General features: G+C 73.9%; 11 protein-coding genes and 2 pseudogenes. 11 read left to right on the top strand and 2 right to left on the bottom strand.

Annotated features, from left to right (window positions below; all coding sequences use genetic code 11):
- The 4 genes and pseudogenes from AB0I91_RS38690 to AB0I91_RS38675 form a co-directional block, all read left to right on the top strand.
- A partial coding sequence (locus AB0I91_RS38690) for an SDR family NAD(P)-dependent oxidoreductase (protein WP_499641286.1) occupies positions 1-8,462 on the top strand: 8,462 nt, incomplete at its 5' end.
- Between the two features lie 21 nt (positions 8,463-8,483).
- A pseudogene (locus tag AB0I91_RS38685) lies at positions 8,484-19,358 on the top strand (SDR family NAD(P)-dependent oxidoreductase); the annotation flags it as partial.
- Positions 19,355-20,260 carry a proline iminopeptidase-family hydrolase gene (locus AB0I91_RS38680; protein ID WP_498776769.1) on the top strand — a complete coding sequence of 302 codons (906 nt, stop codon included), beginning with the start codon at positions 19,355-19,357 and terminating at the stop codon, positions 20,258-20,260. The pseudogene AB0I91_RS38685 and the gene AB0I91_RS38680, both read left to right, overlap by 4 nt.
- 114 nt (positions 20,261-20,374) lie before the next feature.
- Positions 20,375-21,286, top strand: coding sequence for an ACP S-malonyltransferase (locus AB0I91_RS38675; protein WP_499617040.1), 912 nt, complete (start codon positions 20,375-20,377; stop codon positions 21,284-21,286).
- A 22-nt stretch (positions 21,287-21,308) separates the two neighbouring features.
- On the opposite strand, the gene AB0I91_RS38670 is transcribed toward AB0I91_RS38675, so the two are convergent.
- Positions 21,309-21,554, bottom strand: coding sequence for a phosphopantetheine-binding protein (locus tag AB0I91_RS38670; protein WP_498776773.1), 246 nt, complete (start codon positions 21,552-21,554; stop codon positions 21,309-21,311).
- A gap of 95 nt (positions 21,555-21,649) precedes the next feature.
- On the opposite strand from AB0I91_RS38670, the gene AB0I91_RS38665 reads away from it, so the two are divergent.
- The 7 genes and pseudogenes from AB0I91_RS38665 to AB0I91_RS38635 all read left to right on the top strand — a co-directional run.
- Positions 21,650-23,215 (top strand): AMP-binding protein, encoded by a 1,566-nt coding sequence (locus AB0I91_RS38665; protein WP_498776775.1) that lies wholly within the window; start codon positions 21,650-21,652, stop codon positions 23,213-23,215.
- A gap of 77 nt (positions 23,216-23,292) precedes the next feature.
- Complete coding sequence (locus AB0I91_RS38660) at positions 23,293-24,810, top strand: AMP-binding protein (protein ID WP_499641284.1); 1,518 nt, start codon at positions 23,293-23,295, stop codon at positions 24,808-24,810.
- Entirely contained in the window at positions 24,810-26,030 is a 1,221-nt protein-coding gene (locus tag AB0I91_RS38655) for a type III PLP-dependent enzyme domain-containing protein (RefSeq protein WP_498776779.1), read from the top strand. Before AB0I91_RS38660 ends, AB0I91_RS38655 begins: the two co-directional genes overlap by 1 nt.
- Positions 26,027-26,509, top strand: a complete 483-nt coding sequence (locus AB0I91_RS38650; RefSeq protein ID WP_499641282.1) for a cobalamin B12-binding domain-containing protein — start codon at positions 26,027-26,029, stop codon at positions 26,507-26,509. The genes AB0I91_RS38655 and AB0I91_RS38650 overlap by 4 nt, the downstream gene beginning before the upstream one ends.
- A 373-nt stretch (positions 26,510-26,882) precedes the next feature.
- Positions 26,883-28,187: a methylaspartate mutase gene (locus tag AB0I91_RS38645; RefSeq protein ID WP_499641287.1), complete on the top strand. Its 1,305-nt coding sequence runs from the start codon at positions 26,883-26,885 to the stop codon at positions 28,185-28,187.
- An 86-nt stretch (positions 28,188-28,273) separates the two neighbouring features.
- On the top strand, positions 28,274-44,257 hold the full coding sequence (locus AB0I91_RS38640) for an SDR family NAD(P)-dependent oxidoreductase (RefSeq protein ID WP_499641281.1): 15,984 nt from the start codon (positions 28,274-28,276) through the stop codon (positions 44,255-44,257).
- A gap of 35 nt (positions 44,258-44,292) precedes the next feature.
- Positions 44,293-49,374: pseudogene (locus AB0I91_RS38635) on the top strand (type I polyketide synthase); the annotation flags it as partial.
- 360 nt (positions 49,375-49,734) lie between these two features.
- Here AB0I91_RS38635 and AB0I91_RS38630 read toward each other — a convergent pair.
- Entirely contained in the window at positions 49,735-50,997 is a 1,263-nt protein-coding gene (locus tag AB0I91_RS38630; protein WP_498776787.1) for an LLM class flavin-dependent oxidoreductase, read from the bottom strand.
- Positions 50,998-51,355: the final 358 nt, after the last annotated feature.

Below are 51,355 nucleotides of genomic sequence, written 5' to 3'. Positions count from 1 at the left end.
GTGGGACGGCGTTCTTGTTCACGGGGCAGGGTTCGCAGCGGCTCGGGATGGGTCGTGAGTTGTCGGTGGCGTTCCCGGTGTTCGCGGGTGCGTTCAGCGAGGTGTTGGCCGGGTTCGACCAGGCGCTGCGGGAGGTGGTGTGGGGTGAGGACGCTGAGCGTCTGAGCCGCACGGAGTTCACGCAGCCTGCGCTGTTCGCGTTTGAGGTTGCGCTTTACCGGTTGTTGGAGTCGTGGGGTGTTCGGCCGGACTTCTTGGCTGGTCATTCGATCGGTGAGATCGCGGCGGCTCACGTCGCGGGCGTGCTGTCGTTGCCTGATGCGTGTCGGTTGGTGTCGGCGCGGGCGAGTCTGATGCAGGCGTTGCCCGAGGGTGGCGCGATGGTGGCGGTCAAGGCTGCCGAGGCCGAGGTGCTGCCGTTGTTGACGGCCGGAGTGGGCATCGCGGCGGTCAACGGGCCGAATTCCGTTGTCGTATCGGGCGACGAGGTCGAGGTGTTGGCGGTCGCGGCCCGGTTCGAGCGGTCGAAGCGGCTTTCGGTGTCGCACGCGTTCCACTCGGTCCTCATGGACCCGATGCTGGATGACTTCCGGGCTGTGGTGGGGGAGTTGAGCTTCCGGGAGCCGAGGATCCCGATGGTCACGTCAGGTGATGTGACCGACCCGGACTACTGGGTGCGGCACGTGCGCGAGGCGGTGCGCTTCCACGACGCCGTGACGCGGATGCAGGACGCGGGCGTCAGCAGGTTCGTCGAGGTGGGGCCGGACGGTGTGCTCAGCGCACTGGTGGACGACGGCATCGCCTTGCAGCGCAGGGAACGTGATGAGGCCGTGACGCTGGTCGCGGCTGTCGGGCGGTTCTCCACGGCGGGTGGAACGGTCGATTGGCGGGCGTTCTTCAGCGGCCGTGGTCGGCAGGTCGACCTGCCGACCTACGCGTTCCAGCGCGAGCGGTACTGGCTGCGCGAGCAGCGGTCCGGCGTTGACGCGGCGTCCATGGGCCTCGGGCAGGTCGAGCACCCGTTGCTCTCGGCGGTCGTGCCGTCGCCCGCGTCCGACGGCGTGGTGCTGACCGGCAGGCTGTCGGTCGACGCGCTGCCGTGGCTGGCGGATCACGACGTGTTCGGCAGCGTGCTGCTGCCCGGGACGGCGTTCGTGGAGCTCGCGGTCGAAGCGGGTGACGAGGTGGGGTGCGGCACGCTCGAAGAGCTGATGCTGACCGCGCCCCTGGTGCTGCCGACGACCGGTGGTGTGGCGGTGCAGGTGGTCGTGGACGCGCCGGACGGCGCCGGGCGACGCGCGGTCTCGGTGTACTCGCGGGCGGGCGGCTCGGACGCCCCGTGGGCGCTGCACGCCGAAGGTGTGCTCTCGGCGCGGACCCCGGCTCCTGCGTTCGACCTGGGGCAGTGGCCGCCGGCGGGTGCGGAGCCGGTGGACGTCGACGGCCTCTACGACGCGTTGGCCGACGCGGGACTGAACTACGGGCCGGTGTTCCAAGGGCTGAAGTCCGCCTGGCGGCACGGCGACGACGTGTTCGCCGACGTGGCCCTGCCGGAGGACGTGGACGGCTCGGCGTTCGGGATCCACCCCGCGCTGCTGGACTCGTGCCTGCACGCGATCGGTCTCGCCGGTCGGGGCGGTGGGCGGACCGTGCTCCCGTTCTCCTGGTCCGGGGTCACGCTGCACGCCGTCGCGGCCGGTCGGGTGCGCGTCCGGATCAGCCCGGCCGGCGAGGGCGCGGTGACGTTGCAGCTCGCGGACGCCGATGGCGCGCCGGTCGCGTCGTTGGCGTCGTTGGCATTGCGCCCGGTGTCGGCGGACCAGCTGGCTTCGTCGGCCGCGGAGTCGTTGTTCCGGGTGGAGTGGTCCCCGGTGTCGGCGTCTCCGGTATCGACGTCCCTGGTGTCGGTGGATGCCGTGGTGCTGGAGGCCGGTGCGCCGGGGGCTGACGCTGCGGGGGTGCGGGCTGAGGTGTCGCGGGTCCTGGCCGAGGTGCAGGACTGGTTGGCGCGGGGCGACGACTCGTCGTTGGTCGTCGTGACCCGAGGTGCGATGGCGTTCGGTGACGTCACGGATCTGGCCGGTGCCGCGGTGTGGGGCCTGGTGCGGTCCGCGCAGTCGGAGAACCCGGGTCGGGTCGTCCTGGTGGACACCGACGCCGATCTCGACGCGGCCGCCGTTCTCGGCACCGGCGAGCCGCAGGTGGTCGTGCGGGACGGCGTCATGCACGGTGCCCGGTTGGCGCGGGTGGCGGAAGCCGGGTCCGAGGCGCGGTTCTCGGGTCGCGTCCTGGTGACGGGTGCGACGGGTTCGCTCGGCAAGCTCGTCGCCCGGCACCTGGTCACCGCGCACGGCGTGACCGACCTGCTGTTGACGAGTCGACGCGGCCTGGCTGCCCCGGGGGCACCCGAGCTGGTGGCCGAGTTGGCCGAGGCCGGCGCCGAGGTCGAGCTGGTGGCCTGCGACGTGGCCGACCGGGAGGCACTGGCCGGGCTGCTGGCCGGGCGTCCCGTCGATGGCGTCGTGCATGTCGCCGGTGTGTTGGACGACGGGGTGATCGCCTCGTTGACGCCCGCACGGGTGGACGGGGTGTTGCGTCCGAAGGTGGACGCGGCCTGGAACCTGCACGAGCTCGTGGGTGACGTGTCGGCGTTCGTGCTGTTCTCCTCGGCCGCGGGCGTGTTCGGCAACCCGGGTCAGGCCAGTTATGCGGCGGGCAACGCGTACCTGGACGCGTTGGCGGCCCACCGCCGGGCGAACGGGCTGGCGGCGCAGTCGCTCGCCTGGGGCCTGTGGGCGGACGAGGCCGGCATGGGCGGTGCGGCGGAGGTCGAGCGGATCCGGCGGACCGGTGTGCTCGCCCTGTCCGCGGCACGTGGTCTGGCGTTGTTCGACGCCGGAACCGCCGTGGACGCGCCCGCGCTGGTGGTGATCGACCTCGACCTGTCCGGCGCCGGTGACGACGTGCCGCCGTTGCTGCGCGGCCTGGTTCGTCGCCGTGCCCGCCGAGTGGCCGGCGGTTCGTCGGTGTGGCGTGAGCGGTTGGCGGGGTTGGCGCAGGAGCAGCGGCTCCCGGTGTTGGTGGAGTTGGTCCGGACGCAGGCCGCGGCGACCTTGGGGCACGCGGGTCCGGAGGCGATCGACCCGGAGCAGGCGTTCAACGACCTGGGCTTCGACTCGTTGTCGGCGGTCGAGTTCCGCAACGGCCTGAGCGCCGCGGTGGACATGGTGCTGCCCGCGACCCTGGTCTTCGACTACCCGACGCCGTTCGCGCTGGCGGAGCACCTGCTCGGCGAGATGTCCGGCACGGGTGAGCGCGCGCGGGCGGTCGTGGCGACGACGTCGGTGACCGACGAGCCGATCGCGATCGTCGGCATGGCCTGCCGCTACCCGGGCGGTGTGTCGTCGCCGGAGGACCTGTGGCGGTTGGTGGCGGACGGTGTGGACGCGGTGGGCGGGTTCCCGACGGATCGTGGTTGGGACGTCGAAGGCGTGTACGACCCGGAGCCCGGTGTCACGGGCAAGACGTACACCCGTGAGGGTGGCTTCCTGTACGGGGCGGCGGAGTTCGACCCGGCGTTCTTCGGGATCAGCCCGAACGAGGCGTTGGTGATGGATCCGCAGCAGCGGTTGTTGCTGGAGGCGTCGTGGGAGGCGGTCGAACGGGCGGGTATCGACCCGGTTTCCTTGCGTGGCAGCGATACCGGTGTGTTCGCGGGGATGATGTACCACGACTACCCGGCCAACAACAGCACGGGCGCGGTCGCCTCCGGCCGCGTCTCCTACACGCTGGGGCTGGAAGGGCCCGCGGTCACGGTGGACACGGCGTGCTCGTCGTCACTGGTGGCGCTGCACTGGGCCGTCCAGGCGCTGCGGTCCGGTGAGGCTTCGCTCGCCCTCGTCGGCGGTGTGGCCGTGATGGCGACGCCCGAGGTGTTCGTGGAGTTCAGCCGTCAGCGCGGGCTGTCGCCGGACGGTCGGTGCAAGTCGTTCGCCGGTGCGGCGGACGGCACCGCCTGGGCCGAAGGCGTCGGCGTGCTGCTCGTCGAGCGGCTGTCGGACGCCCGCCGCAACGGGCACCGCGTGCTGGCGGTCGTCCGTGGCACGGCGATCAACCAGGACGGCGCGTCGAACGGGTTCACCGCCCCGAACGGCCCGTCCCAGCGCCGGGTGATCCGGCAGGCGTTGGCGAACGCCGGGCTGACGACCGCCGACGTCGACTTGGTGGAGGCGCACGGCACCGGCACGACGCTGGGTGACCCGATCGAGGCGCAGGCGTTGTTGGCCACCTACGGTCAGGACCGCGCCGAGGACGCGCCGTTGTGGTTGGGGTCGATCAAGTCGAACATCGGTCACACGCAGGCCGCGGCCGGTGTTGCCGGGATCATCAAGATGGTCGAGGCCATCCGGAATGGCGTGATGCCGAAGACGCTGCACGTTGACGAGCCTTCGCCGCACGTGGACTGGGCGGCGGGCAACGTGCGGTTGCTGACCGAGGCGCGGGAGTGGCCGTCGAACGGGCACCCGCGTCGGGCGGGGATCTCGTCGTTCGGGATCAGCGGCACGAACGCGCACGTGATCGTCGAGGAACCGGTGGCGGTGGACGCGGGCGACACCGGTGTCGAGCTGCCGGTGGTGCCGTGGGTGCTGTCGGGTCGTTCGGCCGAGGCGGTGCGTGCTCAGGCTGTGCGGTTGGCGTCGTTCGTGGGCGCTGATGTCCGGCCGGTGGACGTCGGCTTGTCGTTGGCTGGTCGTTCGGTGTTCGAGCACCGGGCGGTGGTGGTCGGTCGGGATCGGGACGAGTTGGTGCGTGGTCTGGCGGATGTCGTGCCGGTGGTGGCGCGTTCCGGTGGTGGGACGGCGTTCTTGTTCACGGGGCAGGGTTCGCAGCGGCTCGGGATGGGTCGTGAGTTGTCGGTGGCGTTCCCGGTGTTCGCGGGTGCGTTCTCTGAGGTGCTCGCGGGCTTTGACCCGGTGTTGCGGGACGTGATGTGGGGTGAGGACGCGGGGCGGTTGGACCGCACGGAGTTCACGCAGCCTGCGTTGTTCGCGTTCGAGGTGGCGCTCTACCGCTTGTTGGAGTCGTGGGGCGTGCGGCCGGACATGCTCGCCGGCCACTCGATCGGCGAGATCGCCGCTGCCCACGTGGCCGGGGTGCTGTCCCTGACGGACGCCTGTCGGTTGGTGTCGGCGCGTGCGCGTCTGATGCAGGCGTTGCCCGAGGGCGGCGCGATGGTGGCGATCAAGGCCACCGAAGCGGATGTGGTGCCGTTGTTGACGGAGGGCGTGGGCATCGCGGCGGTGAACGGGCCGGATTCCGTGGTCGTCTCGGGTGTCGAGGCCGAGGTGCTGGCAGTGGCCGCGAAGTTCGAGCGGTCGAAGCGGTTGTCGGTGTCGCACGCGTTCCACTCGGTCCTCATGGACCCGATGTTGGACGAGTTCCGCGCCGTCGTGGGCGAGCTGACGTTCCGCGCACCGGCCATCCCGATCGCCACGACCGGCGACGTGACCGATCCCGAGTACTGGGTCCGGCACGTCCGCGACGCGGTGCGCTTCCACGACGCCGTGACACAACTGCGGGGTCGGGGCGTGAGCAGGATGGTCGAGGTCGGGCCGGACGGCGTGCTCAGCGCGCTGGTCGAGGACGGCATCGCCTTGCAGCGCAGGGGACGTGACGAGGCGGTCACCCTGGTCACCGGCCTGGGCCGGCTGCACACCGCCGGTGGGGCGGTCGACTGGTCGGCGTTCTTCAGGGGCAGCAACGCCCGCAAGGTGGACCTGCCGACCTACGCGTTCCAGCGCGAGCGGTACTGGCTGGACACGGTGGACTACCTGGCCGAGTCCTGGATCGCCGACGAGATCGGCAACGTGAAGTCGGCCGGACTGGTGGTGTCCGAGCACCCGCTGCTGGGTGCGGTGATCGAGTCGCCCGACTCCGAACGGGTGGTGTTGACGGGGCGGCTCGGCGTCGACCGGCAGCCCTGGCTGGCGGATCACGAAGTGCACGGCACGGTGCTGCTGCCCGGCACGGCCTTCGTGGAACTCGCCGTCCGGGCCGGTGACCACGTCGGGTGCGGTGTGTTGGAGGAGATGACGCTGACCGCGCCGTTGGTGCTGCCGGCGAACGGCGGAGTCGCGTTGCAGGTCGTGGTGGACGCGCCGGACGGCGCCGGCCGGCGTGCCGTGTCGGTGTACTCGCGTCCCGAAGAGGCCGACGTGCCGTGGGTGCTGCACGCGGTGGGCGAGCTGGCCGAGGAGGACGTCACGCCGGCGTTCGACCTGGCGCAGTGGCCGCCGGCCGGCGCGCGGCCGGTCGACCTCGACGGCGCGTACGAGCAGCTGGCCGATCAGGGCTACGGCTACGGGCCGGTGTTCCGAGGGCTCAAGGCGGCCTGGAAGGTCGGGGACGACGTGTACGCCGAGGTCGCGTTGCCCGACGGCGCGGACGCCGCGCGGTTCGGCCTGCACCCGGCGCTGCTCGACTCGGCGCTGCACGCGCTCCGGATGGCGGCCGGTGACGGTGACGACAGCGGGACCGCGCCGCCCGCGATGCTGCCGTTCTCCTGGTCCGGGGTGTCGTTGTTCGCGGCCGGGGCGTCGCGGCTGCGGGTCCGGTTGGCCCCGGTGGGCGAGGGCGCGGTCGCGCTGCTGGTCGCGGACGGCACGGGTGCGCCGGTCGCCCGGGTCGGCACGCTGGCGATGCGTCCCGTGTCGGCCGAACAGCTCGCGGCCGGTGCGGGGACGTACGAGTCGCTGTTCCGGCTGGAGTGGGCTCCGGTCACGGCGTCGGGGCCGGTGGTCGCGGACGCCGTCGTGCTGGAGGCCGGCGCGGCGGGTGCGGACCCGGCGGGGGTGCGGGCCGAGGTGTCCCGCGTCCTGGCCGAGGTGCAGGACTGGCTGGCGCGGGGCGACGGCTCCTCGCTCGTCGTGGTGACGCGGGGTGCGGTGGCGTTCGGCGAGGTCACGGACCTCGCCGGCGCCGCGGTCCGGGGCCTGGTGCGGTCGGCCCAGTCGGAGAACCCGGGTCGGGTCGTCCTGGTGGACACCGACGCCGATCTCGACCTGCCGGCCGTCCTCGGGACCGGTGAGCCGCAGGTGGTCGTTCGTGACGGCGTCATGCACGCGGCCCGGTTGGCGCGGGTCTCCCGTGGGTCGGAGTCGGACGGCCAGGCGTTCTCGGGTCGGGTCCTGGTGACGGGCGCGACGGGTTCGCTCGGCAAGCTCGTCGCCCGGCACCTGGTCACCGCGCACGGCGTCACCGAGCTGCTGTTGACGAGTCGGCGCGGCCTGGACGCGCCGGGCGCGCACGACCTCGTGGCCGAGTTGGCGGAGGCCGGGGCCAAGGCGGAACTGGTGGCCTGCGACGTCGCCGACCGGGAGGCCTTGGCGGAGCTGGTGGCCGCCTACCCGGTGGACGGCGTGGTGCACGTCGCGGGCGTCCTCGACGACGGTGTGATCGCCTCGTTGACGCCCGAACGGGTGGACGGGGTGCTGCGCCCGAAGGTCGACGCCGCGTGGAACCTGCACGAGGTGGTCGGGGACGTGTCGGCGTTCGTGCTGTTCTCCTCGGCCGCGGGTGTCTTCGGCAACCCCGGTCAGGGCAGCTACGCGGCGGGCAACGCCTACCTGGACGCGTTGGCGGCCCACCGCCGGGCCAACGGCCGGGTGGCGCACTCGTTGGCGTGGGGTCTCTGGGCCGACGACTCCGGCATGACCGGTCAAGCCGACGTGCAGCGGATGCGGCGGTCGGGCGTGCACGCCCTGTCGACCGACGACGGCCTGGCGCTGTTCGACACCGCCGTGTCGCTCGACCTCCCGGCGCTGGTGCCGATCGGGTTGGACCTGTCCGGCGCCGGTGGGGACGACGTGCCGCCGCTGCTGCGCGGCCTGGTTCGTCGCCGTGCCCGCCGGGTGACCGGTGACGCGGCGGGGTCCGGGTGGCGGGACCGGCTGACAGGCCTGAACGACGACGGCGAGCGGCTCGCGGTGTTGGTGGAGCTGGTGCGGACGCAGGCCGCGGCGACCCTGGGCCACGGGGGTCCGGAGGCGATCGACCCGGAGCAGGCGTTCAACGACCTGGGCTTCGACTCGCTGTCGGCGGTCGAGTTCCGCAACGGCCTGAGCGCCGCGGCGGACCTGCGGCTCCCGGCGACGCTGGTGTTCGACTACCCCACGCCGCGGGCGCTGGCGGAGTTCCTGCGCGCCGAGCTGGCGCCCGAGGCCGCCGACGAGGCGCGGGCGCACGAGGAGCAGGTCCGGCGCATCCTGCAAGCCATCCCGCTCACCCGGCTGCGCGACGCGGGGCTGCTCGACAGCCTGCTCGAACTGGGCGGGGCGGGCGATCGGCAGGTCCAGGCCGGTCCGGGGGCGGCCGCAGACTCGATCGACGAGATGGACACGGAAAGCCTCATCAGCATGGCGTTCGAGGGCATCGACCTCGACGACGCGACTCAGGGAGCGTGAACGGGAATGACCGGCCCGAACGACAAACTCGTCGAAGCGCTCCGCGCGTCGTTGAAGGAGACCAAACTCCTGCGCGAGCAGAACCAGAAGCTCACCGCCACCCAGCGCGAACCGATCGCCATCGTCGGCATGAGCTGCCGCTACCCGGGCGGTGTCTCGTCGCCGGAGGACCTGTGGCGGCTCGTCGCGGACGGTGTGGACGCCGTGGGCGGGTTCCCGACGGATCGTGGTTGGGACGTCGAAGGCGTGTACGACCCGGAGCCCGGCGCGGTCGGCAAGACCTACGCCCGTGAGGGTGCGTTCCTGCACAACGCCGCCGACTTCGACCCCGCGTTCTTCGGGATCAGCCCGAACGAGGCGTTGGTGATGGATCCGCAGCAGCGGTTGTTGCTGGAGGCGTCGTGGGAGGCGGTCGAACGGGCGGGTATCGACCCGGTTTCCTTGCGGGGCAGCGATACCGGTGTGTTCGCGGGGATGATGTACCACGACTACCCGGCCAACAACAGCACGGGCGCGGTCGCCTCCGGCCGCGTCTCCTACACGCTGGGGCTGGAAGGGCCCGCGGTCACGGTGGACACGGCGTGCTCGTCGTCGCTGGTGGCGCTGCACTGGGCCGTCCAGGCGCTGCGTGCGGGGGAGTGCTCGCTGGCGCTCGTCGGCGGTGTCGCGGTCATGGCGACGCCGGAGACCTTCGTGGAGTTCAGCCGCCAGCGCGGACTGGCGAAGGACGGTCGGTGCAAGTCGTTCGCGGGCGCGGCGGACGGCACCGGCTGGGGCGAGGGCGTCGGCGTGGTGCTGGTGGAGCGGTTGTCGGACGCCCGCCGCAACGGCCACCGCGTGCTCGCCGTGGTCCGCGGGTCCGCGATCAACCAGGACGGCGCGTCCAACGGTCTCACCGCGCCCAACGGCCCGTCGCAGCGCCGCGTGATCCGGGCGGCCCTCGCCAACGCCCGCGTATCTGTGGATCAGGTCGACGTGGTGGAGGGTCACGGCACCGGCACGACGTTGGGCGACCCGATCGAGGCCCAGGCGTTGTTGGCCACCTACGGCCAGGACCGGGCCGAGGACGCGCCGTTGTGGTTGGGGTCGATCAAGTCGAACATCGGCCACACCCAGGCCGCCGCCGGCGTGGCCGCCATCATCAAGATGGTCCACGCGATCCAGCACGGTGTGATGCCGAAGACGCTGCACGTGGACGAGCCTTCCCCGCACGTGGACTGGGCGGCGGGCAACGTGAAGCTGCTGACCGAGGCCCGGGAGTGGCCGTCGAACGGGCACCCGCGTCGGGCCGGCATCTCGTCGTTCGGGATCAGCGGCACGAACGCCCACGTGATCATCGAGCAGGCGCCCGAGGAGGAGGCCGAGCAGGCGACGGCGGAGCTGCCGGTCGTGCCGTTGCTGGTGTCCGGGCACGACGCCGAGGGCGTGGCCGCGCAGGCGCGCAAGCTGCACGACTGGTTGCTGGACCACCCGTCCGTGCGGCCGACCGACGTGGCCTTCTCGCTGGTGACCACGCGTGCGGTGTTGTCGCACCGGTCGGTGGTGGCCGGTCGGGACCGCGACGAGCTGGTGCGTGCGCTGGCCGGGCTGGTGCCGGCGTTCACCCGGTCCACGGGCTCGACGGCGTTCTTGTTCACGGGGCAGGGTTCGCAGCGGCTCGGCATGGGTCGTGAGCTGTCGGCGGCGTTCCCGGTGTTCGCGGGTGCGTTCACCGAGGTGCTCGCGGGCTTCGACCCCGTGCTGCGGGACGTGATGTGGGGTGAGGACACCGAGCGGTTGGACCGCACGGAGTTCACGCAGCCTGCGCTGTTCGCGTTCGAGGTGGCGCTCTACCGGCTGTTGGAGTCGTGGGGTGTTCGGCCGGATCGGCTGGCGGGGCACTCGATTGGTGAGATCGCCGCCGTCCATGTCGCCGGGGTGTTGTCCCTGACGGACGCCTGCCGGTTGGTGTCGGCGCGGGCGAGTCTGATGCAGGCGTTGCCCGAGGGCGGCGCGATGGTGGCGATCAAGGCTGCCGAGGCCGAGGTGGTGCCGTTGTTGACCGGCGGTGTGGGCATCGCGGCGGTGAACGGCGCGGATTCGGTGGTGGTTTCCGGGGTCGAGGCCGAGGTGCTGGCGGTGGCCGCGAAGTTCGAGCGGTCGAAGCGGCTTTCGGTGTCGCACGCGTTCCACTCCGTGCTCATGGACCCGATGCTGGACGACTTCCGCGTGGTGGTGCGGGAGTTGAGCTTCCAGGCGCCGGAGATCCCGATCGTCACGTCGGGTGAGGTGACGGACCCGGAGTACTGGGTGCGGCACGTCCGGGACGCGGTGCGGTTCCACGACGCCGTGACGCGGTTGCGGGAGGAAGGCGTCGGCCGGTTCGTGGAGGTCGGCCCCGACGGCGTGCTGAGCGCGCTGGTCGAGGGCGCGATCGCGTTGCAGCGCAGGGGACGTGACGAGGCGGTCACGCTGGTCACCGGCCTCGGGCAGCTGCACGGCACCGGCGGCGCGGTCGACTGGCAGGCGTTCTTCGCCGGCCGCGGCACGCGGGTCGACCTGCCGACCTACGCGTTCCAGCGCGAGCGGTACTGGCTGGACACGATGGACTACCTGGCCGAGTCGTGGATGGCCGACGAGATCGGCAACGTGCGGTCCGCGGGGCTCGCGAAGGTCGAGCACCCGTTGTTGGGCGCGGTGGTCGAGTCGCCCGACTCGGAACGAGTGGTGTTGACCGGGCGGCTCGGCACCGACCGGCAGCCGTGGCTGGCCGACCACGACGTGCTCGGCAGCGTCCTGCTGCCCGGCACGGGCTTCGTCGAACTGGCGGTGCGCGCCGGTGACCAGGTCGGCTGCACCACGTTGGAGGAGCTGACCCTGACCGCACCCCTGGTGCTGCCGCCGGGCAAGGCGGCCGTGGTGGAGGTCGTGGTCGACGCGCCCGACGGGAACGGTCGGCGGCCGGTGTCGGTGTACTCGCGGGAGGAGGGCTCCGCCGCGCCGTGGACGCTGCACGCCCAGGGCGCGTTGTCCGAACGTGCGGTCGTGCCCTCCTTCGACCTGGCGCAGTGGCCGCCGGCCGGCGCGCAGCCGGTCGACCTCGACGGCGCGTACGAGCAGCTGGCCGATCAGGGCTACGGCTACGGGCCGGTGTTCCGAGGGCTCAAGGCGGCCTGGAAGGTCGGGGACGACGTGTACGCCGAGGTCGAGCTGCCCGCGCAGAACGCCGACGCCGCGCGGTTCGGGCTGCACCCGGCGCTGCTCGACGCGTCCCTGCACGCGATCCTGGTGCACGACGACGGCAACCGCGACGGCCGGACGGTGCTGCCGTTCGTGTGGAGCGGGGTCACGCTGCACGCCGCCGCCGCGCACGCGGTCCGGGTGCGGATCACCCCGTCCGGACGGGACAGCATCGCGCTGGCCGTCGCGGACCAGACCGGCCTGCCGGTCATGTCGGTCGAGGCGCTGGTGTCCCGACCGGTGTCGGCCGCGCAGCTCGACGTGCGGCCCGACCACCGCGACGCGCTGCTGCACATCGGGTGGCAGCAGGTCCCGGTCGCCTCGGCCGAGGAGTCCGACGACGTGCTGTTCGCCGTGACCACCCCGGACGGCGCCGTCACCGACCGGGTCCGTGCCGTCACGGCCGCCGTGCTCGACCGGCTCAACGCCGAGCACGCGGGCACGCTGGTCGTGGTGACCACCCACGCCGTGGCGGTGGGCCCGGACGACGTGGTCGACCTCGCGCAGGCCCCGGTGTGGGGTCTGGTGCGGGCCGCGCAGGCGGAGAACCCCGGCCGGTTCGTGCTGGTGGACACCGACGGGTTCGACGAGTCGCTGGTCCGGGCGGCGGTGGCGACCGGTGAGCCGGAGATCGCGCTGCGCGCCGGGCAGGCGCACGTGCCCAGGCTGGCCAGGACGTCCGCGACCGGCGACCGGCCGCGGTGGCGCGAGGGCGGCACGGTGCTGGTCACGGGTGGCACCGGTGGACTGGGTGGCCTGGTGGCCCGGCACCTGGTGGTCGAGCACGGCGTGAGGCACTTGGTGTTGACGAGTCGCCGTGGCCTGGCAGCGCCGGGTGCGACCGAGCTGCGCGAAGAGCTGACCGCGCTCGGTGCGGAGGTGACGATCGCGGCGTGCGACATGGGTGATCGTGCCGCGGTGGCGGCGTTGCTGGCCGACATCCCGGCCGAGCACCCGTTGACCGGTGTCGTGCACGCCGCCGGCGTCGCGCGCAACGGCGTGGTCGGCGCGGTCACCCCGGAGCAGGTCGAGGACGTGTTCCGCCCGAAGGTGGACGCCGCCTGGCACCTGCACGAGCTGACGGCGGACCTCGACTTGGCCGCGTTCGTGCTGTTCTCCTCGGCGGGCGGCCTGGTGCTGGCCGCCGGGCAGGCGACGTACGCGGCGGCGAACGTGTTCCTCGACGCCCTCGCGCACCACCGCCACGCCGAAGGGCTGCCCGCGACGTCCCTGGCCTACGGGCTGTGGGGCGTGGACGCGGGCCTCGGCGCGCTGCTCGGCGAGGTCGACCTGGACCGGGTGCGCCGCCAAGGGCTCCCGCCGCTGACGCTCGACGAAGGCCTCGGCCTGTTCGACGCCGCGCTGGAGACGGGCCGACCGGTGCTCGTGCCGCTGCGGGTCGACGCGGCCACGGCACGCACCCCCATCGGCGACGTGCCCGCGTTGCTGCGCGGACTGGTGCGCGCTCCCGCGCGTCAAGCGGCCCGGCGGGGTTCGAGCGAGCTGGTCAGGCAACTGGACGGCCTCGACGACGCCCGACGCCTCGACGCGCTGCTCGACCTGGTGCGCGGCCACGTCGCCGCCGTCCTCGGGCACGCCTCCGCCGACGCGATCGAGCCCGACCGGGCGTTCCAGGAGCTGGGCTTCGACTCGCTGTCGGCGGTCGAGCTGCGCAACGCCCTCAACACCGTGACCGGCCTCGACCTCCCGGCGACCCTGGTGTTCGACCAGCCGTCCGCGCGGGCGGTGGCGCTGCACATCGAGGAGACGCTGGCCGGCGCCGCCGCCGCGACCGCCGCGGTCGTCACCAGGGTGGCGGTCGACGAACCGATCGCCATCGTCGCGATGGGCTGCCGCTACCCCGGCGGCGTCACCACGCCGGAAGACCTGTGGCGGGTCGTGCTGGACGGCGTCGACACGGTGACCGGGTTCCCGGACAACCGCGGCTGGGACGAGGTCTACGACCCCGAACCCGGCAAGCGCGGCAAGAGCTACACCCGCGAGGGCTGCTTCCTGCACGACGCGACCATGTTCGACCCCGGGTTCTTCGGGATCAGCCCGAACGAGGCCGTCGCCATGGACCCGCAGCAGCGGCTGCTGCTGGAGATCGCCTGGGAGGCCCTGGAACGCGCCGGGATCGACCCGGTCTCGCTGCGCGGCAGCGCCACCGGCGTGTTCGCGGGCCTGATGTACCACGACTACGGGCAGGGCTCGGACCGCGCGCACTCCAGCGGTGGCAGCCTCGTGTCCGGCCGCGTCTCCTACACCCTCGGGTTGGAGGGACCCGCGGTCACCGTCGACACCGCGTGCTCGTCGTCGCTGGTCGCGCTGCACCTGGCGATCCAGGCGCTGCGCTCCGGCGAGTGCTCGCTGGCGCTCGCCGGTGGCGTGACGGTGATGTCCACGCCGGACATGTTCGTCGACTTCAGCCGCCAGCGCGGGCTCTCCGCCGACGGCCGGTGCAAGTCGTACGCGGGCGCGGCGGACGGCACCGGCTGGGGCGAGGGCGCCGGTCTGCTGCTGGTCGAACGGCTGTCGGACGCGCGCCGCAACGGGCACCCGGTGCTCGCCGTCGTGCGCGGGACCGCGCTCAACCAGGACGGCGCGTCGAACGGCTTCTCCGCGCCGAACGGGCCGTCCCAGCAGCGGCTCATCCGGCAGGCCCTCGGCGTCGCCGGACTGTCCACTTCGGACGTGGACGTGGTCGAGGGCCACGGCACCGGCACGACGTTGGGCGACCCGATCGAGGCGCAGGCGCTGCTGGCCACCTACGGCCAGGACCGGACCGACGACGCCCCGCTGTGGTTGGGGTCGATCAAGTCGAACATCGGCCACACGCAGGCCGCCTCCGGCGTGGCCGGGGTGATCAAGATGGTGGAGGCCGTCCGGCGCGGTGTGATGCCGAAGACCCTGCACGTGGACGAGCCGTCGCCGCACGTGGACTGGGCGGCGGGCGGCGTGCGGCTGCTCACCGAGGCGCGCGAGTGGCCCGCGGTGGACCGGCCGCGGCGGGCGGCGGTCTCGTCGTTCGGCATCAGCGGCACCAACGCGCACGTGATCATCGAGCAGGCCGACCCGGTGCAACCCCGGCCCGAGACGCCGACCGTGACCGGTTCGGTCGTGCCGTGGCTGCTGTCCGCCCGGACGGCGGAAGGGCTCCTCGCGCAGGCCGCGTCGCTGCGGTCGCACCTGGTGGACCGGCCGGACCTGCGCGGTGTCGACGTCGGCTTCTCGCTGGCCACGGGCCGTTCGCGGTTCGAGCACCGGGCCGTGCTGGTCGGCGAGCACCGGGGCGAGCTGATGCGGGAGCTGACCGCGCTGGCCGAGGGCCGGGGCGCGTCCGGCGTGGCGCGGTCGACCGGCTCGACCGCGTTCCTGTTCACCGGTCAGGGCTCGCAGCGGGTCGGCATGGGCCGTGAGCTGTACGGGGAGTTCCCGGTGTTCGCGCGGGCGTTGGAGGAGGCGGCGGCCGGGTTCGCGCCGGAGCTGCTGGACGTGATGTGGGGCTGGGACGAGAAGGCGGTCAACCGCACGGAGTTCACGCAGCCTGCGCTGTTCGTGTTCGAGGTGGCGCTCTACCGCTTGGTGGAGTCGTGGGGCGTGCGGCCGGATCGGGTGGCGGGTCACTCCATCGGTGAGATCGCGGCGGCCCACGTGGCCGGGGTGCTCTCCTTGGACGACGCGTGCCGGTTGGTGTCGGCCCGGGCGAGCCTGATGCAGGCGTTGCCCGAAGGCGGGGCGATGGTGGCGGTCAAGGCCACCGAAGCCGAGGTGCTGCCGCTGTTGACCGAGGGTGTGAGCATCGCGGCGGTCAACGGGCCGGATTCGGTGGTGGTTTCCGGGGTCGAGGCCGAGGTGCTGGAGGTGGCCGCGAAGTTCGAGCGGTCGAAGCGGTTGTCGGTGTCGCACGCGTTCCACTCGGTGTTGATGGACCCGATGCTGGACGACTTCCGTGCCGTGGTGCGGGAGTTGAGCTTCCGGGAGCCGACGATCCCGGTCGTCGCGGTCGGCGACGTGACGGATCCGGAGTACTGGGTGCGGCACGTCCGCGACGCCGTCCGGTTCCACGACGTCGTGGTGCGGCTGCGTGAGCAGGGTGTCGTGCGCTTCGTGGAGGTCGGCCCGGACGGGGTGCTCAGCGCCCTGGTCGAGGACGGCATCCCGTTGCAGCGCAAGGGCCGTGACGAGGCCGTCACGCTGGTGACCGGCATCGGTCGGCTGCACACCGCCGGCGGGACCGTGGACTGGCGGGCCTTCTTCGCGGGCCGCGCCGCCCGGCGGGTCGACCTGCCGACCTACCCCTTCCAGCGCCAGGAGTACTGGCCGGACGAGCAGCTGCTGCTCACCCCGGACATCGCGGCCACCGGCCTGGCGACGGTCGGACACCCCCTGCTGGGTGCGGCGGTGCCGCTGGCCGACTCCGGCGAGCTGCTCCTCACCGGACGCCTCGCCGCCCACGCGCAGCGCTGGCTGGCCGACCACCGCGTGTTCGACAACGTCCTGGTCCCCGGCGCCGCGCTGGTCGAGCTGGCGGTACAGGCCGGTGACCGGGTCGGCTGCGACGTGCTGGCGGAGCTGACCCTCGGCGCACCGCTCGTGCCCGCCGAGAAGGGCTCGCAGGTGCAGGTGCGCGTCGGCGCGGCCGACGACGGCGGGCGACGTCGGATCACCATCCACTCCCGCCCCCAGGACGCGGAGCCGGACGAGCCGTGGACGGCGCACGCCGACGGCGTGCTCGCCGCCGGGACCGGGGCGCCCGGCGCCCGGCTGGACGAGTGGCCACCGCCCGGCGCCGAGCCCGTCGACCTCGACGGCGCGTACGAGTTCCTCCAGGACCGCGGTTACGGGTACGGCCCGGCGTTCCAGGGCCTGCGGGCCGCGTGGCGGCGCGGTGACGACGTCTACGCCGAGGTCTCCCTCCCGGAGCAGAGCCGCGCCGAAGCCGCCCGGTACGGGCTGCACCCCGCGCTGCTCGACGCCGCGATGCACGCGTTGAACTTCGCCGGCGACGATGACGCCGACGGCACGCGCACGATGCTGCCGTTCTCCTGGTCCGGCGTGACCCTGCACGCCACCGGCGGCACCGCGCTGCGGGTCCGGCTGAGCCGGTCGAGCGAGACGGCGTTCGCGCTCACCCTGGCCGACGCCGCCGGCGCGCCCGTCGCCACCGTCGCGGCGCTGAACCTGCGCCCGGTGTCGGTCGAGCAGCTGACGGCGGGCCGGCGCGACGCGTCGGTGCTGCGCGTCGACTGGAACCAACTCGCCACGCCGGAGGACCGGGTGGAGCTGGTGCCGCTCGCCGAGGTCGCCGATGGCCGCCCGGCGCCGGCGCACGTCCGGCTGCGCGTCGAACCGGTCGGTGACGACGTGCCGACGCGCGTGCGGTCCGCCACGACCGCCGTGCTCGCCGCCGTGCGGACCTGCCTGGAGGACGAGCGCTTCACCGGCACGACCCTCGTGGTGGTGACCCGGCACGCGGTCGACACCGGTGACGGCGTGGTGGACGTCGCGCAGGCCCCGGTGTGGGGTCTGGTGCGGGCCGCGCAGGCCGAGAACCCGGGCCGGTTCGTGCTGGTGGACACCGACGACCGGGCCGTGTCCGCGGGCGCGGTCGACGCCGCCGCGGCTGCCGGTGAACCGGAGATCGCGGTGCGGGGCGGCAGGTTGAGGGTGCCGAGGCTGGTCCGGCACACCGACGTCGGTGACTCGCCGCGGTGGCGCGAGGGCGGCACGGTGCTGGTCACGGGTGGCACCGGCGGTCTGGGTGGTCTGGTGGCCCGGCACCTGGTGGTCGAGCACGGCGTGCGGCACTTGGTGTTGACGAGTCGGCGTGGTGTGGAAGCGCCGGGTGCGACCGGGTTGCGTGACGAGCTGACGGCGTTGGGCGCGGCCGTGACGATCGCGGCGTGCGACGTCGGCGACCGTGCCGCGGTGGCGGCGTTGGTGGCGGGCATCCCGGCCGAGCACCCGTTGACCGGTGTCGTGCACGCCGCCGGCGTCGCGGACAACGGCCTCGTCGGCACCATCACGCCCGAGCGGATCGACCCCGTGCTGCGGGCCAAGGCGGACGCCGCCTGGCACCTGCACGAGCTGACCGCGGAGGTCGACCTGGCCGCGTTCGTGCTGTTCTCCTCCGCGGGCGGGCACGTCCTCGCGTCGGGCCAGGCGCCCTACGCGGCGGCGAACGTGTTCCTCGACGCCCTCGCCGCGCACCGGGCGGCCTCCGGGCTGGCCGCGACGTCGATGGCGTTCGGCCTGTGGGCGGTCGACACCGGTCTGAGCGCCTACCTGACCGAAGCCGACCTGCACCGCCTGCGCCGCCAGGGCCTGCCCGCGCTGACCGAGGCCGAGGCGTTCGCCTCGTTCGACGCGGCGCTGGCGGCGGGCGTGCCGGCGCTCGTGCCGCTGAAGGTGGACGTCCAGGCGCTGCGGTCCCGCACTGACGAGATCCCGGTGCTGCTGCGCGGTTTCGCACCGGCACGCCGGCGTGGCGCGGCGGAGGCGGCGGAAGCGGGCGCGCTGCGGCAGCGGCTCGCCGGGCTGGACGAGGCCGAGCAGGAAGTCGTGCTGCGCGACCTCGTGCTCGGGTACTGCGCGATGCTGCTCGGCCACACCGACCCGGCCGCCGTCGACCCGGAGCGCGACTTCCTGGAGTCCGGGTTCGACTCGCTCACCGCGATGGAGCTGCGCAACCAGCTCAACGCGGCCACCGGGCTGAGCCTGCCGCCCATGGTGGTGTTCGACAACAAGAACCCGGCGGAGCTGGCCAGGTGGGTGCGCTCCGAGCTGTCCGTCGGCACCACGGCGGCGCCGGTCGCCGCCACGGCGGACGACTCGCTCAGCGCCCTGTTCCGCGCCGGGCTGGAGGAGGGGCGGGTCGGCGAGGCCTACGACCTGCTCCGCGCCGTGGTCGCGCTGCGGCCGAAGTTCACCTCGGCGGCCGACCCGGCGGACGTCCCGTCGCCGGTCACCATGCGCGAAGGGCCGGCCGGCGCGCCGCGCCTGATCTGCCTGAGCACGCCGATGGTCACCGGCGGCCTGCACCAGCACTCGCGGGTGGTCGGGAACCTCAGCACGCCGCGGCGCGTCGTGGGCATCCCCACGCCGGGCTTCGTCGCGGGGGAGGGCCTGCCCGCCTCCGTGGACGCCGCCGTCGAGGTGCTCGCCGCCGCCGTGCTCAAGGCCGCCGAGGGCGAGCCATTCGTGCTCTTCGGCTACTCGTCCGGCGGATCGCTGGCCTACTCGGTCGCCGGGCACCTGGAGCGGACCGGGGCGGCGCGGCCCGCGGGCGTGGTCATGCTCGACTCGTTCAAGATCCTCGACGAGGGCTCCGGCGCGGCCATGCCGATCCGCGAGCTGACGCTGGGCCTGTACGAGAAGGAGTCCCTGTTCGGCCGGTTCGACAACGCCCGGCTGTCCGCGATGGCCTGCTGGTTCGACCTCGTGCCCAACCTGCGGATGGACCCGGTCGAGGCGCCCGTGCTGTTCATCCGGTGCACCGAGAGCTTCCTGGACCTGCCCGAGGGCCAGCAGGACTGGCTCGCCGAGCCGCTGGAGCCCACGCACGCCGTGCGGTCCGTGGCGGCCAACCACTTCACCGTCATCGAGGAGCGCTCCGCCGACACCGCGAAGCTCGTCGACGGCTGGCTCGACTCGATGGAGAGGGACGACCGATGAGGATCAAGCCGACGTCGAAGGGCCTGGCGCCGTTCGGGGAGCACCACACCTGGTACCGGGTGACCGGAGACCTGCGCTCCGGTCGCCCGCCGCTGGTGGTCGTCCACGGCGGGCCGGGCAGCACGCACGACTACCTCCAGAACCTGGCCGTCCTCGCCGAGCACGGCCACCCCGTCGTGCACTACGACCAGCTCGGCAACGGCGGCTCCACGCACCTGCCCGACCGGGGTCCGGACTTCTGGACCGTGGAGCTGTTCCTGGCCGAGCTGGACAACCTCCTGGAGCACCTGGGCATCGCCGACGGGTACGTGCTCTACGGGCACTCCTGGGGCGGGATGCTCGCCACCAAGCACGCCGCCGCGAGGCCCGCCGGGCTGCGCGGCCTGGTGGTGGCCAACTCGCCCGCGTCCTACCCGTTGTGGTTGCGGGAGATGGAGGTGCTGCGCGCCCGGCTGCCGTTCGGCGTCAACGACACCCTGCTGCGGCACGAGGCCGCGGGCACCACCGACAGCGAGGAGTACGCCAAGGCGATCATGCCGTTCTACACCGAGCACGTGTGCCGGCTCGACCCGTGGCCGCGCGACTACCTGGCCTCGTTCTACGAGATCGTCAACGACCCGACCGTCTACCACGCCATGAACGGGCCGAGCGAGTTCCACGTCATCGGCACCCTCAAGGACTGGTCGGTGATCGACTGCTGCCCGCTGGTGGACGTGCCGACGCTCGTCGTCTCAGGCCGGCACGACGAGGCGACGCCGGTGACCGTGCAGCCCTACGCCGACCTTGTGCCCGACGTGCGGTGGGAGCTGTTCGAGGAGTCCAGCCACCTGCCCAACCTGGAGGAGCCGGAGCGCTTCACGCAGGTCCTGCGGGACTACCTGGACGGCCTGGCGGCCCGGTAGGGGGAGCTAGGGGTGTGCCGGGCACGGGACCGCGCCACACACTCGCAGGGAAACCGCGGCGCGTTCTACGTGAATGGACAAAGGTACATGGACACCGCCATCACCTTCCCCGGAATGGGGCCCAACCGATTCCACGACCTCGCCAAGTTCCTGCTCGTCGACCCGTCGACCCGGGCCATGCTCGCGACCGCGGACGACGTGCTCGGCTATTCGCTGTTCGACCGCTGCCTGGCCGATGACGACGACTACTCGGAATACGCTCAGGTCGCGTTCCTGATCGCGTGCCTCGGCATGGCCAAGTGGGCGGAGGAGGAGTTCGGCGCACGCCCCGAGGTGTGCGTCGGGCTCAGCTTCGGCGGCAAGACGGCCGCGGTCTACTCGGGCGCGCTGGACTTCGCCGACGCGGTCGGCCTGACGGTGGCGATGGCCAGGGCCGAGCAGGAGTACTTCGCCCACGAGCACCGCGACGTGGTCACCCACTCGTTCACCAGGGTGCCCGCGGACGTGCTGGCCGGGATCCTCGGCGAGCTGGACCGGCGGGGCGAGTGGTACGAGATCTCCTGCTACGTCGACGAGGACTTCCACATGGTGTCCCTGCGCGACCACGCCCTGGAGGACTTCCAGCGCAGGCTCCGCGCGGTGGGCGGCATGTCGTTCTACACGATGCGCCCGCCGCTGCACTGCGCCGCGTTCGCGCCGCTGCGCGACCGGGTCGAGCGCGACGTGCTGGCCGGGATCGACTTCGCCGACCCGCGCGTGCCGGTGGTGGCCGACCAGGACGGTCGCGTGCTCACCACGGCGGAGGGGGTGCGGACGATGCTGCTGGACGGGATCGTGCGCCCGGTGCGCTGGCCGGCCGCGATCGCGACCCTGCAAGGGCTCGGGGTGCGCACGCTGCACGTCGCCGGGCCGGACGCGGTCTTCGGCCGGGTCCGCGCGGCGCGGTCGGCCTTCGAGGTCGTGCCCGCCAACCTGGACCGCGTGCTGCGGCCACGCACCCGCGGCATGGCCGCCGCGAGCGCGTAGCCGTCGCTGCCCGGTCCGCCGGTCAGGCGGGCTCCAGCATGGACGACAGCGCCGCCCACAGCGTGCCCGGCGTGGCGAACGTGCTCAGGTTCAGCGACTCGTCCAGGAACCGCACGCCGTACTCCTGCTCCACCGCGGACAGCAGGTCCACCGTGGCCATCGAGTCCAGGCCCAGGTCGCGCAGCACCGCGTCCGCCGACAACTCCTCGTCCGGCGGGAGGAAGGGCAGTTGCGCCCGCAGCAGCTCCTCGAACCGTTCGTCCCACATAACCCCTCCGACTGTCGTTGGTCCGCTGGACCGAAACGAAAACCGATCCGCGGTGCCCTCACAACCCCTGGCGCCCCCTAGTCACCGGAGCCACGATGACCGACACGACACCCGCGCTGCACGCCCGTTTCCTGCGCGGGCTCGGGGTTTCGCCGCACCGTGACGCGGTGCGCGTGGGCGCGGACGCGATCACCTACGAGGCCGCGCACGACCGCGCGTCGCGGTGGGCGGGCGCGCTGCTGGCCGGAGTGGACGAACGGCCGCGCGCGATCGGCGTGCTGGCGGGCAAGAGCATCGAGGCCTACGTCGGCGTGCTCGCCGCGCTCTACACCGGCGCCGCGGTCGTGCCGCTGCACCTGGCGTTCCCGCCGGCGCGCACCGCGCGGATGATCGAGCTGGCCGGGGTGTCGGCGCTGATCGTCGACGAGGAGGGCGCGGGCGTGCTCGCCCGGATGCCGGAGGTCGACGTCCCGGTGCTCGCCCCGGCGGGCGGCGACGTCCCCGCCGGCCGGGCCGTGCCGGTCCACGCCGCCACCGCGCTCGGCGAGCCGCGGTCGGTCGACGCGACCGACACCGCCTACCTGTTGTTCACCTCCGGGTCGACGGGCACGCCGAAGGGCGTGTCGATCACCCACGGCAACACCCGGCACTACTTCGACCTCGTCACCCGCCGGTACGAGGCCGGGCCGGACGACGTGTTCTCGCAGACGTTCGACCTGAACTTCGACTGCGCGATGTTCGACCTGTTCTGCGCGTGGGACGCGGGCGCGACGGTGCAGGCCGTGCCCGCCGCCGCCTACCGCAGGCTGCCGGAGTTCCTGGCCGAGCGCGACGTCACGGTGTGGTTCTCCACGCCCAGCGCGATCCCGCTGGTGCGCCGCACCGGCGGCCTCGGGCCCGGCGCGCTGCCGGGGCTGCGGCTGAGCCTGTTCGCGGGCGAGGCGCTCAAGGCCGCCGACGCCGCCGACTGGCAGGCCGCGGCGCCCGGCTCGGCGCTGGAGAACATCTACGGCCCCACCGAGCTGACCGTCACCGTCACCGGGCACCGCTGGCGGCCCGACACGTCGCCTTCGTTGTGCGTCAACGGACTCGTGCCCATCGGCGCCGTCCACGAGGGACACGACCACGTGCTGCTCGGCGCGGACGGCGAGCCGGTCGCCGACGAGGGCGAGCTGTGCGTCACCGGGCCTCAGCTCACCGCGGGCTACCTCGACCCGGCCGACGAGCCGGGCCGCTTCGTCCGCCGTGACGGCCGCACCTGGTACCACACCGGGGACCGCGTGCGCCGGCTCGACAACGGCGAGCTGATCTACCTCGGCCGGCTCGACAGCCAGGTGCAGGTGCAGGGCTGGCGGGTCGAACCCGCCGAGGTCGAGCACGCGCTGCGGTCGTGCCCCGGCGTGCAGGACGCGGTGGTCGTCGCGGTCACCGCGGACGAGCTGACCGAACTGGCGGTCTACTACACCGGCGAGCCGACGCCGCCCGCCGCGCTGGCCGCCGCGCTGCGCTCCGCGCTGCCCTCCGGAATGGTGCCGAAACGCTACCGGCACGTCGAGGAATTCCCGCTCAACTCCAACCGCAAGGTGGACCGTTCCCGACTCGCCGCGGCCGCCGCGGCCGAGTACGCCCCTAGGGGTGAGAAAAGCTCCGTAGGGGTGTGACCGGCGCCGGCCGCCGGTTACGTTCGAGCCCATCGAATTCTGCTCAGGCCCCGCTTTCCGAATGGGAGACGCGGATTTTGGACGCCCGAATTGACCCGATCGAACGCGCCGCGTCGATCCACGGCCTGCTCGACGACGCCGCGGCCGAGACGCCCGACGCGTCCGCCGTCCGCGACCCGGTCGGCACGCTGACCTACCGCCGGCTGCACGCGCTGAGCCACGCCTTCGCCCGGTGGCTGCACGACCAGGGGCTGCGCCGCGGCGACCGCCTCGTCGTGCAGCTGCCGACCCGCCGGGAACAGGTCGCGATGTTCTTCGGCGCGTCCCGCAACGGCGTGGTCTTCGTGCCGCTCAACCCCGCGATGAAGCAGTACCACCTGCGTTCCGTGCTCGCCGACGCCGAGCCCGCCGCGGTGATCGGCGCGGGCGAGCAGACCGGGCGGCTGCGGGAGATCACCGACCTGCCGGTGCACGACCTGGCCGACGTGTGGCCCGAGGTCGAGGCGGCGGCCGACCAGGACGTCCGGGTGGACGTCGAGGTCGCGCCCGACGACATCGCCGTGCTCATCTACACCTCCGGCAGCACGGCCGCGCCCAAGGCCGTGATCGGCCCGCACGCGCAGGTGGTGTTCGCGTCCCGCGCCCTCCAGCAGGTGCTCGGCTACCGCGCCGACGACGTGGTGTTCTGCCGCTTCCCGCTGTCGTGGGACTACGGCCTCTACAAGGTCCTGCTGACGACGCTGGGCCGCAGCGAGATCGTGCTGGCGGGCGAGGAGTCCGACCTGTTGCTGCTGCGGCGGATGCGCGAGGTCGGCGCGACCGTGGTGCCCATCGTGCCGTCGCTCGCGACGATGATCACCACGTTGGCGCAGCGCGACGTCGAGCCGCCACCGCCGGTCCGGCTGATCACCAACACCGGCGCCGCGCTGTCCGCGCCGACGATCGGCGCGCTGCGGTCGGCGTTCCCCGGTGTCCGGGTGGTGCGCCAGTTCGGCCAGACCGAGTGCAAGCGCGTGTCGATCATGCCGCCCGAGGAGGACGACCAGCGGCCCCAGTCGGTCGGCCTGCCGCTGCCCGGCACCACCGTGTCGATCCTCGGCCCCGACGGCGAACCCGTGCCGCAGGGCGAGGTCGGCGAGATCGTGGTGTCCGGCCCGCACGTCATGCCCGGCTACTGGCGCATGCCCGAGCTGACCGACCGGACGTTCCGGCCGGTCGGCGACACCGGGCAGCGGCGGCTGCACACCGGCGACTACGGCCGCGTCGACGAGGACGGCTACCTGTACTTCGAGGGCCGCCGCGACGACATGTTCAAGCGCAAGGGCATCCGCATGAGCACGGTCGAGATCGAGGCCGCCGCGATGGACGTGCCCGGCGTGCGGACGGCCGCCGCGGTACCGCCGTCGGGCGACCGCGACCTCGCGCTGTTCGTCGAGGGCGACGTCGACCCGCACGTGGTGCTGAAGGAACTGGCCCAGCGCCTCGAACCGGCGAAGGTGCCCGCGATCTGCCGGGTCGTGGACGACCTGCCGCTGACCATGCACGGCAAGAACGCGCGCGCCGCGCTCGCCGACCTCCTCGACCGGAGCAGATGATGACCGACGACGTCGGGCTTGCCGCCGAGTTCGGCACGCCGCTGTACGTGTACCGGCTGGACGACGTGGCCGAGGCGAGGAAGCAGCTGTTCGACGCGCTGCCCGACGACGTCGAGCTGTTCTACGCGCTCAAGGCCAACCCGCACCCCGACCTGGTGCGGGCGCTGCGCGAGGGGGAGGGCCGGACCTGCCGGGCGGAGATCAGCTCCACCGGCGAGCTGGCCGCCGCGCTCGCCGCCGGGTTCCGCGGCGAGGACTGCCTCTACACCGGTCCGGGCAAGACCCGCGGCGAGCTGGACGAGGCGATCGCGCAGGGCGTGCGGTTGTTCTCCACCGACTCGGTGACCGACGTGCGGCACGTCGGCGAGGCCGCCCGCGCCCAGGACGTCGAGGTGGACTGCCTGCTGCGCGTCAACAGCGCCGCGGCCAGCGCCACCACCAGCATCCGGATGACCGGCACGCCGTCGCAGTTCGGCTTCGACAGCGAGGTGCTGGCCGACGCGCTGCCGCTGCTGCGGGAGGTGGCGGGCGTGCGGATCGCGGGCTTCCACTTCTTCCCGCTCAGCAACGCCACCGACGAGGACAACCTGATCGGCGAGTTCGAGCACACGATCGCGCTCGCCGCCCGGCTGTCGGCGGAGCTCGACCTGCCGTTGCGCTACCTCGACATCGGCGGCGGCTTCACCGTGCCATACGGCGCGCCGGGGGAGCGGCCCGAGTACCCGAAGCTGCGCGCCGCGCTCGAACGGGCGCTCGACCTGCACCTGCCCCAGTGGCGCGCCGGTGCTCCCCGCGTGGCCTGCGAGTCGGGGCGCTACCTGGTCGGTGGCAGCGGCACGCTGGTCGCGGGCGTCACCAACGTCAAGGTCAGCCGCGGGCGCAAGTTCGTGATCACCGACGCGGGCATCAACACGTTCGGCGGCATGTCCGGCCTCGGCCGGCTGCTGCCGGTCCAGGTGCAGACCGCGGAGGGCGACGGGCCGGTGGAGAAGGCGAGCCTCGTCGGTCCGCTGTGCACGCCGGGGGACGTCCTCGGTCGGCAGATCGACCTGCCGCCGGTGGAGTCCGGTGACGTCGTGTGCGTGCCCAACACCGGGGCGTACGGGCCGACGGCGAGCCTGCTGATGTTCCTCGGCAGGCCCGCGCCGACCGAGGTCGTGGTGCGGGGTGACGAGGTCGTCTCGGTGTCCAGCATCGAGCACCGCCGGGTGTACCGGTGACGACTCCGGACCACCTCCCGACCGCGCCGACGGTCGTGGTGAGCGGTGTCGCGTCCGACTCGCACACGTGGAACCTGGTGTTCCTCCAGCTGCTCGTGGAGGAGCTGGGCTACCCGGTGGTGAACCTCGGGCCGTGCGTGCCGGACGAGGTGCTGGTGGAGCGGTGCCGCCGCATCCGGCCCGGCCTGGTGGTGATCGGCACGGTCAACGGGCACGGCGGCCAGGACGCCCTGCGGGTGATCGAACGGCTGCGCGGCGTTCCCGAACTGGCCACGACGCCCGTGGTGATCGGCGGCAAGCTGGGCGTGTCCGGCGACGTGAGCGGCCACACGCCCGCCCTGCTGGCGGCGGGTTTCGACGCGGTCTTCGAGGACGGCGGCGAGGCGATCGCCGACTTCCGCCGGTTCATGCGCGCCATCCCGCCCGCCGGCCGCCCCGCCCTGTCGCGCGTGGCGCAGGGTTCGGAGGCGACGGCGTGAGGGCGTCGGTCCGGCGACCGGCGCCCGGCGCCGTGGATCTGGTCGAGCCGCCCGCCCGGCCCGACTTCGAAGGCGCGTCCCGGTCTGCGTTCGGCCGGCCGGTGGGGCGCGAGGATGTCGGCGTGGCTCGGCTGGGCGTTATCTGTGGGCGTGTGGAGTCCCTGGAGCGATCGGCTTCCGGCCATGAGCGCCTCACCGCCGCGCGGTCGGCAGGTGTCGCCCGGCGCGGGGCGCGGGGCGCGCGTTCGGCGAGCGGAGGTCGCGGTGCCGCCGGGCGCGGTGATCGGAAGGTGCGGCGGGCCGCGAGGTGGGCGGCGTGAGGTCCGTCGGGTCGTCGGCCGGTGAGGGCGTCGTCGGGCGGACCCCCGGCGAGCTGGGCACGCGGCCGGTCGGGTTCGGTGAGTTCGTGCGCACCGCCGCCCGCCGTGACGGCCTGGTCGTGCAGCCGCGCATGGGGTTCGACTCGCCCGAGCGGATGCGCGCGGGGCTCATGGCCACCAAGCACGCCCGCGCCACCACCGTCGGCACCATCACGCTCGACAGCTACACCCGCGTCGGCGACCTCGCCGCGGCCGAGGCCGCGCTCGCCGACGGCATGCCGCTCAACGGCTACCCCATCGTGACCCACCTCCCCGAGACCACGGCCGGTGTCCTCGACGGACTCCGCGACGACGACTTCCCCGTCCAGGTGCGGCACGGCTCGGCCGTGCCCGGCGACATCGTGTCCGCCCTCGTCCGCCTGAAGATCGACGCCACCGAGGGCGGCCCGGTCTCGTACTGCCTGCCCTACGGCCGCACGCCGCTCGCCGAGTCCGTGCGCAACTGGGCCGACGCCGCCACCAGGTTCACCGCGCTGCGGGACTTCGGCGTCGAACCGCACGTGGAGACCTTCGGCGGCTGCATGCTCGGCCAGCTGTGCCCGCCGAGCCAGCTCGTGGCGATCAGCGTGCTGGAGGCGTTGTTCTTCGCCGCCAACGGCATCCGCAGCATCTCCGTCAGCTACGCCCAGCAGACCAACCAGGAGCAGGACGTCGAGGCCGTGGCCGCGCTGCGCCGCCTGTGCGGCGAACTGCTGCGGGTCGCCGACTGGCACGTGGTGGTCTACGCCTACATGGGCGCCTACCCCACCACGCCCGCGGGCGCGTACCGGCTGCTCGGCAAGGCCGCGGAACTCGCCGTGACCACCGGGTCCGAGCGGCTCATCGTCAAGACCGTCGCGGAGTCCCGGCGCATCCCCACCATCGCGGAGAACGTGGCGGCGCTCGAGCACGCCGCCGCCGCGGCGCGTGCCGGCACCACCCGACCCGCCCCGCGGGACACCCAGACCTACGCCGAGGCACGGGCACTGGTCGAGGCCGTGCTCGACCTCGCGGGCGACGTCGGCACGGCCCTGCTGCGCGCGTTCGAACGGGGCTACCTCGACATCCCCTACTGCCTGCACCCGGACAACGCGGGCCGCACCCGCAGCCACCTCGACGAGCGGGGTCGGCTGTGCTGGTCGGACCTGGGCAACCTGCCCCTGCGCCACCTCGTGGCGCCCACCGGCGGGCGGCACGTCACGTCCTCGGGCCTGCTGGCCGACCTGTCGTACGTGCGCCGCGCCTACGACGGCGAGCCGGGGCGACCCGGGCTAACCGACCACCACCCCGTATCCCTGCCCGCGAGCCCGGAGCGCTAGGTCAGGGGTCGGCTAGGGGCGTGCCGGCGCGGTCGTCCCTGTTTTCGTGCAACGAGCGTGCGACGGCGAATGCGTGGAGAGTGCAGATGAACGAGTCCGAGTTGACCGCGTCGCTGGCGGAGCTTTCCGCACCCGAGCAGACCAGGGTCCTGGTCGAGCTCGTCCGCCGGCACGCCCTGGCGGCGTTGCGACAGGTGCGGCCGGGCGAGCCGGTGTCCGTGCAGGACGCGGTGGCGTTCCGCGACCTGGGGCTCGACTCGCTCGCGCTGGTCGACCTGCACACGCGGATCAACGCCGCCACCGGCCTCGCCCTGCCACCCACCGTGGCCTTCGACCACCCCACGCCCGCGCTGCTCGCCGAGCACCTGCGCGCGGAACTGCTCGGCCTCGCGCCCGCGACGACCCCGCCGGTCGCGACCCGCCCGACCGACGACGCGGACGACCCGATCGCGATCGTCGGCATCGGCTGCCGCTTCCCCGGCGGCGTGCACGACCCGGAAGCCCTGTGGACGTTGGTGGACGAGGGCCGCGATGTGCTCGGGCCGTTCCCCGCGGACCGCGGCTGGGCGCTCGACGACTACTTCGACGCCGACCCGGACGCGCCCCGCAAGAGCTACGTCGACCGGGGCGGCTTCCTCGACACCGCCGCGCTGTTCGACGCGGACTTCTTCGGCATCAGCCCCCGCGAGGCGGTGGCGATGGACCCGCAGCAGCGCCTGGTGCTGGAGACGGCCTGGGAGGCGTTGGAGCGCACCGGCATCGACCCGACCTCGTTGCGCGGCAGCCGCACCGGCGTGTTCGTCGGCGCGGAGGTGCACGACTACGGCGTCCACGTGCACGAGGCGCCCGAAGGCCTCGACGGCTACCTCATGACGGGCAACGCGCCCAGCGTGGTGTCCGGCCGCGTCGCCTACGTGCTCGGCCTGGAAGGGCCCGCCGTCACCGTCGACACGGCGTGCTCCGGCTCCATCGTGTCCCTGCACCTCGCGGCCAACGCGCTGCGCCGGCACGAGTGCGCGCTCGCGCTCGTCGGCGGCGTCGCGGTGATGGGCAGCCCCGGCATGTTCACCGCGTTCAGCAGGCAGCGCGGCCTGGCCCCGGACGGCCGGGTCAAGGCGTTCGCCGCCGCCGCGGACGGCACCGGCTTCGCCGAGGGCGTCGGCCTGCTCGTCGTGGAACGGCTGTCCGACGCCCGCCGCAACGGCCACCCCGTGCTGGCGCTCCTGCGCGGCTCGTCGGTCAACTCCGACGGCGCGAGCAACGGCCTCACCGCGCCCAGCGGCACGTCCCAGCAGCGGCTGATCCGGCAGGCGCTGGCCGAGGCGGGCCTGACCGCGGCGGACGTGGACGCGGTGGACGCCCACGGCACCGGCACCCGGCTCGGCGACCCGATCGAGGCGCAGGCGATCCTGGCCACCTACGGGCAGGACCGGCCCGAGGGCCGCCCGCTGTGGCTGGGCTCGGTCAAGTCCAACCTCGGGCACACCCAGGCCGCGGGCGGCGTCGCCAGCGTGATCAAGATGGTGCTGGCGATGCGCCACGGCGTGCTGCCGCGCACGCTGCACGTCGACGCGCCGTCGCCCAACGTCACGTGGTCCGCTGGCGACGTGCGGCTGCTGACCGAACCGGTGGCGTGGCCGCGCGGCGAACGCCCGCGCCGCGCCGGCGTGTCCGCGTTCGGCATCAGCGGCACCAACGCGCACGTGATCATCGAGGAGCCGCCGGCGGACGACGCCGGCGCCGTGCCGCGCGACGTCCGGCCGCGCCAGGTGACGCCGGTCGTGGTGTCCGCACGCGGTGAGCAGGCGCTGCGCGCCCAGGCGGAACGGCTGCTCGACGCCGACGCCGAGCCCGCCGACCTCGGCTTCTCGGTGGCCACCACGCGGGCCGCGCTCGCCGACCGCGCCGTGGTCGTGGCCGCGGACCGCGACGAGCTGCGCCGCGGGCTGCGCGCGATCGCGGCCGGTGAGCCCACGTCCGACGTGCTCGTCGGCTCCGCCCGCACCGGCGGCGGCCTCGCGTTCATGTTCACCGGCCAGGGCAGCCAGCGCCCGGACATGGGCGCCCAGCTCTACCGCGACTTCCCCGTCTTCGCCAAGGCGCGCGACGAGGCGATCGGCTACCTCGACCTGCAACTGGACACCTCGCTGTGGGATGTGCTGCACGCCGAGCCGGGCACGCCGACCGCCGAACTAGTCCACCGCACCGAGTACGCGCAACCGGCGCTGTTCGCCGTCGAGGTCGCGCTGTTCCGGCTGCTGGAGTCCTGGGGCCTGCGCCCCGACCACCTCATCGGCCACTCGGTCGGCGAGCTGGCCGCCGCGCACGTCGCGGGCGTGCTGTCGGTGGCCGACGCCGCCCTGCTGGTCGCCGCGCGCGGCCGGCTCATGGGCGAGCTGCCCGGCGCGGGCGCGATGGTGGCGCTGGAGGCCACCGAGGACGAAGTCCTGCCGCTGCTCACCGACGACGTCGACATCGCCGCGCTCAACGGCGCCCGGTCCACCGTCGTGTCGGGCGAGGAGACCGGTGTCGCGCTCATCGCCGCCCACTTCGCCGGCCTCGGCAGGCGCACGAAGCAGCTGCGGGTGTCGCACGCGTTCCACTCGCCGCTCATGGCGCCGATGCTGGCGGAGTTCCGCCGGCTCGCGCAGGTCGTCACCTACTCCCGGCCGCGCGTGCCGATCGTCTCCACGCTGACCGGCGCGCCCGTCACCGCCGCCACCCTGGCCTCGCCGGAGCACTGGACCGAGCACGTGCGCCGGCCCGTGCGGTTCCTCGACGGCGTGCGGCACCTGGTGGCGCAGGGCGTGACCACGTTCGTCGAGCTGGGCCCGGACGCCGTGCTGTCGGCCATGGTCCCCGACTGCGCGGACGCCGCGGACCTCGCCACCGCACCGGTGCTGCGCCGGGGCCACGACGAGGAGCGGACCCTGGTGTCGGCCGTCGCGCTCGCCCACGCCCGCGGCGGCGAGGTGGACTGGCGCGCGTTCTACGCCGACCGCGGCGCCCGGCAGGTCGAGCTGCCCACGTACCCGTTCCAGCGGCAGCGCTTCTGGCTCACCGCGCCGCGCGCCGTCGACGCCGCGCCCGGCCAGTCCGCGGTCCGGCACCCGCTGCTCGGCGCGGCCGTGGGCGTCGCCGGTTCGGATGGTGTGGTGCTGACCGGCGGTGTGTCGCTGCGCAGCCACCCGTGGCTGGCCGACCACGCGATCGGCGGCAGCGCCCTGCTCCCCGGCACCGCCTACCTCGAACTCGCCCTGCGCGCCGGGCAGGAGGTCGGCTGCACGGCCGTCGAGGAGCTGACCATGGCCGCACCGCTGGCCCTGCCCGCGACCGGCGTGGTGGCGTTGCAAGCCGTCGTCGGGGCCGCGGACGCGACCGGCAGGCGTGAGGTCGAGCTGTACTCGCGGCCCGAGGGCGCGGAGGTCGACGAGGCGTGGACCAAGCACGCGAACGGCGTCCTCGTGCCGAGCGCCGAGGACGTGCCCGCCGACCTGACCGAGTGGCCGCCCGCCGGCGCGGAACCCGTGGACGTCTCCGGGATCTACGACGAGCTGGCCGACCAGGGCTACGGCTACGGCCCGGCGTTCCAGGGCCTGCGCGCCGCGTGGCGGGTGGGGTCGGCGGTGTTCGCCGAGGTCGTGCTGCCCGAGGGCGTGGACGGCACGGCGTTCGGCCTGCACCCCGCGCTGCTCGACGCGGCCCTGCACGCCACCGACCTCGCGTGGCCCGCCTCGGCGACCGGGACGACCCGGCTGCCGTTCGGGTGGGGCGGCGTCGTGCCGCACGGCACCGGCGCGTCCGCGCTGCGCGTGCGGATCACCGCGACGGGTGACGACTCGGCCCGCCTCGACCTCGCCGACGGCGACGGCGTGCCCGTCGCGTCGATCGGTTCGTACCTGGTGCGGCCGGTGTCGGAGGAGCAGCTGCGCGCCGCTCGGACCGGCCGCCCGGCCTCACTGCACCGCGTGGCGTGGACGCCGCTCGCGGTCGTGCCGGACCCCGTGCGCGCGGACTTCGCCGTGGCGCGGGTGGAGCCGGTGGACGGTGACGTGCCGGCCGCCGTGCGGGCCGTCGCCGCGACGGTGCTCGACCGGGTGCGGGAGTGGACGGCCGGTGGTGCGGACTCGCCGCTGGTGATCGTGACGCGTGGTGCGGTGTCGGTCGACGGCGAAGCGCCCGACTTGCGGCTCGCGCCGGTGTGGGGGTTGGTGCGGTCGGCGCAGGCCGAGCACCCGGGCCGGTTCGTGCTCGCGGACCTCGACGGCTCGCCTGCCTCGGACGGCGCGCTGGCGGCGGCCGTGGCGACGGGTGAGCCGGAGTTCGCCTTGCGCGACGGCAAGGTCTCCGTGCCGAGGCTGGCGCCCGCACCCGCGACATCGCCACGAACCCTGGACACCGCCACTCCGCGCACCCAGGACATCGCCGGTTCGGTGGGGGACTCGGCCGGGTCTGCCCGGGATTCGGCTGCCGCCGCGCTGGTCACCGGCGGCACTGTCCTGGTGACCGGTGGCACGGGCGGGGTCGGGGCGCACGTCGCGCGGCACCTCGTGGCCGCACACGGCGTTCGCCACCTGCTCCTCGTCGGCAGGCGTGGTGCGGAAGCGCCTGGTGCGGCAGGTCTGAGCGAAGAGCTGACCGCGCTCGGCGCGCACGTCACCGTCGCCGCGTGCGACCTGGCCGACCGCGAAGCCACCCGAGCCCTCCTCGACGGCATCGACCCCGCCCACCCCCTCACCGCCGTCGTGCACGCGGCCGGGGTGCTGGACGACTGCCTCGTCGGCGAGCTGACCCCCGACCGGCTGGACGCCGTGCTGCGGCCCAAGGTCGACGTGGCCTGGCACCTGCACGAGCTGGCCGGCGACCTCGCCGCGTTCGTGCTGTTCTCCTCCACCGCCACGCTGTTCGACGCGCCCGGCCAGGCCGGCTATGCCGCGGCGAACGTCTTCCTCGACGCGCTCGCCACCCACCGCCGCGCGGCCGGCTCCGCCGCCACCTCCCTGGCCTGGGGCCTGTGGACCGACACCGGCATGGGCGCGGGACTGGACGACGCGGCCCTGCGGCGCATCGCGCGCTCCGGCCTCGAACCCCTCACCGCCGCCGAGAACCTGGAACTGCTCGACCTCGCGCTCGGCAGCACTGAGCCGGCCCTCGTGCCCACCCGCGTCGACACCGGGGGCCTGCGCAAGCGCCCGGACGACGTGCCGCCGATGCTGCGCGGCCTCGTGCCGACCCCGGCCCGCCGCCCCGCCGTCGCCGACACGCCGGGGTCGAAGTACGCCGCGCTGCCCGAGGCGAAGCGCCAGGACGCGCTGCTCGCCCTCGTGCGCGCCACCACCGCGGACGTGTTGGGCCACACCGGTTCCGACGCGATCGGCGCCACCCGCGCGTTCAGCGAGCTCGGGTTCGACTCGCTGTCCGCGGTCGAGCTGCGCAACCGGCTGGGCACGGCGACCGGCCTGCGCCTGACCGCCACCCTCACGTTCGACTTCCCCACCCCGGCCGCGCTCGCCGGACACCTCGCGGAGCTGGTGCGCGGCACGGTGGCGGCCCGCCCCGAGGTCGCCGCGCCCGCGTCCGAGGCGTCGGTGGACGAGCCGATCGCCATCGTCGGCATGGCCTGCCGCTACCCCGGCGGGGTGACCTCGCCGGAGGACCTGTGGCGGCTGGTGTCCGGCGGTGAGGACGCCATCTCGGTGTTCCCCGGTGACCGAGGCTGGCCGGACGACCTCTACGACCCGGAACGCGCCCGCACGGGCACCAGCGCCGCGCGCGAGGGCGGGTTCCTCTACGACGCGGCCGAGTTCGACGCGGACTTCTTCGGCATCAGCCCGCGCGAGGCGCAGGCCATGGACCCCCAGCAGCGGCTGCTGCTGGAGACCGCGTGGGAGACCGTCGAACGCGCCGGCATCGACCCGGTGTCGTTGCGGGGCAGCGACACCGGTGTGTTCGCGGGCGTGATGTACCACGACTGGGGCCTGCGCCTCGGGCCGCTGCCGGAGGAGCTCGCCGGCTACCACGGCAACGGCAGCCTGGCCAGCGTCGTGTCGGGCCGGGTCTCCTACGCCCTCGGGCTGGAAGGTCCCGCGGTCAGCATCGACACGGCGTGCTCGTCGTCGCTGGTCGCCCTGCACCTGGCCATCCAGGCGCTGCGGCGCGGCGAGTGCTCGTTGGCGCTCGCGGGCGGCGTGACCGTGATGTCCACCCCGGACACGTTCGTCGACATGACCCGCCAGGGCGGCCTTGCGCCGGACGGCCGGTGCAAGTCGTTCGCGGGCGCGGCCGACGGCACCGGCTGGAGCGAGGGCGTCGGCGTCCTGCTGGTCGAACGGCTGTCGGACGCCCGCCGCAACGGGCACCAGGTGCTGGCGGTCGTGCGCGGGTCGGCGGTGAACCAGGACGGCGCGTCCAACGGCCTCACCGCGCCGAACGGCCCCTCCCAGCAGCGGGTGATCCGCCAGGCCTTGGCCGGCGCGCAGCTGTCCACTTCGGACGTCGACGTGGTCGAGGGCCACGGCACCGGCACGACGTTGGGTGACCCGATCGAGGCGCAGGCGTTGTTGGCGACCTATGGTCAGGACCGCGCCGAGGACGCCCCGTTGTGGTTGGGGTCGATCAAGTCGAACATCGGTCACACGCAGGCGGCTGCGGGTGTCGCCGGGATCATCAAGATGGTCTTGGCGATGCGGCACGGTGTCCTGCCGTCCACGCTGCACGTCGACGAGCCGTCGCCGCACGTGGACTGGACCGCCGGTGGCGTCCGCCTGCTGACGGAGGCGCGCGAGTGGGCGGTCGAGGGCCGGCCGCGTCGGGCGGGTGTGTCGTCGTTCGGGATCAGCGGCACGAACGCGCACGTGATCATCGAGCAGGCCGTCGAGGAGCGGGTCGAGCCCGAGCCGGTCGGGGTCGAGCTGCCGGTGGTGCTGTGGGTGCTGTCGGGTCGTTCGGCCGAGGCGGTGCGTGCTCAGGCCGCGCGGTTGGCGTCGTTCGTCGACGATGTCCGGCCGGTGGACGTCGGGTTGTCCTTGGTGACGGCACGTTCGGTGTTCGAGCACCGGGCGGTGGTGGTCGGTCGGGACCGGGACGAGTTGGTGCGTGGTCTGGCGGATGTCGTGCCGGTGGTGGCGCGTTCCGGTGGTGGGACGGCGTTCTTGTTCACGGGGCAGGGTTCGCAGCGGCTCGGGATGGGTCGTGAGTTGTCGTTGGCGTTCCCGGTGTTCGCGGGTGCGTTCAGTGAGGTGTTGGCCGGGTTCGATCCGGTGTTGCGGGAGGTGGTGTGGGGTGAGGACGCGGAGCGTCTGAACCGCACGGAGTTCACGCAGCCTGCGTTGTTCGCGTTTGAGGTTGCGCTTTACCGGTTGTTGGAGTCGTGGGGTGTTCGGCCGGACTTCTTGGCCGGTCATTCGATCGGTGAGATCGCGACGGCTCACGTCGCGGGCGTGCTGTCGTTGCCTGATGCGTGTCGGTTGGTGTCGGCGCGGGCGAGTCTGATGCAGGCGTTGCCCGAGGGCGGCGCGATGGTGGCGATCAAGGCCGCCGAAGCCGAGGTGCTGCCGCTGCTGACCGAGGGTGTGAGCCTCGCGGCGGTGAACGGGCCGGACTCCGTTGTCGTATCGGGTGTTGAGGTCGAGGTGTTGGCGGTCGCGGCCCGGTTCGAACGGTCGAAGCGGCTGGCGGTGTCGCACGCGTTCCACTCGGTCCTCATGGACCCGATGTTGGACGACTTCCGGGCCGCAATAAGGGGGTTGAGCTTCCGAGAGCCGGAGATCCCCATCGCGACGGCCGGTGACGTCACGGACCCGGAGTACTGGGTGCGGCACGTCCGCGAAGCGGTGCGCTTCCACGACGCCGTGACGCGGTTGCACGACGCGGGCGTCAGCAGGTTCGTCGAGGTCGGCCCGGACGGTGTGCTCAGCGCGCTGGTGGACGACGGCATCGCCTTGCAGCGCAAGGGACGTGACGAGGCGGTCACGGCGGTCACGGGCCTCGGCCGGTTGCACGCCGCCGGCGGCACGGTCGACTGGGCCGTGTTCTTCGCGGGCGCCAACGCCCGCAAGGTGGACCTGCCGACCTACGCGTTCCAGCGCGAGCGGTACTGGCTGGACGTCCAGCCAGGGCACGGCGACGTCGCCACCGCCGGCCTGGACCGGGTGGACCACCCGATGCTGAGCGCCGCCGTCGTCGAGCCGGACTCCGGCGGGGTCGTCCTCACCGGCCGGCTCTCGACCGGTGTGCAGCGGTGGGTCGCCGATCACGACGTGCTCGGCACAATCCTGTTGCCGGGCACCGGTTTCGTGGAGCTGGCGCTGTGCGCCGGGCAGCACGTCGGCAGCGGGCACGTGGACGAGCTGACCCTCGAAGTGCCGCTCGCGCTGCACGTCGGCGTCACCCTGCGCGTGGTCGTGGGTCCGGCCGAGGACGACGGCACGCGTGCGGTGCGGGTGCACTCGCGCGCTGAAGGAGACGACGTGCCGTGGGTGCGGCACGCGACCGGCGTGCTCGGCCCGGTGGCCGACCCGCCGACGGCCGAGCTGGTCGAGTGGCCGCCGCCGGGCGCCGCCGAGGTGCCGGTGGACGACGCCTACCGGTGGCTGGTCGACCGCGGTTACGCCTACGGCCCGGCGTTCCAGGGCCTGCGGCGCGCGTGGCGGCGCGATGACGACGTGTTCGCCGAGGTTTCGCTGCCCGAGGAGGCCAGGCGCGACGCCGGCCGGTTCGGGCTGCACCCGGCGCTGCTCGACGCCGCGATGCACGCCGACCTGCTGGACGCGGAGGGCGGCGCGGCGGGCGCGACCCTGCTGCCGTTCTCGTGGAACGGCGTGTCGCTGCACGCCTCGGGCGCGACCGACCTGCGGGTGCGGCTGCGGCGGCTGCGTGGCGAGGAGGTCACCGGGATCACCGTCGCGGACGGCTCCGGCAACCCCGTCCTGTCGGTGCGCTCGCTGGTCAGCCGCCCCGTCACGGCCGGCGAGCTCGGCCGGGCCGCGGCGTCGTCCGGTTCGCTGTGGCGGGTCGACTGGAGCCGGGTCGGCGTGCGGACGGGCGTTCCGACGCCGGCGCACGACGTCCTCGTGGTCACGCCCAAGGACGGCGAGGTGCCTGAGGCGACCCGGGCGGTCGTCGTCGAGGTCCTCGACGGGCTGCGGACGTGGCTGGCCGACGACCGCAACACCTCCTCGACGCTCGTCGTCCGCACCACGCGGGCCGTCGCGACCTCGGATGACGACGCCGTCGACGTGACGCAGGCCCCGGTCTGGGGTCTGGTGCGCGCCGCCCAGGCCGAACACCCCGGCCGGGTCGTGCTCGTGGACGACGACGGCACGGCGTCGGCCGAGCTGGTGGCGTCCGTGGTGGCGCTGGGCGAGCCGGAGATCGCCTTGCGGGCGGGTGAAGCTCTGGTGCCGAGGCTCGTCGCCGCGGCGCCCGCGACCGCCGACCTCTCCGCCGCCTGGCAGGGCTCGGTGCTCGTCACCGGCGGCCTCACCGGGCTGGGCGCGATCCTCGCCCGGCACCTCGTCACCGAGCACGGCGCGCGGCGGCTCGTGCTCACCGGCCGTCGCGGTGCCGAGACGCCGGGCGTCGACGGGCTGAGGGCCGAGCTGACCGGGCTCGGCGCGGACGTGCGGGTCGAGGCGTGCGACGTCACCGACCGCGCCGCCGTCGCCGCGCTGCTCGACCGGATCACCGCGGATCACCCGCTGACCGCCGTCGTGCACGCGGCGGGCGTGGCCGACAACGCGCTGGTCGGCGACCTGACCGCGGCGCGGACGGACGCCGTGCTGCGGCCCAAGGTGGACGGCGCGTGGCACCTGCACGAGCTGACCCGCGACCTGAAGGCGTTCGTGCTGCTCTCCTCGGCGGGCGGCACCGTGCTGGCCGCCGGGCAGGGCAACTACGCCGCCGCCAACGTGTTCCTGGACGCCCTGGCGGCCCACCGCGCCGCGGCCGGCCTGCCCGCCGCCTCCCTCGGGTTCGGCATGTGGGCGGTCGACACCGGTCTGGGCGGTCCGCTCGCGGACGCCGACCTCGACCGGATGGCCCGGCTCGGCACGCCCGCGATGGCCGTCGAGGACGCCCTCGCGCTGTTCGACAGCGCCCTCGCGACCGGTGACCCGGTGGTGACGCCGATGCCGGTCGACCGGGCGGCGTTGCGCGCGAGGTCCGACGAGCTGCCCGCGTTGCTGCGCGGCCTGGCCGGTCGGCCGGTGCGCGCGGCCAAGGCGTCCGACGACCGGTTCGCCGGGCTGTCCGGCGCGGAGCGGCTGCGGGCCGTGCTCGACGTCGTGCGGTCCTGCGCGGCGGCCGTGCTGGGCCACGCGAGCCCCGACGCGATCGACGCCGACCGGCCGTTCCGGGACCTCGGCGTGGACTCGCTCGCGGCCGTCGAGCTGCGCAACGCGCTCACCGCGGCGACCGGCGTGCGGCTGCCCGCGACGCTGGTGTTCGACCACCCGACGGCCCGTGCCGTCGCGGCGCTGATCGACGGCTCCCTCACGACCACCACCGCCGTCGCGCCGCCGCCGGTCACCACGTCCGCCGTCGCGGACGACCCCGTCGTGATCGTCGGCATCAGCTGCCGCTTCCCCGGCGGCGTGCGCGACGCCGAGGACCTGTGGCGGCTGGTGGCCGAGGGCCGGGACGCGGTCGGCGGCTTCCCCACCGACCGCGGCTGGGACGTGGACGGCATCTTCGACCCGGAACCGGGCCGACCGGGCCGCACGTACGTCCGCGAGGGCGGTTTCCTGCACGACGCGGCGGAGTTCGACCCCGAGTTCTTCGGGATCATGCCGCGCGAGGCGCTGGCCATGGACCCGCAGCAGCGGCTGCTGTTGCAGGGCTCGTGGGAGGCGTTGGAGGACGCCGGGATCGACCCGACCACGCTGCGCGGCAGCCGGACCGGCGTGTACGTCGGCGTCATGTACGGCGACTACGGCAGCCGTCCCGGCGAGGTGCCCGAGGACCTGGCCGGGTACCTCGGCAACGGCAGCGCGGGCAGCATCGCGTCCGGCCGCGTCTCCTACACCCTCGGGCTGGAAGGGCCCGCTGTCACCGTCGACACGGCGTGCTCCTCGTCGTTGGTCGCGCTGCACATGGCGGTCCAGGCGCTGCGCCAGGGCGAGATCGGGATGGCCATCGCGGGCGGCGTCACGGTGATGCCGACCCCGGACATCTTCGTGGACTTCAGCCGCCAGCGCGGGCTGTCGGCCGACGGCCGGTGCAAGGCGTTCGCCGGCGCGGCCGACGGCACCGGCTGGGCCGAGGGCATGGGCCTGCTCGTGGTGGAGCGGCTGTCCGACGCCCGCCGCAACGGCCACCGGGTGCTCGCGGTCGTGCGCGGGTCGGCGATCAACCAGGACGGCGCGTCCAACGGGTTGACCGCGCCCAACGGCCCCTCGCAGCAACGGGTGATCCGGCAGGCGCTGGCGAGCGCCGGTCTGTCCACTTCGGACGTCGACGCGGTCGAGGGCCACGGCACCGGCACCCGGCTCGGCGACCCGATCGAGGCGCAGGCCCTGCTCGCCACCTACGGCCAGGACCGCGCGCCGGACCGGCCGCTGTGGCTCGGCTCGGTCAAGTCGAACATCGGCCACGCGCAGGCGGCGGCCGGTGTCAGCGGCGTGATCAAGATGGTGATGGCGCTGAGGCGGGGCGTGCTGCCCCGGACCCTGCACGTGGACGAGCCGTCGCCGCAGGTCGACTGGACCGAGGGCGACGTGCGGCTGCTGACCGAGCCGGTGGAGTGGGTCGACGCGGGACGTCCGCGCCGCGCCGCCGTGTCGTCCTTCGGGCTCAGCGGCACCAACGCGCACGTGATCCTCGAACAGGCGCCGGACGAGCCGGTGGCCGAGGAGGCCTCCGGCCGGCAGGAACCCGACGCCGGCCTCGTGCCGTTGGTGCTCTCGGCCGCGGCCGAGAACCGGTTGCCCGAGCAGGCGGCCAGGTTGAGGGCGCGCTTGGCGGCCGACCCCGACGCCAGCCTGCTCGACCTCGGCTACTCCCTGGCCACCGGGCGGGCGGCGTTGAAGCACCGCGCGGTCGTGCTCGGCGCGAACCGGGACGACGTGCTGCGCGACCTCGCCGACCTGTCCGCCGGCGCGGTCGCCACCGGCGCGGTCGTCACCGGGGCGGTCGTCACCGGGGCAGCCGCGAGCGACGGCCTCACCGCGTTCCTGTTCTCCGGGCAGGGCGCCCAACGCGCCGGCATGGGCCGCGAGCTGTACGAGGCGCACCCGGTGTTCGCCTACGCGCTGGACGAGGTGTGCGCGCACCTCGACCCGCTGCTCGGCCTCTCGCTGCGCGACCTGATGTTCGACGAGAGCAGCACCGACCTCGACCGCACGCTCTACACCCAGACCGGCCTGTTCGCGTTCGAGGTCGCCCTGTTCCGGCTGGTCGAGTCGCTGGGCGTCACGCCGGACGTGCTGCTCGGCCACTCCATCGGCGAACTGGTCGCCGCGCACGTCTCGGGCGTGCTGTCGTTGGCCGACGCCTGCGCGCTGGTCGCCGCCCGCGGCCGGCTCATGCAGGCGCTACCCGCCGGTGGTGCGATGGCCGCGGTGCGCGCGACCGAGGACCAGGTCGTGCCGCTGCTCACCGCGGGCGTCGGCATCGCCGCCCTGAACGGCCCCGAGTCCGTGGTGATCTCGGGCGTCGCCGACGAGGTCCGGGCCGTCGCCGCCCACTTCCGCGGCACGGAGCTGCGCGTGTCCCACGCCTTCCACTCGCCGCTGATGGAACCGGTGCTGGCGCGGTTCCGGGAGGTCGCCGCCGGTCTCGACTACGGCACGCCGCGGCTGCGCGTGGTGTCCAACCTGACCGGCGGGTTCGCCACCGCCGCCGACCTGGCCTCGCCCGACTACTGGGTGCGGCACATCCGCGAGGCCGTGCGGTTCGCCGACGGGGTGCGCACGCTCGCCGACGCCGGCGTCACCCGGTTCCTGGAGCTGGGTCCGGCCGGCGTGCTCACCGCGCTGGCCGACGCCTGCCTGGACGACGCGCCCGCCGTGCTGGCGCCCGCCGTCCGCAAGGACCGGCCCGAACCCGAGGCCCTGCTCACCGCGCTGGCCGGGCTCCACGTCACGGCGGGCGGCCCCGACTGGTCGGCCTACTTCGCCGGGCGCGGCGCGCGGCGCACCGACCTGCCCACGTACGCGTTCGAGCGACGGAGGTTCTGGCTCGACATGGCACCCGCGAACACCGGCGTCACCGGCGCCGGCCAGGTGGACGCCGACCACCCGCTGCTCACCGCGGTCGTGGTGGCGCCCGAGTCCGGTGGCGTCACGCTCACCGGGCGGCTGGCGCTGGACACCCACGCCTGGCTCGCCGACCACGACGTCCTCGGCACCGTGCTGCTGCCCGGCACCGGGTACGTGGAACTGGCCGTGCGCGCGGGCGAGGAGGTCGGCTGCCCGGTGGTCGAGGAGCTGACCATCGAGGCGCTGATGCCGCTGCCGCCGACCGGCGGCACCGCCGTGCAGGTGGTGGTGGAGCAGGCGGACGCGGGCGGGCGCCGGTCGTTCGCGGTGTACTCGCGGGTCGAGGACGCGCCGCCGCACGTGCGCTGGACCCGTCACGCCTCCGGGGTGCTGGCCGGACTCACGCAGGAGCACCCGACCCCCGAGGAGTTCGACGTCGGCCACCGCGAGTGGCCGCCCGCCGGCGCCGAGGTCGTCGACATCTCCGACGTCTACGACTACCTCACCAGCCAGGGCTACCACTACGGGCCGATGTTCCGCGGGCTCAAGCGGGTCTGGCGGCGCGACCGGGAGATCTTCGCCGAGGTCGCGCTCCCCGAGGACGCGCGCACCGAGGCCGCCCGGTTCCGGCTGCACCCCTCGCTGCTCGACGCCGCGCTGAGCGCCACCGACTTCCTGGGCGGGCGCAAGCCGCAGGACGTCGGCGCGTCGCAGCTGCCGTTCGCGTGGACCGGCGTCACCGTGCACACCGGGGGCATCGCGCACCTGCGGGTGCGGATCAACTGGGTCGACTCCGACGCGGGCGTCGGCTCCGACGCCGTGCGCCTGGAACTCGCCGACACCACCGGCAACCCGGTGGCGACCGTGCGGTCCCTGGTGGTCCGCGCGGTGACGCCGGACCGCGTCGCCGCTGCCGCCGCCGCCTCCACCGGCACCCGGCCGCGCGAGTCGATGTTCCGGCTCGGCTGGGTCTCGCTGCCGCTCGGCGCGGCGGGTGACGCGCCGGCCGGTCGGTGGGCGGTGCTCGGTGACGTGGACCTGCCGGGCGTGCCCGCGTTCGACGACCTGGACGCGCTCGCCGCGACCGGGCCGGAGGTCGTGTGGTTCGGGTGCCCGTCGGGTGACGGCGACGTGCCCGGCTCCACGCGGCGCGTGCTGTCCGACGTGGTGGACCTGCTCAAGCGCTGGCTCGCCGACGGGCGGTTCGACCGGTCGCGGCTGGTGGTGGTGACGCGCGGCGGGGTCGACACCGACGACGTGGACCCGGCGCAGGCCGCCGTGCACGGTCTGGTGCGCGCGGCGCAGCAGGAGCACCCCGGCCGGTTCGTGCTGGTCGACGTGCTCGACGGGCGGATCACGCCGGCGCTGGTCGCGCTGGACGAGCCGGAGCTGTCCGTGCGGGGCAGCGACGTGCGCGTGCCGCGGCTCGCCGAGGTGTCCACGTCCGACCCGGAGCGGTCGGCGCCGTGGGACGCCGACGGCACCGTGCTGGTGACCGGCGGCACGAGCGGCCTCGGCGCGCTGGTGGCCCGCCACCTGGTGTCCGTGCACGGTGTCCGGCACCTGCTGCTCACCAGCCGCAGCGGCGCGACCGCGCCCGCCGCGGCGGCGCTGGTCGCCGAACTGGCGGAGCTGGGCGCCCGGGTCGAGGTGGCCGCGTGCGACGTGGCCGACCGCGCGGCGCTGGCCGACCTGCTGGCCGCCGTGCCCGCCGAGCACCCGTTGCGCGGTGTCGTGCACGCGGCGGGCGTCATGGACAACGCGTTGGTCGGCTCGCTGGACGCGGACCGGCTGGACCGGGTGCTGCGACCCAAGGTCGACGGCGGCTGGCACCTGCACGAGCTGACCCGTGACGCCGACCTGACCGCGTTCGTGCTGTTCTCGTCGGTGTCCGGGCTGGTGCTGGGCACGGGTCAGGCGAACTACGCCGCGGCGAACCGGTTCGTGGACGCGCTCGCGCAGCGCCGGCGCGCCGAAGGGCTGCCGGCCACCGCGCTCGCGTTCGGCCTGTGGACCACGGTGACCGGCCTGGGCGGCGGCGCCGTGGACGCGGGCGCGGAGGAGCAGCGGCTGGCGGCGCTCGGCCTGCCGCCGATGTCGTCGGCCGAGGGGCTCGTGCTGTTCGACGAGGCCGTGGCGCTGGACCAGCCGGTGCTCGTGCCCCTGCGCGTCGACGCGGCGGCGCTGGCCGCGTCGTCCGCCCCGGTCCCGGCGATGCTGCGCGAGGTCGCCAGGCGCACGACCCCGACCCGGGTCGCGGCGGCGGACCGCAGGGCCGCGCCGGCCGCCAAGCCCGCCCCCGTGTCGCTGGAACAGCGGTTGGCCGGCCTGCCCGACGACGAACGCGAGCGCGTGCTGCTCGACCTCGTCCGCACGCACGTCGCGGCCGTCCGGCACGACGAGCCGGAGGCGATCGACGTCGACCGGGGCTTCACCGAGATGGGCCTGGACTCCCTGGCCGCCATCGAACTGCGCAACCGGCTCCAGACCGCGACCGGCATGCGGTTGCCCGCCACGCTCATGTTCGACTACCCGAACCCGAGCGCGCTGGCCGGTTACCTGTTCGAAGAGGTGTCGGACCTGATCCCGGCCGTGACGCCCGCGCCGACGGCCGCGCCCGTCCCGGCGGCGCCCGCACCGGCGGCGCCCGACGACGAGGCGGTCCGCCGTGCCCTCACGTCGGTCCCGGTCGACGCGCTGCGCGCCGCGGGTCTGCTCGACGTGATCCTCGCGCTGGCCGGGACGCCGGACGCGCCACCCGCTGCGGACGGCCTAGCCGCGTCGGACGGGCCGACCGACCAGAGCGATTTGATCAAGAACCTGGACGTGGACGACCTGGTGCGCGCCGCGCTCGCCGCGAGCGACGACGACTGAGAGTGAGGCTGTCCTCAGTGGACACATCGGTTGAGCGGATCGTCGAGGCGCTGCGCAAGTCCATGCTGGACAACGAGCGCCTGCGACAGCAGAACGCGCGGCTCACGGCGGCGGCCACCGAGCCGATCGCCGTGGTCGGCATGGCGTGCCGCTACCCGGGCGGCGTGACGTCCCCGGACGAGCTGTGGCGCCTGGTCGACGAGGGCCGGGACGGGGTGACCGGGTTCCCCACCGACCGCGGGTGGGACCTGGACGGCCTGTACGACCCGGAGCCGGGCGCACCGGGCCGCAGCATCGCGCGGGAGGGCGGTTTCCTGCACGACGCCGCCGACTTCGACGCGGACTTCTTCGGCATCAGCCCGCGCGAGGCGATCGGCATGGACCCGCAGCAGCGGCTGCTGCTGGAGACGTCGTGGGAGGCGATCGAGAGCGCGGGCATCGACCCGCGCTCCCTGCGGGGCAGCCGCACGGGCGTGTTCGCCGGCGTGATGTACCACGACTACGGCTTCGGCACGAGCGACGGCAGCCTGGTCACCGGGCGGGTCGCGTTCTCGCTCGGGCTCGAGGGCCCCGCCGTCACGGTCGACACCGCCTGCTCCTCGTCCCTGGTGGCGCTGCACTCGGCGGTGCAGGCGCTGCGGTCGGGGGAGTGCGGGCTCGCGCTCGCCGGCGGGGTCACGGTGATGGCGACCCCGGACATGTTCGTCTACTTCAACGTCCAGCGCGGCCTGGCCCGCGACGGTCGGTGCAAGTCGTTCTCCTCCGCCGCCGACGGCACCGGCTGCTCGGAGGGCGTCGGCGTGCTGCTGCTGGAGCGGCTGTCCGACGCGCGGCGCAACGGCCACCCGGTGCTCGCGGTGGTGCGCGGCAGTGCGGTCAACTCCGACGGCGCGTCCAGCGGGCTGACCACGCCGAACGGCCCGGCGCAGCAGCGGGTGATCAAGCAGGCGGTCGCGGCGGCCGGCCTTGCCCTGGCCGACGTGGACGTGGTCGAGGCGCACGGCACCGGGACCGTGCTGGGCGACCCGATCGAGGCGCAGGCGCTGCTGGCCACCTACGGCCGGGACCGGCCCGCCGACCGCGCGCCCCTGTGGCTCGGCTCGATCAAGTCGAACCTGGGGCACACCCAGGCCGCCGCGGGCGTCGGCGGCGTGATCAAGGTGGTCCAGGCGATGCGGCACGGCGTCCTGCCGCGCACGCTGCACGTCGACGAGCCGACGCCGCACGTGGACTGGTCCGCGGGCGCCGTCGAGCTGCTGACCGAGGCGCGGCCGTGGCCCGAGCACGGTGGCACGCGCCGGGCCGGCGTGTCGTCGTTCGGCATGAGCGGCACCAACGCGCACGTGATCCTGGAGCAGGCGCCCGCCGAGGACGTCGCCGACGTCGCCGTGGAGCCGCCGCGCGCGGTGTGGCCGCTGGTCGTGTCCGCGAAGACGCCGGAAGCGCTGCGCGGGCAGGCCGCCGCCCTGCTGTCCCGGATCGACGCCCGGCCGTCCGCCCGCGTGGTCGACCTGGCGTTCTCCCAGGCGACGACGCGCACGTCGTTCGACCACCGCGCGGTGGTGCTCGCCGCGGACCTCGACGAGGCCCGCACGGCGCTGGCCGCGGTCGTGGCCGGGCAACCCCACCCGGACGCCGTCGTGGACAGCGGCCGCCACCGCGCCCCGGCGGTGCTGTTCACCGGCCAGGGCGCGCAGCGGCTCGGCATGGGCCGTGACCTGCACGCGGCGTTCCCGGCGTTCGCCGCCGCGTTCGACGCGGTGCTCGCCGCGCTCGACCCGCACCTGGACCGACCCCTGCGCGAGGTGGTGTGGGGCGAGGACGCCGCGCTGCTGGACCGCACGGACTTCGCGCAGCCCGCGCTGTTCGCGTTCGAGGTCGCGCTGTACCGGCTGGTCGAGTCGTGGGGCGTGCGGCCGAGCGCGGTCGCCGGCCACTCGATCGGCGAGCTGGCCGCCGCGCACGTCGCCGGTGTGCTGTCCCTTGAGGACGCATCCACTCTGGTCTCCGCACGCGGCCGGCTCATGCGGGAACTGCCCGAGGGCGGCGCGATGGTCGCGGTGCGGGCGAGCGAGCACGACGTGCGCCCGCTGCTGACCGACGAGGTGGACATCGCCGCGGTCAACGGTCCCGACGCGGTGGTGCTCTCCGGCGTCGAGGCCGCCGTGCTGGAGCTGGCCTCCCGGTTCCCCCGGGCCAAGCGCCTGCGGGTCTCGCACGCGTTCCACTCGCCGTTGATGGCGCCGGTGCTCGCCCGGTTCCGGGAGGTCGCGGCCGGCCTGACCTACCACCCGCCGACGTTGCCGGTGGTGTCCATGACGACCGGTGAGAAAGCGGGCGCGGACGTGCTGTGCTCGCCGGAGCACTGGGTCCGGCACGTGCGCGACGCCGTGCGCTTCGACGACGCGGTGCGCGCGATGGCCGCCGACGGCGTGCGGACGTTCGTGGAGCTCGGCCCGGACACGGTCCTGTCCGCGCTGGGGGAGGAGTCCCTGGCGGACCCCGAGGTGGTGTTCCGGGCCGCCGCGCGCCGGGGCCACGACGGGCCGCGCGGTGTGCTCGCCGCGTTGGCCGCCGCCGTTGCCCGCGGCGCCGCCCCCGACTGGGCCGCGTTCTTCGCCGACAGCGGCGCCCGCCGCGTCCCGCTGCCCACCTACGCCTTCCAGCGCCGCCGCTTCTGGTCGCAGGCCGAGGTCGGGCAGGACTCCGACGCGCGGGTGCACGGGCAGCTCAGCGCCGGGCACCCGTTGCTGTCGGCCGTCGTGCCCTTGGCCGACGACGGCGTCGTGCTGACCGGTCGCCTCGACCCGCGCGGCCACCAGTGGCTCGCCGACCACGCCATCAACGGCCGCGTGCTGCTGCCCGGCACGGCGTTCGTGGAGCTGGCGCTGAGCGCGGGCGGCCACGTCGGGTGCGACGCGCTGGAGGAACTGGTCCTGACCGCGCCGCTCGTGCTCACCGGCACGTTCGCGCTCCAGGTGGTCGTGGACCCGCCGCACGAGGACGGCCACCGCCGCGTCCGCGTGTACTCGCGTCCCGCCGGTGACGCCGACGCGTCGTGGACCTCGCACGCGGACGGCGTGCTCACCGCCTCCGACGCCCGGTCCGCCTGGGAACCGCCCGCCGAGTGGCCGCCCGCCGGCGCCACCCCGGTCGAGGTGGCCGACGCGTACGAGCGGATGGCCGAGCGCGGGTACGACTACGGCCCGGCGTTCCAGGGCCTGCGGGCCGCGTGGCGACTCGGCGACGAGGTGTTCGCCGACGTGGCGTTGCCGGAGCAGGTGCAGCGCGGCGCCGGGTTCGTGGTGCACCCCGCCCTGCTCGACGCGGCCCTGCACGCCGACGTGCTGCGCGACACCGGCGACACGCTCCTGCCGTTCACGTGGACCGGCGTGACGCCGCACGTCCACGGGGCCACCGAGCTGCGCGTTCGGTTGCGGAGGCAGGCCGACGACCTGGTGGCGGTCGACGCGGCCGACGCGGCGGGCCGGCCGGTGCTGTCGGTGGCCGCCCTGCTGTCCCGGCCGGCGGCGCGGGAGTTCGGCGGCTCGCTGTTCGGCGTCGAGTGGCGGAACACGTCCCCTGGCGAGGTCGGCGAGCCCTTTGCGGTGCACGAGTGCGTGGTGCCGGACGCGGTGGCCGTGCCCGACGCCGTGCGCGCGGCCGTGGGCGACGTGCTCGCCGCCATCCGGTCCTGGGTCGCGGACGACCGTCCGGGCAGGCTGGTGGTGGTGACCCGCGGTGCGGTCGCGACGGCCGAGGGCGCGTCGGTGGACGTGCGCCAGGCTCCGGTGTGGGGCGTGGTGCGCGCCGCGCAGGCCGAGCACCCCGGCCGGTTCACGGTGGTGGACGTCGACCGTGCCGACGCGCCGCTCGCGGCGGCCGTGGCGACCGGTGAGCCGGAGATCGCCTTGCGGGGCGACGACGTCCTGGTGCCCCGCCTCGTCCAGACGACCGGTTCGGCCGTGCGGTGGCCCGTGGACGGCACCGTGCTGATCACCGGTGGCACCGGTGGCCTGGGCGCGCTCGTCGCCCGGTACTTGGTGGCCGAGCACGGCGTGCGGCGGCTGTTGCTGACCAGCAGGCGGGGTGCGGCGGCGCCGGGTGCGGAGGCGTTGCGGGCCGACCTCGTCCGGCTGGGCGCCGAGGTGTCGATCGAGGCGTGCGACGTGTCGGACCGGGCCGCGTTGGCGGCGTTGCTGGCCGACCACCCGCCTGCCGCCGTCGTGCACGCCGCGGGTGTTGCCGAGAACGCTTTGGTGGGTGCGATCACGGACGAGCAGGTGGACCGCACGTTGCGGGCCAAGGCCGACGCGGCGTGGCACCTGCACGAGCTGGCGGGTGACGTGGCGGCGTTCGTGCTGTTCTCGTCCGCCGGTGGTCTCGTGCTGGCGTCCGGACAGGCGGGGTACGCGGCGTCCAACGTGTTCCTGGACGCCCTCGCCGAGCACCGCCGGGCGGCCGGGTTGCCCGCCACGTCCGTCGCTTTCGGACTGTGGGCCGTGGACACCGGGCTGAGCGGTGACCTGGCCGAGGCGGACCTGGAGCGGATGCGACGGCAAGGCCTGCCGCCGTTGCCGGTGGAGGAAGGGCTCGCGCTGCTGGACGCGTCGGTGGGCGCGGACCGGGCGAGATCCGTGGCGTTGGCGGTGGACGTCTCGGCGTTGCGCCGCCGCACCGACGAGGTGCCCGCGGTGCTGCGCGACCTGGCACGTCGTCCGGCCCGCCGCGAGCCGGTCGCGGTCGGTGGTGCGGCGCTGGTCGCGAAACTGGCCGGGCTGACCGACGTCGAGCGGGAACGGGTGCTGCTCGACCTCGTTCGCACCCACGCGGCCGCCGTGCTGGGGCACGAGCGGACCGCCGCGGTCGCCGCCGCGAGCGGCTTCCTCGACCTCGGTTTCGACTCGCTCACCGCGTTGGAGCTGCGCAACCGGCTGGCCGAGGCCACCGGCCACCGCCTGCCGCCGACCCTGATCTTCGACCAGCCGACGCCGATCGCCTTGGCCAGGCACCTGCGTGACGAACTGGCCCCGCCAGTGGAGGAGGCTCCCGCGAGCCTCGACGACGCCACGGCCGATGAGCTGTTCGACATCCTGGACCGGGAACTCAGCGGTTGACCGGCGGTTCGGTGGGTTCGGGCGGCTCGGTGGGTGAGGGCGGCTCGGGTCAGGCTCGATTTGACGGAGCGGCCCGGGTTCGGTCCGGCTCGATTTGACATGGGGCCCTTACGGGCACTCCAGGCAGGCCAAAGCCGGCAGGCCCGGCGGGGAAAAGCGTCCCGCCAGGCCTGCCGGCTTCGACCAGCCTAAAGCACCCGAACCCATGTCAAATCGGGCCTCTGCGGTGCGCTGCGGGTCCGTTGTGGATTGGGAAGTGGCCAGTGGGCGGTGGTTCGTGGCCCGGGCGGTGGTTCGTGGCCCGGGCGGTGGTTCGTGGCCCGGGCGGTGGTTTGTGGCCCGTGGTTTGTGGCGGTGGGGTCAGCGTCGGGGAGCGAGCTCGGGGCGTTCGGCCTTCGTCACGTAGTCGGACACGTCGACTGACCGTTGCGGCTTGCGTGCCAGTGCCTCCTTGATCGGCACTTCGAGTCGGCGCTGCTTCGCCGCGTCGCGCTCTTCGCGACGTGCCGCGAACTCGGGCATGACCTCGGCGGCGAACAGCTCCAAGGCCTCGCACACGTGCTCGTGCTTGTTGGCCCCGATCTGCGCCTGGAAGATGATTTGGTCGACGCCCGCGTCCTCGTAGGCTCGGATGACGTCGGCCAGTTGCTCGGGCGTGCCGATGCCGCGGCGCAGGGCGGCGCGTTCGGCGCGGGTCTTCGGGTCCATCGAGGCGAGCGCGGCGTCGCCCAGGTCGCGCACGAACCCCAACTGGTGGCGCATCCGCTCGAAGTCCGCCGTCACGTCGGTGACACCGGGGCGGTGCTTGCCGTTCACGTAGTAGTGCATGAACGAGTAGGCGAAGAAGTAGGCGCCGTCCAGACCGCGGTCGAGGGCCACCTCTTCGTCCTGATGGCACATGAACGGCAGCACCAGCGCGAAGTTCGGGTTCACCGAGAAGCCCATCGGCAGGCACTCGTCGGAGGCCAGCGTCTCGTAGTAGGCGTCGACCCGTTCCTTGGCCTGCTCGGGGGAGATGAAGGCGAACGACAACGCGCCCATGCCGTTGCGGGCCGCGGTCTCCACGGTCTGCGGGCTGCTGCACGCCACCCACATCGGGGGGTGCGGCTTCTGCTTGGGCTTGGGCAGGACGTTGCGCGGCGGCAGGTCGAGGAACCGGCCGTTGTGCCCGGTGAACGGCGTCTCGGTGAGCAGGCGGGTGATGACCTCGACGGCTTCCTCCCACTGCTCGCGCTTGGTCTCGCGGTTGACGCCGAACGCTTCCAGCTCCAGCTGCGTGCTGCCCTGCCCGGTGCCGAAGTCGACCCGGCCGCCGGAGATGAGGTCCAACGTGGCCAGGCGTTCGGCCACCCGGACGGGGTGGTTGACGCCGGGCGGGAGCGACACGATGCCGTGCGCGAGCCGGATCCGTTCGGTGCGCGCGGCGGCGGCGGCCAGGAACACCTCGGGAGCGGACGAGTGGGAGTACTCGTCCATGAAGTGGTGCTCGGTTTCCCAGGCGTAGTCGAAACCGAGCCGGTCGGCCAGCACGATTTGGTCCAGCGACTCGTTGAGCATCCGCTCTTCGCTGTCCTCGGCCCAAGGCCGGGGAAGCTGGTGGTGATACAGGAGCCCAAATCGCATGACCATCCCCATTTCGTTCGGGAAGAAACCTGTCGTCCGCTCGCTTCGCCCCGAAGTATTCGGCCGCCCGAGGGCCACAGCAACCATTACCGCCCCGGTCTCTAGGACATTCGAACAGTTAGGGGTGACTAGGGGAGCCTCCACCGGTCCACCACACCCCACCAGCTCACAACGGGCCCGCAGCATCTCCACCGGTCCACCACACCCACCCGCCCACAACGGCCCCGCAGCGCGTCCACCGAGTCCACTTGCCCCTACCGCCGCACAACGGACCCGGAACCGCCCCACCGAGGCCCGATTTGACATGGGTTCGGGTGCCATAGGCTGGTCGAAGCCGGGCAGGCTTGGCGGACGCTTT

This window comes from Actinosynnema sp. NPDC049800 (genome assembly GCF_040656635.1).
In the GTDB taxonomy this organism is placed as follows: domain Bacteria; phylum Actinomycetota; class Actinomycetes; order Mycobacteriales; family Pseudonocardiaceae; genus Actinosynnema.
This window is presented reverse-complemented; position numbering and strand designations above follow the sequence as displayed.

Bases quoted from the DNA above. Each gene is read 5' to 3' on its own strand.
- AB0I91_RS38680 (WP_498776769.1), top strand. From the start codon at position 19,355: ATGAGGATCAAGCCGACGTCGAAGGGCCTGGCGCCGTTCGGGGAGCAC.
- AB0I91_RS38665 (WP_498776775.1), top strand. From the start codon at position 21,650: ATGACCGACACGACACCCGCGCTGCACGCCCGTTTCCTGCGCGGGCTC.
- AB0I91_RS38630 (WP_498776787.1), bottom strand. From the start codon at position 50,997: ATGCGATTTGGGCTCCTGTATCACCACCAGCTTCCCCGGCCTTGGGCC.
- AB0I91_RS38655 (WP_498776779.1), top strand. From the start codon at position 24,810: ATGACCGACGACGTCGGGCTTGCCGCCGAGTTCGGCACGCCGCTGTAC.
- AB0I91_RS38675 (WP_499617040.1), top strand. From the start codon at position 20,375: ATGGGGCCCAACCGATTCCACGACCTCGCCAAGTTCCTGCTCGTCGAC.
- AB0I91_RS38640 (WP_499641281.1), top strand. From the start codon at position 28,274: ATGAACGAGTCCGAGTTGACCGCGTCGCTGGCGGAGCTTTCCGCACCC.
- AB0I91_RS38670 (WP_498776773.1), bottom strand. From the start codon at position 21,554: ATGTGGGACGAACGGTTCGAGGAGCTGCTGCGGGCGCAACTGCCCTTC.